The organism is Sutcliffiella horikoshii, from assembly GCF_021991925.1.
In the GTDB taxonomy this organism is placed as follows: domain Bacteria; phylum Bacillota; class Bacilli; order Bacillales; family Bacillaceae_I; genus Sutcliffiella_A; species Sutcliffiella_A horikoshii_F.
Map to the genome: position 1 here is coordinate 1 of NZ_RXZI01000008.1, position 57671 is coordinate 57671.

The 57671-nt window shown below is 41.9% G+C and carries 61 protein-coding genes and 1 riboswitch (1 of these 62 running past the window's edge); of the genes, 35 read left to right on the plus strand and 26 right to left on the minus strand.

Going from position 1 to position 57671, the window contains the following annotated elements; all coding sequences use genetic code 11:
• Positions 1 to 323: 323 nt before the first annotated feature.
• Positions 324 to 1523, minus strand: a complete 1200-nt coding sequence (locus EKQ44_RS17390) for an MFS transporter (protein WP_237664824.1) — start codon at positions 1521 to 1523, stop codon at positions 324 to 326.
• Between the two features lie 174 nt (positions 1524 to 1697).
• On the opposite strand from EKQ44_RS17390, the gene EKQ44_RS17395 reads away from it, so the two are divergent.
• Positions 1698 to 2186 (plus strand): DinB family protein, encoded by a 489-nt coding sequence (locus tag EKQ44_RS17395; RefSeq protein WP_237664825.1) that lies wholly within the window; start codon positions 1698 to 1700, stop codon positions 2184 to 2186.
• A 95-nt stretch (positions 2187 to 2281) separates the two neighbouring features.
• On the opposite strand, the gene EKQ44_RS17400 is transcribed toward EKQ44_RS17395, so the two are convergent.
• The 7 genes from EKQ44_RS17400 to EKQ44_RS17430 form a co-directional block, all read right to left on the minus strand.
• A complete protein-coding gene (locus tag EKQ44_RS17400; RefSeq protein WP_237664826.1) occupies positions 2282 to 3046 on the minus strand; it encodes an SDR family NAD(P)-dependent oxidoreductase in 765 nt (254 codons plus the stop codon).
• Positions 3047 to 3238: 192 nt separating this feature from the next.
• Positions 3239 to 4297: a HAMP domain-containing sensor histidine kinase gene (locus tag EKQ44_RS17405; RefSeq protein WP_237664827.1), complete on the minus strand. Its 1059-nt coding sequence runs from the start codon at positions 4295 to 4297 to the stop codon at positions 3239 to 3241.
• Positions 4291 to 4977, minus strand: coding sequence for a response regulator transcription factor (locus tag EKQ44_RS17410; protein WP_237664828.1), 687 nt, complete (start codon positions 4975 to 4977; stop codon positions 4291 to 4293). The genes EKQ44_RS17405 and EKQ44_RS17410 overlap by 7 nt, the downstream gene beginning before the upstream one ends.
• Complete coding sequence (locus EKQ44_RS17415; protein WP_237664829.1) at positions 4943 to 5578, minus strand: DedA family protein; 636 nt, start codon at positions 5576 to 5578, stop codon at positions 4943 to 4945. The genes EKQ44_RS17410 and EKQ44_RS17415 overlap by 35 nt, the downstream gene beginning before the upstream one ends.
• Complete coding sequence (locus EKQ44_RS17420; RefSeq protein WP_237664830.1) at positions 5579 to 6139, minus strand: class I SAM-dependent methyltransferase; 561 nt, start codon at positions 6137 to 6139, stop codon at positions 5579 to 5581.
• A 315-nt stretch (positions 6140 to 6454) separates the two neighbouring features.
• Positions 6455 to 7006 (minus strand): DUF3231 family protein, encoded by a 552-nt coding sequence (locus EKQ44_RS17425; RefSeq protein ID WP_237664831.1) that lies wholly within the window; start codon positions 7004 to 7006, stop codon positions 6455 to 6457.
• Between the two features lie 437 nt (positions 7007 to 7443).
• Positions 7444 to 8463, minus strand: coding sequence for an STAS domain-containing protein (locus tag EKQ44_RS17430; RefSeq protein WP_237664832.1), 1020 nt, complete (start codon positions 8461 to 8463; stop codon positions 7444 to 7446).
• 488 nt (positions 8464 to 8951) lie between these two features.
• Here EKQ44_RS17430 and helD point away from each other — a divergent pair, with 488 nt between their 5' ends.
• Together helD and EKQ44_RS17440 are read left to right on the plus strand one after the other, a co-directional pair.
• Positions 8952 to 11282, plus strand: a complete 2331-nt coding sequence (gene helD / locus EKQ44_RS17435) for an RNA polymerase recycling motor HelD (protein WP_237664833.1) — start codon at positions 8952 to 8954, stop codon at positions 11280 to 11282.
• Between the two features lie 196 nt (positions 11283 to 11478).
• Entirely contained in the window at positions 11479 to 11979 is a 501-nt protein-coding gene (locus tag EKQ44_RS17440) for a hypothetical protein (RefSeq protein WP_237664834.1), read from the plus strand.
• Positions 11980 to 12036: 57 nt separating this feature from the next.
• Here EKQ44_RS17440 and EKQ44_RS17445 read toward each other — a convergent pair whose 3' ends face one another.
• The 8 genes from EKQ44_RS17445 to EKQ44_RS21585 all read right to left on the minus strand — a co-directional run bounded on the left by EKQ44_RS17445 (position 12037) and on the right by EKQ44_RS21585 (position 19296).
• On the minus strand, positions 12037 to 13197 hold the full coding sequence (locus EKQ44_RS17445; protein ID WP_237664835.1) for a hypothetical protein: 1161 nt from the start codon (positions 13195 to 13197) through the stop codon (positions 12037 to 12039).
• The gene (locus EKQ44_RS17450; protein WP_237664836.1) at positions 13184 to 13708 is read right to left on the minus strand and encodes an RNA polymerase sigma factor; all 525 of its coding nucleotides are present in this window, start codon (positions 13706 to 13708) and stop codon (positions 13184 to 13186) included. The genes EKQ44_RS17445 and EKQ44_RS17450 overlap by 14 nt, the downstream gene beginning before the upstream one ends.
• Positions 13709 to 13919: 211 nt before the next feature.
• Complete coding sequence (locus EKQ44_RS17455) at positions 13920 to 14174, minus strand: hypothetical protein (protein WP_237664837.1); 255 nt, start codon at positions 14172 to 14174, stop codon at positions 13920 to 13922.
• Between the two features lie 30 nt (positions 14175 to 14204).
• A complete protein-coding gene (locus tag EKQ44_RS17460; RefSeq protein ID WP_237664838.1) occupies positions 14205 to 14432 on the minus strand; it encodes a hypothetical protein in 228 nt (75 codons plus the stop codon).
• Between the two features lie 198 nt (positions 14433 to 14630).
• Positions 14631 to 15908: a cytochrome P450 gene (locus EKQ44_RS17465; protein WP_237664839.1), complete on the minus strand. Its 1278-nt coding sequence runs from the start codon at positions 15906 to 15908 to the stop codon at positions 14631 to 14633.
• Between the two features lie 91 nt (positions 15909 to 15999).
• Complete coding sequence (locus EKQ44_RS17470; protein ID WP_237664840.1) at positions 16000 to 16554, minus strand: DUF3231 family protein; 555 nt, start codon at positions 16552 to 16554, stop codon at positions 16000 to 16002.
• 61 nt (positions 16555 to 16615) lie between these two features.
• Positions 16616 to 18166: an alkaline phosphatase family protein gene (locus EKQ44_RS17475; RefSeq protein WP_237664841.1), complete on the minus strand. Its 1551-nt coding sequence runs from the start codon at positions 18164 to 18166 to the stop codon at positions 16616 to 16618.
• Between the two features lie 8 nt (positions 18167 to 18174).
• Complete coding sequence (locus EKQ44_RS21585) at positions 18175 to 19296, minus strand: MGDG synthase family glycosyltransferase (protein WP_237664842.1); 1122 nt, start codon at positions 19294 to 19296, stop codon at positions 18175 to 18177.
• A gap of 254 nt (positions 19297 to 19550) precedes the next feature.
• On the opposite strand from EKQ44_RS21585, the gene EKQ44_RS17485 reads away from it, so the two are divergent.
• The 15 genes from EKQ44_RS17485 to EKQ44_RS17555 all read left to right on the plus strand — a co-directional run bounded on the left by EKQ44_RS17485 (position 19551) and on the right by EKQ44_RS17555 (position 33312).
• Entirely contained in the window at positions 19551 to 19817 is a 267-nt protein-coding gene (locus EKQ44_RS17485; RefSeq protein WP_269151720.1) for a spore coat protein, read from the plus strand.
• 589 nt (positions 19818 to 20406) lie between these two features.
• Complete coding sequence (locus tag EKQ44_RS17490; protein ID WP_237664844.1) at positions 20407 to 20760, plus strand: YciI family protein; 354 nt, start codon at positions 20407 to 20409, stop codon at positions 20758 to 20760.
• Between the two features lie 117 nt (positions 20761 to 20877).
• Positions 20878 to 21264, plus strand: coding sequence for a DUF3888 domain-containing protein (locus EKQ44_RS17495; protein WP_237664969.1), 387 nt, complete (start codon positions 20878 to 20880; stop codon positions 21262 to 21264).
• Positions 21265 to 21383: 119 nt separating this feature from the next.
• Positions 21384 to 22931, plus strand: a complete 1548-nt coding sequence (locus tag EKQ44_RS17500) for an AraC family transcriptional regulator (RefSeq protein ID WP_237664845.1) — start codon at positions 21384 to 21386, stop codon at positions 22929 to 22931.
• Between the two features lie 240 nt (positions 22932 to 23171).
• Entirely contained in the window at positions 23172 to 24998 is a 1827-nt protein-coding gene (locus tag EKQ44_RS17505) for an IucA/IucC family protein (RefSeq protein WP_237664846.1), read from the plus strand.
• A complete protein-coding gene (locus EKQ44_RS17510; RefSeq protein ID WP_237664847.1) occupies positions 24970 to 26718 on the plus strand; it encodes an IucA/IucC family protein in 1749 nt (582 codons plus the stop codon). The genes EKQ44_RS17505 and EKQ44_RS17510 overlap by 29 nt, the downstream gene beginning before the upstream one ends.
• Positions 26702 to 27937, plus strand: coding sequence for an AMP-binding protein (locus EKQ44_RS17515; RefSeq protein ID WP_237664848.1), 1236 nt, complete (start codon positions 26702 to 26704; stop codon positions 27935 to 27937). Before EKQ44_RS17510 ends, EKQ44_RS17515 begins: the two co-directional genes overlap by 17 nt.
• Positions 27934 to 28215: a petrobactin biosynthesis protein AsbD gene (gene asbD / locus EKQ44_RS17520; RefSeq protein WP_237664849.1), complete on the plus strand. Its 282-nt coding sequence runs from the start codon at positions 27934 to 27936 to the stop codon at positions 28213 to 28215. Before EKQ44_RS17515 ends, asbD begins: the two co-directional genes overlap by 4 nt.
• Positions 28212 to 29195 carry a DUF6005 family protein gene (locus tag EKQ44_RS17525; protein WP_237664850.1) on the plus strand — a complete coding sequence of 328 codons (984 nt, stop codon included), beginning with the start codon at positions 28212 to 28214 and terminating at the stop codon, positions 29193 to 29195. The genes asbD and EKQ44_RS17525 overlap by 4 nt, the downstream gene beginning before the upstream one ends.
• Positions 29192 to 30037 carry a sugar phosphate isomerase/epimerase family protein gene (locus EKQ44_RS17530; protein WP_237664851.1) on the plus strand — a complete coding sequence of 282 codons (846 nt, stop codon included), beginning with the start codon at positions 29192 to 29194 and terminating at the stop codon, positions 30035 to 30037. Before EKQ44_RS17525 ends, EKQ44_RS17530 begins: the two co-directional genes overlap by 4 nt.
• 159 nt (positions 30038 to 30196) lie before the next feature.
• The gene (locus EKQ44_RS17535) at positions 30197 to 30919 is read left to right on the plus strand and encodes a cytochrome c biogenesis CcdA family protein (RefSeq protein WP_331254668.1); all 723 of its coding nucleotides are present in this window, start codon (positions 30197 to 30199) and stop codon (positions 30917 to 30919) included.
• A 23-nt stretch (positions 30920 to 30942) separates the two neighbouring features.
• Complete coding sequence (locus EKQ44_RS17540) at positions 30943 to 31641, plus strand: response regulator transcription factor (protein WP_237664853.1); 699 nt, start codon at positions 30943 to 30945, stop codon at positions 31639 to 31641.
• Positions 31642 to 31713: 72 nt separating this feature from the next.
• On the plus strand, positions 31714 to 32118 hold the full coding sequence (locus EKQ44_RS17545) for an OsmC family protein (RefSeq protein ID WP_237664854.1): 405 nt from the start codon (positions 31714 to 31716) through the stop codon (positions 32116 to 32118).
• On the plus strand, positions 32115 to 32741 hold the full coding sequence (locus tag EKQ44_RS17550; RefSeq protein ID WP_237664855.1) for a hypothetical protein: 627 nt from the start codon (positions 32115 to 32117) through the stop codon (positions 32739 to 32741). Before EKQ44_RS17545 ends, EKQ44_RS17550 begins: the two co-directional genes overlap by 4 nt.
• On the plus strand, positions 32734 to 33312 hold the full coding sequence (locus EKQ44_RS17555) for a redoxin domain-containing protein (protein WP_237664856.1): 579 nt from the start codon (positions 32734 to 32736) through the stop codon (positions 33310 to 33312). Before EKQ44_RS17550 ends, EKQ44_RS17555 begins: the two co-directional genes overlap by 8 nt.
• Positions 33313 to 33528: 216 nt before the next feature.
• Here the strand turns inward: EKQ44_RS17555 and EKQ44_RS17560 are convergent, their stop codons facing one another.
• Positions 33529 to 34866, minus strand: a complete 1338-nt coding sequence (locus EKQ44_RS17560) for a mechanosensitive ion channel (RefSeq protein WP_237664970.1) — start codon at positions 34864 to 34866, stop codon at positions 33529 to 33531.
• A 232-nt stretch (positions 34867 to 35098) separates the two neighbouring features.
• On the opposite strand from EKQ44_RS17560, the gene EKQ44_RS17565 reads away from it, so the two are divergent.
• From EKQ44_RS17565 to EKQ44_RS17580, 4 genes are all read left to right on the plus strand, one after another.
• A complete protein-coding gene (locus tag EKQ44_RS17565) occupies positions 35099 to 35629 on the plus strand; it encodes a hypothetical protein (protein WP_237664857.1) in 531 nt (176 codons plus the stop codon).
• 131 nt (positions 35630 to 35760) lie between these two features.
• Positions 35761 to 36258 (plus strand): DinB family protein, encoded by a 498-nt coding sequence (locus tag EKQ44_RS17570; protein WP_237664858.1) that lies wholly within the window; start codon positions 35761 to 35763, stop codon positions 36256 to 36258.
• A 78-nt stretch (positions 36259 to 36336) separates the two neighbouring features.
• A complete protein-coding gene (locus tag EKQ44_RS17575; RefSeq protein ID WP_237664859.1) occupies positions 36337 to 37026 on the plus strand; it encodes an aspartate/glutamate racemase family protein in 690 nt (229 codons plus the stop codon).
• 25 nt (positions 37027 to 37051) lie between these two features.
• Complete coding sequence (locus EKQ44_RS17580; RefSeq protein ID WP_237664860.1) at positions 37052 to 37441, plus strand: ASCH domain-containing protein; 390 nt, start codon at positions 37052 to 37054, stop codon at positions 37439 to 37441.
• Positions 37442 to 37509: 68 nt separating this feature from the next.
• On the opposite strand, the gene EKQ44_RS17585 is transcribed toward EKQ44_RS17580, so the two are convergent.
• Entirely contained in the window at positions 37510 to 37950 is a 441-nt protein-coding gene (locus EKQ44_RS17585; RefSeq protein WP_237664861.1) for a hypothetical protein, read from the minus strand.
• A 195-nt stretch (positions 37951 to 38145) separates the two neighbouring features.
• On the opposite strand from EKQ44_RS17585, the gene EKQ44_RS17590 reads away from it, so the two are divergent.
• A complete protein-coding gene (locus tag EKQ44_RS17590; protein WP_237664862.1) occupies positions 38146 to 38655 on the plus strand; it encodes a DUF421 domain-containing protein in 510 nt (169 codons plus the stop codon).
• 214 nt (positions 38656 to 38869) lie between these two features.
• On the opposite strand, the gene EKQ44_RS17595 is transcribed toward EKQ44_RS17590, so the two are convergent.
• From EKQ44_RS17595 to EKQ44_RS17605, 3 genes are all read right to left on the minus strand, one after another.
• The gene (locus EKQ44_RS17595; protein ID WP_237664863.1) at positions 38870 to 39328 is read right to left on the minus strand and encodes a hypothetical protein; all 459 of its coding nucleotides are present in this window, start codon (positions 39326 to 39328) and stop codon (positions 38870 to 38872) included.
• Between the two features lie 2 nt (positions 39329 to 39330).
• Positions 39331 to 40119 (minus strand): hypothetical protein, encoded by a 789-nt coding sequence (locus tag EKQ44_RS17600; RefSeq protein ID WP_237664864.1) that lies wholly within the window; start codon positions 40117 to 40119, stop codon positions 39331 to 39333.
• Positions 40120 to 40340: 221 nt separating this feature from the next.
• Positions 40341 to 40832 carry a CBO0543 family protein gene (locus EKQ44_RS17605; RefSeq protein ID WP_237664865.1) on the minus strand — a complete coding sequence of 164 codons (492 nt, stop codon included), beginning with the start codon at positions 40830 to 40832 and terminating at the stop codon, positions 40341 to 40343.
• Between the two features lie 1055 nt (positions 40833 to 41887).
• Between EKQ44_RS17605 and EKQ44_RS21590 the strand changes: the two genes are divergently transcribed.
• On the plus strand, positions 41888 to 42043 hold the full coding sequence (locus EKQ44_RS21590) for a YetF domain-containing protein (protein ID WP_331254669.1): 156 nt from the start codon (positions 41888 to 41890) through the stop codon (positions 42041 to 42043).
• 435 nt (positions 42044 to 42478) lie between these two features.
• Here the strand turns inward: EKQ44_RS21590 and lgt are convergent, their stop codons facing one another.
• Genes lgt through EKQ44_RS17630 form a run of 3 tightly spaced genes read right to left on the minus strand, consistent with a single transcriptional unit; the run spans position 42479 to position 45702 of the window.
• A complete protein-coding gene (lgt, locus tag EKQ44_RS17620) occupies positions 42479 to 43303 on the minus strand; it encodes a prolipoprotein diacylglyceryl transferase (RefSeq protein WP_237664866.1) in 825 nt (274 codons plus the stop codon).
• Between the two features lie 48 nt (positions 43304 to 43351).
• Positions 43352 to 44440: a class II aldolase/adducin family protein gene (locus tag EKQ44_RS17625; protein ID WP_237664971.1), complete on the minus strand. Its 1089-nt coding sequence runs from the start codon at positions 44438 to 44440 to the stop codon at positions 43352 to 43354.
• A gap of 35 nt (positions 44441 to 44475) precedes the next feature.
• Positions 44476 to 45702 (minus strand): zinc-dependent alcohol dehydrogenase, encoded by a 1227-nt coding sequence (locus tag EKQ44_RS17630; RefSeq protein ID WP_237664867.1) that lies wholly within the window; start codon positions 45700 to 45702, stop codon positions 44476 to 44478.
• Between the two features lie 300 nt (positions 45703 to 46002).
• Here EKQ44_RS17630 and EKQ44_RS17635 point away from each other — a divergent pair, with 300 nt between their 5' ends.
• From EKQ44_RS17635 to EKQ44_RS17660, 6 genes are all read left to right on the plus strand, one after another.
• Positions 46003 to 46899, plus strand: coding sequence for a diacylglycerol/lipid kinase family protein (locus tag EKQ44_RS17635; RefSeq protein WP_331254670.1), 897 nt, complete (start codon positions 46003 to 46005; stop codon positions 46897 to 46899).
• Positions 46900 to 47522: 623 nt separating this feature from the next.
• Positions 47523 to 48362: an MBL fold metallo-hydrolase gene (locus tag EKQ44_RS17640; RefSeq protein WP_237664869.1), complete on the plus strand. Its 840-nt coding sequence runs from the start codon at positions 47523 to 47525 to the stop codon at positions 48360 to 48362.
• A gap of 24 nt (positions 48363 to 48386) precedes the next feature.
• On the plus strand, positions 48387 to 49520 hold the full coding sequence (locus EKQ44_RS17645) for a zinc-dependent alcohol dehydrogenase (protein ID WP_237664870.1): 1134 nt from the start codon (positions 48387 to 48389) through the stop codon (positions 49518 to 49520).
• A 729-nt stretch (positions 49521 to 50249) separates the two neighbouring features.
• Positions 50250 to 50353, plus strand: a riboswitch (TPP riboswitch).
• Positions 50354 to 50461: 108 nt separating this feature from the next.
• Positions 50462 to 51151, plus strand: a complete 690-nt coding sequence (gene tenA / locus EKQ44_RS17650) for a thiaminase II (protein ID WP_237664871.1) — start codon at positions 50462 to 50464, stop codon at positions 51149 to 51151.
• Between the two features lie 414 nt (positions 51152 to 51565).
• Positions 51566 to 51859: a PadR family transcriptional regulator gene (locus EKQ44_RS17655; protein WP_414491344.1), complete on the plus strand. Its 294-nt coding sequence runs from the start codon at positions 51566 to 51568 to the stop codon at positions 51857 to 51859.
• Complete coding sequence (locus EKQ44_RS17660) at positions 51856 to 53052, plus strand: DUF2812 domain-containing protein (RefSeq protein ID WP_237664873.1); 1197 nt, start codon at positions 51856 to 51858, stop codon at positions 53050 to 53052. The genes EKQ44_RS17655 and EKQ44_RS17660 overlap by 4 nt, the downstream gene beginning before the upstream one ends.
• A gap of 63 nt (positions 53053 to 53115) precedes the next feature.
• Here EKQ44_RS17660 and EKQ44_RS17665 read toward each other — a convergent pair whose 3' ends face one another.
• Positions 53116 to 53607: a hypothetical protein gene (locus EKQ44_RS17665; protein WP_237664874.1), complete on the minus strand. Its 492-nt coding sequence runs from the start codon at positions 53605 to 53607 to the stop codon at positions 53116 to 53118.
• A complete protein-coding gene (locus tag EKQ44_RS17670) occupies positions 53604 to 53810 on the minus strand; it encodes a helix-turn-helix transcriptional regulator (RefSeq protein WP_237664875.1) in 207 nt (68 codons plus the stop codon). The genes EKQ44_RS17665 and EKQ44_RS17670 overlap by 4 nt, the downstream gene beginning before the upstream one ends.
• Positions 53811 to 53999: 189 nt before the next feature.
• On the opposite strand from EKQ44_RS17670, the gene EKQ44_RS17675 reads away from it, so the two are divergent.
• The 5 genes from EKQ44_RS17675 to EKQ44_RS17695 all read left to right on the plus strand — a co-directional run.
• On the plus strand, positions 54000 to 55577 hold the full coding sequence (locus EKQ44_RS17675) for a hypothetical protein (protein ID WP_237664876.1): 1578 nt from the start codon (positions 54000 to 54002) through the stop codon (positions 55575 to 55577).
• Positions 55578 to 55755: 178 nt separating this feature from the next.
• On the plus strand, positions 55756 to 56007 hold the full coding sequence (locus EKQ44_RS17680) for a hypothetical protein (RefSeq protein ID WP_237664877.1): 252 nt from the start codon (positions 55756 to 55758) through the stop codon (positions 56005 to 56007).
• A gap of 75 nt (positions 56008 to 56082) precedes the next feature.
• Positions 56083 to 56316: a hypothetical protein gene (locus EKQ44_RS17685; RefSeq protein WP_237664878.1), complete on the plus strand. Its 234-nt coding sequence runs from the start codon at positions 56083 to 56085 to the stop codon at positions 56314 to 56316.
• A 488-nt stretch (positions 56317 to 56804) separates the two neighbouring features.
• Positions 56805 to 57230, plus strand: coding sequence for a hypothetical protein (locus tag EKQ44_RS17690; protein ID WP_237664879.1), 426 nt, complete (start codon positions 56805 to 56807; stop codon positions 57228 to 57230).
• A 247-nt stretch (positions 57231 to 57477) separates the two neighbouring features.
• A protein-coding gene (locus EKQ44_RS17695; protein WP_237664880.1) for a hypothetical protein crosses the window boundary here: on the plus strand, positions 57478 to 57671 show its 5' portion. 136 nt of this gene lie beyond the right edge of the window; only the first 194 of its 330 coding nucleotides appear in the window; it begins with the start codon at positions 57478 to 57480; its stop codon lies beyond the right edge, outside the window.

Consider the following 57671-nt stretch of genomic DNA (forward strand, 5'->3'; position numbering starts at 1 on the left):
AATTGTCTTCATCCATCCGATGATGACAATCTCGATAAGATTTTCCACTCCAAATTGTCTTCATCCATCCGATGATGACAATCTCGATAAGATTTTTCACTCCAAATTGTCTTCATCCATCCGATGATGACAATCTCGATAAGATTTTTCACTCCAAATTGTCTTCATCCATCCGATGATGACAATCTCGATAATATTTTTCACTCCAAATTGTCTTCATCCATCCGATGATGACAATCTCGATAAGATTTTCCTCTCCAAATTGTCTTCATCCATCTGATGATGACAATTTCGATAAGAATTTTCCTCTCCAAAGAAATGGCTCAGCGTGCCTGTTCCCTCGGCACCTCTCTCTGATCCAGATGATAACTCAAGAAGGTAAGTAGACTCGCGCATACAGCAACAATCCCGCCAACCCACGTTACATGGATGAGACCGACTTGATGGTAGACGAACCCGCCTAGGGCAGACCCGAGTGCGATACCGACGTTGCTTGCCACCGGCATGAGGGAAGCAGCGAGTCCTGTTGCTTTAGGCTGATAGATCTTAGCTAAATCTATCAGGTAAAGCTGTGTCGAGGTAGTTAAAAGAATGGCCATCAATGACATTAATCCAATGTTGACAAGCCCCAACCCGAAGTGATTAATGGTCCAAAATAAGCTGATCAATACAACCGCCTGCACGAGAAACACAAATCGGAGGCGACCGATTGCATTATGGCTGGCTATTTTACCTGCCAGGATATTGCTGAAAATCGAGATGAATCCGTACACGAAAAGGATCAAGCTGATGGAATAGGTTGGTGCTCCCATCCCTTTTAGAATTGGAACAAGGTACGTAAACACGACATAGGTTGCCCCAAATCCCAGGGCAGGAATGAAAAAGGCGATCAGAATTCGCGGATTGGTCAGCAACGAGAACTGATCCCGGATCGAACTTCGAACCTGGCTGAGCTTGCTTGGCAGCACAGAATAGGATGCAAGGAACGCCAATACTCCGAGTATCGTAGTCAGCATGAACGTGGAATTCCAGCCAAACCAGGACGAAACCAAGGTCCCAATCGGTACACCGATGACGTTCGCTAGGGTAAAACCACCGAAAACAAATGATATGGCAAGACCCCGCTTGGCTGCTGGCATGGTCTCACTTGCTACGATCATGGCAAGTGAGATCAGCACACCCGTCACAATTGCCGTCAAGATCCGGAAAGAAAGTAACATCGTATAGGATGTAGAAATGGCGCACAACGCGTTGAAAATTATGAAAGCCCCTATTAAAAACAACATCCATTTCCGCTTTGGAAAATGACTTGTTGCCGACATCACGATAGGTGTCGCAATGGCAAACGTAATGGCAAACGCAGAAACGAGCGTACCAGCTCTTGCATTAGACATCTCAAGGCTTGAGGAAATATCCGTCAAGATCCCAACTATAACAAACTCGCTTGTCCCAAGGACAAACGTTAATAAAGAAAGTGTCAAGATGAGCAACCAATGTTGCCTCGTTAATTTTTCAGATTGCATACATACCTCTTTTCTAAGCTGAATGGAAATGTGTGATGTGGTAGATAAACAACCTAACTATCATAACATAATGCATGCTGTTTTAAGAAATATTCTCGCAGTAGAAAAGAATTAAAGGAATTGACCTATAAAACAAGAATAACCCTTTAAATGATTTTTAAGGGAGTGTAGGTAATGACACATGCAAAAGAAGTACTTGCCAATCAGCTGTTGGCCAATGCGAATGATACAAGTTGGTATGTTTCCCTTGAGGAAGCGCTTGAAGGGCTTAAGGAAGAAGAGGCATTTTGGAAACCGAATGAGGATTCTAACAGTATTGCGGAGATTGTGTGGCACCTTTTATTCTGGAATAATATTTGGCAAAAGCGGTATCGTGCTGCAAATGTTAAAGCCGTTCCATCCGTTGAAAATAATGAGGAGAGCTTCATCCTTCCAAAAGGTTACAGTTTTGATCGCATGAAATCTGAGCTGCTTGAAGGTCTATTGGCTTGGCAGGAAATCCTTACAGAAGAAAAGCTTGACGGAGAGGCCACTGGTTTTCCCGTGGAAGCGAAATGGTGGCATCTAATAAGCAATGCTACCACTCATAACGCCTATCATATCGGACAAATCCTATACATTCGGAAACTGCAGGGGAGTTGGAAAAAGTGTAGGACCAGGTGATTCCACTGTACCTCGAGATATCCCCAAAAAAGCCGAGAATACAAGGCTATTCTCGGCTTTTCATAAAATGGGTCGAGCAACCTCTCCCCAAATAATTAGTTCTCCTTCATAACTAGCTTGGCAACTTTAGCTGCCGATTGTCTTGGTAGAAACTTTGCTGCCAATGCCCCGACTTTATTAAACCTTCCTGTGATCACCACTCTTTTTCCACGCATCAAAGCTTGATAGCCTTGTTTTGCTACTATTTCCGAAGGCATCGCATTGCTGAACATTTTCGTGTTCCCCACGTTTGCAACAGAGCTAAAGTTTGTCTTTGTCGCTCCAGGACAAAGAGTGGTTACGGTGATGGAGTCCTCTTTTAACTCCTCGGCTAACGCTTCTGAAAAAGATAGAACAAAAGCTTTTGTTGCATAATATACCGCCATATTCGGTCCTGGTTGAAAAGCGGCAGTGCTGGCAACGTTTAATATTTTCCCAGATTTACTTTTCTTCAGTTCCGGAAGCAAATGATAGGTTAATTCGGTCAACGAAGAAACATTAAGCTGAATCATATTTAATTGTTGCTCCACACTAAGGGATTCAAAGGAACCTAATAGTCCAAAACCAGCATTATTTACTAATACATCCACCTTAATGTCATGCTTCTTCATTTCATGGACGATTTCCTTGATCGCATCAGGCTTGCTAAGATCCTTTGGAATGACAGTGACGTTAATATTGGGGTAGCTCTTCTTTATCTCAAGAAGCTTTTCTTCACTACGTGCAATTACTACTAGGTTATATCCATCCTTCGCGAATAATTTAACAAATTCCAAACCAAGTCCACTGGATGCACCAGTGATTACAGCTGTTTTAGTCATCGTAACAACCTTCCTTTATATTAAAGTTTATATGTTTAAGTGTTTAAACATATAATAAGTTAGGCGGATATTCTTTGTCAATTGTTTTATTCGTAAGGTGGTGAAAAGCGGAGAAAAAAAGCCGAGAAATCCTAGTATTCTCGGCTTTGCTTGGCACTTTATCATTGATAGTGGGTCGAGGGACCTGTCCCCTCAACCTGTACGCGGTAACTCCATTATTATTGTGAAATTACCTTGTTCGCTTGTAGCCCACACCTTGCCGTCGTGCATCTGAATGATGCTTTTGACAATGGCGAGCCCGAGTCCGGATCCGGTTGAGGCGCGCGATTGGTCCTTTTTGTAGAAACGTTTGAACAGCTGATCTACCTCTTCGTCGGAAAGAGGGGAGGCTGGATTAGAAAAAGAGATAAGGACGTTCTCCTCTTGTTCGATGGTTGTTTGAATGGTAAGGGTGGAGGGCTTCAAACTATATCGAACCGCATTGGTGAGCAGGTTTTCAAAGACGCGAATCAAATTTTCTGTATCTGCTTCCATCCAAACACTCTCCTTGCTCAAATCAAGGGCAACTTGCATATCCTCTGGTAAGGTTCCCTCACTTTCCATGACAAATTGTTGAAGAAGTAAGTTCAGGTTCACACGTTGCTTAGCGAGGTTTGCTTGATTGTCAGACAAGGTAGTAAGATCGAACAGATCATTAATCAGGCGTTCCAATTGAAGAGATTTCAAATAGGAAATATCAATAAATTCACTTTTTTCCTGTTCGGATTCATACCTTTCTTCCCGGACGGCACTCAGAAAGCCAGTGATGGAAGTGAGTGGTGTCCGCAAGTCATGAGAGATATTGGCGATCAGTTCATTTTTTTCTTTCTCCAATTTCTTCTGATATTCAAATCTATCTTTTAACTCAGCCGCCATTTGATTGATATTTCGAGAAAGGGAGGAGAGTTCATCTTTTCCTTTAACCGGAATGGTACGTTCCAGGTTTCCTTCCCCCATGGCCCTTATGCCGGCCTCTATATTCCGTATATACAGGAGAGTAGGGCGAAATAACAGGTAAAACATCCCGATGAAGAATAATATGCTGAAACTAAAATTGGCAAAGGCAATGATGTTCCATTGCAGGACCGTCAGCTTTTCAAGCTCCAAAAGTCCATAAATAAATTGAGCTGGAAAGCTGAATATAAAGATGCTTAAGACACCGCTAATAACGAAGATACCAAGTATTTTTGTCATCAATTTTTTGGTCAGCATGAGAGTTTATACCCCACTCCCCAAACGGTTTCGATATAGCGTTTGCCGGTCTCTTTTTCCAACTTCTCCCTAATTTTTCTGATATGAACCATAACCGTGTTGTCAGATCCGTACGAATCTTCATGCCAGACATTGGTATAAATCTGTTCAGCGCTGAAGATTTTTTCCTTATTTTTCGCCAGCAAAAGGAGGATGTCAAATTCCCTTGGCGTAAAATTAATTTGTTGAGTGTTAACGGTTACTAGTCTTGTTTGTGTGTCGATTGTGATATCACAAACGTGGATGGTAGCATCTTGCGCTTCATGAAATACCTTATGTCGCCTCACCTGCGCTTTGATGCGGGCTGCCAGCTCCAACGGATTGAAGGGTTTTGTCATATAATCATCTGCGCCAAGACTTAGGCCTGTGATTTTATCCATGTCCTCGGATTTGGCAGAAAGAAGAATGACAGGGATGACTTTTTGCTCCCTTATCTTCATCAATGTCTGTATCCCATCTAATTTAGGCATCATGATGTCTAGTACGATGCAGTCTACCGTATGTTTTTCCAAAAGCTCTAATGCTTCTTTTCCGTTAGAAGCTTGATACACTTGATAGGCTTCATTTTTTAGATAGACAGTGATGAGCTTTCGAATAGATTCATCATCATCCACGATCAGGATGGAGGTCAGATTTTTCATTTTGTTTACTCCTCTTGTAAGTGTTCGTTTTATTATAAAGAAAATAGGTTAATATTCCAATTCCAAGTAAGATGCCGAACCATAGTCCATATTGAAAAGCGAGGTCTGCTATCATTTCTATATGTTCCCCAAATGTAGCACCTAAAATGAAATAGGATAGGGTCCAGAAGAAGCCGGTGGTATAAGAGTATAGGGCATAGCGTTTAAAACTCATTTTGTTGATGCCGACTAGATACGGGACAATATGGCGGACGAATGGGATGAAATAGCTGAGAGCCAAAGCATAGTGATTGTATTTTTCAAGGAGATGTTGCGCTCTTAGCAGATGTTTGTTCTTCTGCTTTGCTAATACGCGGTCCACCACTTTGACCCCCATCACTCTCCCTAAGATATACCCAATAGACAAACCAGAGACAACCCCAAGATACGTCAATAGAAAGGCAGGGATTGGTTGAAGGATTCCAATGGAAGAAACGATTCCGCCGCTCATCACGATGACCTCATCAGGTATTGGCATTCCTACAATCCCAAGCCAGAGACAAAAGAACAATGCGGCATAACCATAATTCCCAATTAAGCTGATCAATTCATTTACATCCACTTAGTCACCCACTTTCTTGCATGACAGGACATAAGCAGGAGGGAGGTTCCCCCATACTTTTTTTAACTCGATGCTTTGAAAAAATTGCTGGATGAAGGCTTTTTTAACCAGAGAATATTGAAAGGTGAGGAAGCTCCCGTCATCATCCAGAAAATCTGATATTCTATTTAAAATGTTCTTAGAGACAGCGGCGGGCATCGATGTAAAAGGCAATCCGGATAAGACGACATCTATTTTTGATAGGTGAAGCTCCTGCAAGTAATCCTTCATATTCTCAGCAGATCCATGAATGATGTGTAGATTGGGAACGTCCTTAAATTGACTTTGCAATTGTTTAACAAACGTCTGATTAATCTCTATGAGGATCAGAGTGGTATCGGCCTTTTTTCTTTTGAGGATCTCTTTTGTGAAAACCCCGGTTCCCGGCCCCAATTCTATGATGGTCTTTGTATTCTTATAATTTATTTGTTCTGCCATTTTTCTCGCAAGGTATCTAGAACTTGGAGCGATGGCGCCAGTGGTTCTAGGATGTCTGATATATTCGGTTAAAAAACTAATCATTTACTGTTTCCCCTCATTTCCTTTGTCCTTCTTGAAAAGAGTATAAAGGGAGAATCTGAAGATAATAGGAGGAGAAATCTTAAGGTTTCTTAAGGAATGAAAATGAGGAGTTGATGTAAATAAAAAAGCCGAGAAAATGGCATTCTCGGCTCAGGTTGAATATGGGTTATTTTAATTCAGTATTCTTCTGCAAAAAAAAACCTTCGTTGGTAGGATACAATACATAAAAATATCCTTTTTACCATTTGAAAGGGATATGTATAAGGTGAATGCCCAGCGTCGAATTCGTAAGGTTCAGTTCTCTGCTGCAGGCAATTACCGTGGGGAACCTGGTGGATAGTAGTATGGCGGGACTTTCAGCCAGCCGCGCTTTTTCATCAAGGTTTTTAGTGTGGTTCCAAATGTGACCCAGTCAGAGAAAAAGCCAAGCCACATCATCCCTACATCATTGCGAACCGAATCCGCCTGTCCTTTGGCACATTGCTGCATGCATACGACTTGCTTGAATGCAACCCCATTCGTAATTTCATCGTCAGTCAGCTTGACACCCAATGGTATCTGCTTGGAGTCGGACTCCGGTTTCGAAGAGGTTACATCCGGTAGTGGGATGCCCTCTTTCTTCATAAACTTGCTCAACGTCTCGACCTGGCCCTCACATATACGGATTATATCGATCAGCATTTCTTTGACTTCATCGTCTGTCGTGGTGTTCAGACTTACTTCCTCATACCGGATAAACTCTTCCATCGTGGTCAGATACACCCATAAGTCACCCACTTCGATGACATGAAGAGGCGTATCTGGTTCGTCAATATTATCCACTCCTGTTTTCAGGAGATTCCAAACGGCTTCAAATGGATTAGGCATTTTTTTTCACCTCCTCAGCTTTATTATTTTCAAACAATTTATAAAAGATGTATTTAAATAACACTTCATCATCAAATTTCCCTGATACTAAGCAAGGTTACCTGGAGCTGGACCTCTTCAATGTTAAACTATTTATACTGTCTCCTATTCCAAAAAAACACGCCAACCCCTGGAGGTTTGGCGTATCAGACTGTTGACAAACTCTAATAATCTTTAGATTTGCATTTACATGTTGATCTTCGTTCCAGGCGCTTCGCTTTCCGCGGGCGGTCCGGGAGCCTCCTCAGGCTACGCCCTGCGGGGTCTCCCATGTCCCTTCCTCCCGCAGGAGTCTGCGCGCCTTCCACTACGATCAACATAGTTATTACATAACTTGAAGATTAAAATAGCTTTGTCTACACACTGACACGCCAACCCTAGAGGTTTGGCGTGTTTCTTCAGATTATTCTTCTTCCATTCTGAGCGAGGGCAAAATGAATGCCGTGCTGCAGCGACTGGAAGAAATCGAAATGAGTCAAATCAATATCTGCCTTTGTAATATCCAAGCTTAGCTGAGCGGAAATTCCGACTAGAATGGTCTTAATTCCCAACAGTTCAGCGGAACACCCCAGCTTTTCAATCATGCTTGCTGTATATGGTGTCAGATTGTCATCCATTCCGGTTAAATCAAGTACCAGATAGCTTGCTTTGTACTTTGGAAGATTGTATAGGGTTTTTACAATCAGCTCGTCTGCCCGTTCTTCATCATATTTTCCTAGAAGGGGTACCACCACAATCCCTTCGAGTACAGGTATGACGGGAGAGGATATTGTCTTGACCAGCTCTTTTAGTTCCTTTGTTTTTTCTTCCACTACTTTTTCCAGCTTTACTATCTGCTCCTGCTCTTTTTGACGGGCAAGCTGATGGATGTTTTGGGCCACATTCACTTCTTTTGGGAAATATTCGATGGTGGTATATTCATGGCCCTCTATCTGATGATTCAGGATATTGTACCAGATGTCCGTTTTGAATAGGCCAGTAAAAATCCCTGCATAATGCGCCGCAAGGAAATTGCCTCCGGTTTTCTTTCCTTGTGCCTGATTGATTTTATATTCCCAGTCATCCTTGAGCTGGACGGTCAATGTGTAATTATCCACATCCAGGTTCTTTACATAAGCTCTTCCCCAACCAGCAGATGCATACGTATTGGTAATCAAGCCAGCTATTTTTTCAATACTGATATCTGTCATATTTTCAAAATACTTCCCAACAACTGCACCTTGTCGATAGCCTGTGGATTCCATTACAAGGCAGGTCGCTTCCTGTCCGGAAACCTCTTCAATTGTATCAAAGAAAGTTTTCATCGCAGAGGAGATCCAAAATAGGACAGCATCCTCCCCTTCAAAAAGAAATTTCCCCTTTTCTACATCCCATTCAAACTGAAGACCTTCTATATCGATTTTTGGAAGTGTACTCATCTTCTTACCCCAAATCCTTTATATTTTTTTACTATTATAAACTAATTCGACAAGATTTTTAATTAATATCCTATTAAATGGAGATAGATATAAAGGAAAGCGCCTCCCTAATTATGTAAATTATGGTAAATAAAAGAACTTACCCTGATTTTATAGCCTCAAATCCATATTCACATGCAATCACTTCAGCTTCCGTTTTGCCAGGGCATCAGCTAAAGGGGTATTTACCATACAAGCTAATAGAAGAATAGGGAGGATACCTGATCTTCTAACCTTTCCTGCGTATGGGAACATAAAAAGGGTCGAGGAACCTATCCCTCGACCCAAAAAAATACTTGAATCCACCATAAATACATGGTAAAGTCAAATAGATTGTATTGTATATGTGGTTTTTGTGAGTATAATTATCCTTATTATAATCATACAATACATTCCACCCTCGAGTCAACCCCCTAACTATCCATTTTCGAAAAAAAAGGAGTGTTTGCATGAGTACGGAATTTCAGTTGGAGCAAAGACGTGTGGACGATGTGATGGAGACCATTACAGAGGAGATCGGGAAGTTAGAGAAGGAGACTTCCAAACGTAAGGATGAAGTCATTCATATTCGCAAACACTTTTGGGAAGAGGTCAAGGTTAGTACGGATTCTTTTGATGATTACTTGGAGACGATTATCGGCCTGAGGCAGGAAGCGCAGGCGTTGTCTGTGAGTCAAAGCTCCCATAGGCATGCATCCAAGCGGTTAACCACCCTGCATAAGATGAAAGAGATTCCTTATTTCGGCCGGATCGATTTTAAAGAAGATGGGACTTCAGAAAAGGAGCAAATATATATCGGGATATCTGCCCTTATGGATCAAAGTGGGGAAGACTTCCTCATTTATGATTGGCGAGCTCCGATCTCAAGCGTTTATTATGATTACCAGCCGGGCCCGGCAAAGTACACAACTCCAGGCGGCGAAATAGAAGGTGATTTGGAAAAGAAGTGGCAATACCTGATTCGAAATGGCGAGCTGGAATCCATGTTTGATACAAGTCTCACCATCGGGGATGAAATCTTACAAAAGGTGCTCGGCAAAGCGACGGCAGACAACTACATGCATAATATCGTCGCCACCATCCAACAGGAGCAAAATCGAATCATCCGGCATGATAGTGGCAGACTCCTGATTGTTCATGGTGCGGCAGGTAGTGGCAAGACGTCGGCTGCCCTGCAACGGATTGCCTATTTACTTTATAAGTATAGAGATAACCTCGATGCCGACCAGATTATTTTATTTTCTCCCAACTCCATGTTCAAAAGCTATGTATCCAATGTCTTGCCTGAACTTGGCGAGGAAAGCATGCAACAGGTTACCTTTCAAGAGTATCTCGACCACCGATTATCCAAAGCTTTTCAAGTGGAAAATCCCTACGGACAGTTGGAGTATGTGCTGACGGCAAGCCATACACCGGCTTATAAAGCAAGGCTTGCGGGCATCAAGTTTAAGGCTTCCCTTCGTTTTTATGAAGCAATCAAAACCTATATAGAATCACTGGCCTTGGAAGGAATGACCTTCAAGAATATCACCTTTAGAGGGAAACCGATGGTATCGGCCGAGCAAATTGCGGACCGGTTTTACAAACATGACACTTCCCTTCGATTATCCAATAGACTCGAAAAGTTGAAGGATTGGCTGATGAAAGAGTTAAAAGCCATTCAAAAGGCTGAAAGTGATCAGCCATGGGTGCAGGAGGAGATGGAACTCCTCAGTAACGAAGAATACCATGAAGCGCGAGCATTTTTAGCTAAAAAGAAAGGCTTTGAAAGGGAAGGGGTTGCGGACTATGAAGTCGACCCAAGGGCACTAGCGCGTTTACTCGTGCACAAGAAAATGAAGCCATTGCGAAATCGTGTCCGCGGCTATCAATTTATCAGCTTTAAAGATCTCTATCAGCAAATTTTTGCAGAACCTGCGAAAATTGGTCAATGGTTAGAAGGGGAGGCACCTGAAGAGTGGAATGCAATTTGCCAGGGTACCATCGATTCGATACAGGAAGATAAACTGTGGTATGAAGATGCGACGCCATTTTTACTGTTAAAGGAATTGATCCTTGGTTTTCAAATAAACAGCTCGATCAAGCATATTGTCGTGGACGAAGCCCAAGATTACTCCCCGTTTCAGTTTGAGTTCATGAAGCGGCTTTTCCCTGCTGCTAGGATGACCGTGCTTGGCGACTTTAACCAGGCAATCTTTGCCCATGCGAGTGAAGCAGTTAATTTTGATGTGCTTGAGGGGCTTTATGGACCGGAGAAGACAGAGATTATTAATATTACAAGGAGCTATCGTTCCACAAGACCGATTATTGAGTTTACGAGAAGGCTTGTTCCAAATGGAGATAAAATCATTCCGTTTGACCGGGACGGGGAGGAGCCGTTGCTGACGGAAGTGGCTGATTTTGATAGTCTGCACGCGGGCATCTCCTCACGAGTGGAGGAGCTAAGGAACCGCGGCTATCAAAGCATTGCCATCATCTGCAAATCAAGTGAGGAGAGTGGTCGTGCTTTTGAAGCACTTTCCCCGGAGATAGATAATTTAAAGCTGTTGAAAATGAACTCCATGGAGTACGAACAAGGCGTAGTTGTCGTGCCATCCTACTTGTCCAAAGGTATCGAATTTGACGCGGTCATCATCTATAATGCTTCCGATGAAGTGTATGGAGATGAGAGTTTGAGGAGGGTGTTCTATACAGCATGTACGAGAGCGATGCACTACTTGGAGATTTGTAGTGTGGGGGAAAGTTGTGGGAATAGGTTCCTTGACCCGGTTTTGCGTTAATGCGTTTAAAGGTGCCTTCTAGTGCATCGAGATTTATATAAGCTAAAGAAAAAAGCCAAGTCCCCGAGTGGGGCTTGGCTATAGTGGCGAAGCGGCGTGCCTGTCCCCTCAATCCACTGAAACTTTTCTTCCGCAAATTCGTAAGTAAAAGAGAGGAGGCGATTAATATGAAGATATGGTGCTTGGTGAAAGCCTCATGAAAAACTATTGGCTGAAACAATCCTTGGTAATACTTTTACTCGTTTTATTTGCGTTCATAGCAAATTTCAATTTGGTTAATCCTTTTCTGACGATGGAAAGTACATTATTAAAACAACTTATAGTCCTGGTGTCCATTTCACTGATTTTGTTTGCATGTAATCAATTGCTTTATAACTATGCAACGTATAAAAAGCAATTCATGCAACATCCGTTATGGAATAAAATGTCCATTATCCTCTTGGTTTGGCTAATGATTTCCTTTGTGCTGTTTATTGTGTTATTTTTCATAGCGCCTTTACAAAGCATACTGAATCAGTATGCATGGCTGATGTTTATAGTGATCTATTACTTTTTGTTTTTCTTAAATCTATTCATTTTATCCATTGTACATAAGGTGATGGACTCATCCGTAAAAATAGAGAAGAAGCTCGTCATCACATGGATCGGCTCTTCTCTATTAATAGCTATAACCCTGTTCATGTTACCTAGTATTTAGTGGGTTTTTGGGACAGGCATTATGATCCTTGTTGGATTGTCGCGCCTGCCCTCCCTGCTACTGGAGCGGCATAAACGCCACAGCCCAGCTGCCGTCCTCTTCCTTCACCATCTGAAAGCCCCACTCCTGACCGAAGATGTTCATATAACTGATATATCCGCTATCCCCATTATCATGAAAGATGCCATCTTGTATACCGAAGAAAGTATTCCTTATTTGTTCTAGTGAAGAATGACCCATTTCGCTCAAGTATTCCTCTTTATCAATTTGCATCATGTCCTGCCTGTCTGTGTAAAATTCATATTGTAATTCTCTTTCCTCTTCCATTGCAGCCTGCACATAAAATTTAGCGATGCTGATAGGGGAAAGACCTATTAACAGTTGTGTATCATATTCTACTTTTAATCGTTCGTAAATTTCCAACTCTTCCGCGCTCAGCTCGAAATTCTCTGCGTTTGGGTTTGCTTCTAGAAGTTCAGGGCTTTCACCGTTTCCATACAATGTATCAATCGAATAAATAGCTTGCTCTGCCTTATTAAGACCATGAATCTCAAATATTTCCTCACGATCTATCTCTGCAAAGGTAAACCAGTATTTCGATCCGTTTTCTGAAACAATGATTTCTGCAGGGTATTCCTGCTTCCTTTCCACCATCCTTACGAGGACGCTAGAAATATCGGGATTCAGTATTTTCCCAAATACAAGCGGAAACGGCGATTCTTCACTTCCGGGAGTAATTAGCTGGTGGCTTAAATCTTCTTTTTCTTGAATAGTGTGTTCTGCTCCTTCTGTGGACTCATCCCAACCGTACTTAGTCTTTTTGATGAAAGTTGCATGTAGTACATCAATATTAATATCTTTCTTAATAGTCCTGGTGAAAAACACTACCACACCTTCCGTGACCTCTTCTACGTGTAAAATTTCATTATATTCATAAGGAGCAAGAATTTCCTCTAGTCTCTCTGGCGGAATTTCGTCTGCTACCACTACACTATCACTTGGTTTCTCCAAGTTATTAAAAATTGCCGGTATTAAAATAAGCATAAATATCAAGGCAGCCGAAGCCAATGCCACATAATACTTGCGGGGAGTGGAGGATTTTCTCACCATAGGAGATGCATTCATTTTATGATTTATCTGCGCTTGAACCCTTTCTTGTTCTTTGTCGCTCATCGCAATTTTTTGGTTTAAGGATTGGAAGTCATTAGATTGCTTCATATCGGAATCCCTCCTTTTCCAATTCTTTTCGCAAGCTTTTCAAGGCCCTGAATAAATCCACTTTGACCTTTGCCTCCGAACATCCAAGGATCTCAGCAGTCTCCCCAATTGAAAACTCCTTAATTTTACGTAAAATAATGACATCCCTAAAGGAGGGTTTGATTTTACTAATGGCCATATATAGCTGTTTTTCGGACTCATTCAAGATGGCGATATCCTCGGCTGACTTTTCATCATGTAATCCAAAGGGAAGAAAGCTCAAATAGTTTGCTATCGTTTTATTTTTCCGTATATAATCAATCGTCAAATTCCGGGCAATTCGAAATAACCAGCTCTTCTCCCGATCGCCATGGAAGCTTTCCAGATGGTTATAAGCGCGAATGAACGTATCCTGCACAATATCCAATGCCTGCTCCCGATCCCCAATCATAAAAAAAGCATAATTAAACACATCATTGCTATAAGTCTCATACCAATCATTAATCCGCTGTTTCCTACCGAGATGGTCCATTTCCCCACCCCTTTCTTTTCTCTTTACTATTACAACGGACTGCGGGAAGAAAAGTTACAAAAAAGATTGGAGGGAAAAGAACGGAGGAGATAGGTACTGTAATCCACCGGGATGGGGAATACCCGTGAATTTAACAACCACGGGTAACTTGTAAGGTATGAAATTAGGGTGTTTACAGATAAGCTGATTTAGTGGGTCTGCATATCTGTTACTATAGTTCAACCACTTTCATCGATCTTGCAATTTCTAACATCATTTCTTTAGAAATCCTCGTACTATCCATTTCTATTTGCGTTCCATCTTGTGTCCACTGCAATAGACCGCCAGTAATTAGTTCACCCTTTTTATCCAATTCACCGTCGTTACCCCATGGGCCCAAAGAGACCTTTATAGCCGTTAATATCAATTTCTTCCCCATCAGAATAAGTGGGATCACTTTTCTTTGATGAGAATTTTTGCTCTTCAATACCCACATTATATATCGTGTCATTTTCATTCATAAAATGTAATCTGAAGCGAGTAAAGTGTTCTTCTTGGTCCATTGGGTACCCTTGATCTCTAAAGTCCAATTATTAGGCACATTATCTGGCGCCAGCACAGGAAAGTCTACTTTATGAATGATCTCGGACAAAGTGATGCTGTCATGGTTGTATGGGATATCCTCTACATGGACAGCTAAAGGCGTAGACAACAGGATGACGAGGGCGATGGATTTTATAAGCATGATTGTAATACCTCCTAAGAGTTATGAAAGTATTATCTCCTAAGCTGAAAGAATTATGGATTCTTTGAATAGTGAGATAGGCAGCCTACCCATATAATTTTAAAGTTAAGCAGCAAAAGTGCCCAGAGATTTTGGTCTCTGGGCACTTTTGTAATAGAGGGCATGTGGGTAGCGATGCCTGTTTGCACGACTCCTGTGCTACTGGGTCGGCGTGCTTGTCCCCTTCACTCGCACATCCCGCATCACAATTTTGCTTTCTGGCAAGCTAGGGATTTGGGACATACTGAAGCTCAGATCTTGTTCAGGTAGGTCATAATCCAATCCATTCACTAGAAAGTCCAGGCTTACATTCATAATATCAACCGTCAGCCATTCTCCGGCGCAGCGGTGACCGATATCATACTCCCCGCCACCTTGGGGGATAAAATCAAATGGACTTTTGTCCCACGTTTTAAAGCGGTCGGGCTCAAAGCGATCTGGGTTCTCCCAATCTTCCGGATGATGGTTTGTTCCGTACAAGTCCAATAGGGTAAGGGTGTCTTTTTCAAATTTATAATCATTCCAAGTAAAGTCTTCCTTTACTCTGGCTGCAGTAAAGGGAAAGAATGGATAGAAGCGGCGGACTTCCTGCACAAATCGTTGGAGACTCTCACTTTCTCCTTTTTGTAACTTTGCAGCTTCTTCCGGATACTGATGGACAGCAAGGGCGGTAAAGCAAACATAAACGGAAATTGCGACAATCGGACGCAGGAGATTCAATAATTCCACGGCAACGATCTCTTTATCAAGAAGTTCCCCGTTAAGGTCGCGATGCATGGAAAACTGATACAGGGCTTTGTCTTTTGGTACCTCTACTTTTTCTTCCCGGACTTCTTCGACCAGGTCTTCTAACCAGCTCTCTACACTGGAGCGAGATCTGCGTCCTTTCCAATGCTTTAACCCGATTGCGGCAGCAGATTCATACATATCTCCCAATTGAACGGAGAACTTCTCCACTTTATCTTCCGGAAGAGGGACGCCTGTCCACTCACAGGCAACCTGTGTGAGGATTTTCTTTGCTTCTATGTATAATTCTATTTCCTTTTCATGCTCCCATTTTTGAGCGGCAGCTTCCCAATGTTTTTTTGTAAGTTCGGAAACTTCCTTCAAGCTATCTTTCGTCATTAGGGACATGAACATCGCTTTTCGATGGTGGTGAGCTTCCCCGTCCATTGCTTGCACGCCTCCTTCACCGAAGAGCGTCTTTTGCAACCGTTTTGGAGCTGCCCCTTTTCGTTTGAATTTTTCATTGTCATAGAAAATTTTTGCAGCTTCTTTACCTGTCAGGCAAATTGCTTTTTCTGCTAGAAGAGTGGTTTCAAAGATATTAGAGTGGAACATATGACGGCGGTTCATAATGAACTGGTAGCCTTCTTTTAAAAGCTTCAGGCTATGATCGAGTCCCTCTTCCTTAGGCATGGAATGATTATTTTCCAAACAAACCCCTCCTTAATGGTATATATACTTTGTATATTTACTTCTTTCTTCCAACCTAAACGTAAGAAAGAAGGGGGAAGTGAAAAAGGAGTCAATTTGGTGGATGGGGGGCACCTGGGGGGCTATATTTCGGTGGGACCCGTAACCATCCCCTGGATTTCATTAAATTTTTCAATGGTGCCGCATACTTCATTAGATGAACCTGAATGGAAAAGAACAAAAGGCCGACATCGGTCCGGACCGTCTTGGACATTGCTTGGGCGCAAAAGGTAATGGAAGTGGCAACTTTAGCGGCAATAAGATTTGCAATCTCATCTTCGGTCAGTTTAACTCCCTCGGGAATAGCGCTTGGATCGGATGCAGGCTTATTGGGATTAACAAGGGGTAATGGGACGCCTTCTTTAATGAGGAAATCTTCTATCTTTTTTGTATCAGACAGGCTGCCTTCCAATGCATCCTCCAACATGGCTTTCAAGTCTCTATCAGTGGTACTGTTGAGTGCGACCTGATATAGGGTATGAGATTCCTTAAACGCTGTAAAAGCCGTCCACAGATCCATCACTTCCCCAACATGTAAAGGTGGTTTAGGTTCTTCATCTATGAAATTTTTTAAGATGGCGGCTATGGCTTCCATTGCATTGGTCATGGTGAAACCTCCCAAGCTTTATTTTGAATATTTTTAAAAAAGAGGAGAGTAAATATTCCCTCTACTCCTCTTTTAACAAATCCAAGACATACCCTTTCAAGTCCACCATCCTCCTGGAGGTTGGTTCTTTGTCGGTGCCGGCAATAATCAGGGCAGCCAAGGTATCATCCTTATTGATTCCACCATGTTCCCCCCCGCCATCATGTACAGGTGCCGTTTCCGAAAAAGTAATATGCCCGGGTTTTGCAGTGACGACAACGGAACCTGGTTGACTTAATATGGCACTGGAAAGCTGATTGAGTGCGTCGGGATATTCGGTATAGGAGATCGTTTTGCTAGGATGATCCAACGTTAATGCAAGCACTTCTTCTGGGCCTTCTATGGTCCAGGATTGTCCAAAGGAATCAGTCCACTCCCCATCTTTTTTAAAACGGAAAGATTCTTCCACTTCAGGTGCCCACACCGTAAACCAGTCATCGATGTCCGTTGCAGCTAAGGCGATGCGTTTATCTTCCATGGCTTTAAGCGCAATCTCTTCCTGTTCCACATCTTTATTGGTAGGATAAAGAAATGCCGAACGATGATTATTGGATATCACGATATCACCAGTGGATGGCTTTTCTTTAAAGGGGGCAATATGATAATCCCCGTAAAGCTCGTGTAAGTTAATTTTAACATCCTCTTCATCCTCAGCCAGGGAAGCTTGCCCATGATCTCCAAATAAAATAAAGATATTATCCTCTAGCGCATCGTCCCAATTTTCATAGACATCCAATATTTCTTGGAGGTGGTGATCTACTTCTTTGAATCCTTTTACATAAGGAGGACTGTTTCGATGCGTCTTCTTATCCATTTCAGGGAAAAAAGCGAACAGAAACTGCGGCTGTTGATTGGTTATGATCAATTTTTTTATCACTTCGGCTGCGTAGTTGTCCGTAAACCCTGCACGCAGTATAAGTGCGTCTGGCAATCTTTCGTCCTCCAATACAGCTGGCCGATGAAAGGAACCGAAGGAAAAGATGTCAGGGCCGTAGGTTTCCACTTCATCATCGATGCCGATCAATTTATTGAGGCCGAGTGGGGTTTGAAGCAAGTGCTTTGTTTTTCCTCGATATAGGAGGGTATTTATGGCGCCTGAGGAAATACCCTTTTCTTGTAACTCCTCAAAAATGGTCGTGCTTTTTTTATTCAAATGTACATTATTCAAACGATAGTATGCATCTTCCAATGATTCCTTGAATCCCAACTTCCGCAATGTTTCAAAAGAAGTTCCATAGTCAATGATCCGATCTTCCTTTGGGTCATACCAAGTCAGACCAGGCACTTTATGCTCGTATGGCATTTCTCCGGTGATAATTGTCCCCTCAATGGCAACAGACATCGAAGGGAAAGGAGCAACCAAATCGGGATACACTTGACCTTTCGACATGAAAAACCGTAGCGCCGGAAACTCATCGCTTTTGAGGGTTTCGTCTAAAAGCTCATCCGTCATCGAATCAACCATGATCATGATGATTTTCTTTTCAGAAGGAGTGCGTGCATGTAGTTTTTCATCTTGGCAAGCGGTTAACAAGGATGCTGTACATAACATGATTAGTAGTAAGATTTTCATAATTACTCCTAGTGTTGATTTATTAAACGCAAGATGGTCTTTTGACAGGCTAATGGATCTACTTTTTGTTTGAAAGTATGAACATTTTCAAGCACATGCTTTTTCTTTTCAGAAGGTGATAACATGTCTTCAATCAGGGAGAGGACTTCATCTTCATTATCGGCATAAAATGCTAAGTCATTGTTGGTGAGAAAATCACGGTTCTGCTCTTCATGCCCCGAAATGGGCTCAAAAATGATGATGGGAATCCCTTTCATCAAAGCTTCAAAGCAGGTGACACCCCCACATTTGGTGATGAGAATGTCCGAAGCATCCATCCAAACATCAATGGAGGAAACAAACCCGATAATAATGATATTGGGGTATCGAGTTGCCAGGTTCGTCTCCAAGTAACGCCTTAAAACGATATTATGGCCAGTACAAATGACTATTTGGTATTGGTCTTTATGGCTTGCAAGTTTTTCTGCTATTTTTTTCAAACCTCCAAGCCCTAGTCCTCCCCCCATTACAAGGATGGTCTGCCTATCTTCAATACCAAGCTTTTTCCGGGCAGTTGTTTTTTCTACTTTCCTCCAAAAGCCAGGCCTTGTAGGCAAACCGGTTATCTTTATTTGATTATTGGGTGTCCCGAGTAACTCTAGTTCCGAATGCATATCCTGACTTGAAACAAGGTAATAGTCAATTTGTGGGGAGACCCATCCTGCATGTAAATGTAACTCAGTGATTAACATACAAAAGGTAAAAGGATGATTATTGGTATCCTTGATCCTTGAAACGACTATTTTCGAAAAAGGGTGAGTACAGATGACGACATCAGGTCTGAATTCACTTGTCAACCTATCTAACTTTTGAAACAAAAGTGTATGTAACAAAAGGTTCCACCATGCTGGGACCCCCTTTTGCTGACTGTTGGTGTATAGCTTCCTCCATATGGAAGGATACCGTTCAATTAAGGTCATATATGTTTTACATATCAGCTTAAACGCCATTGGTTGAAAGTGCTTTCCCAGCTCCATCACTTTTACCTCAACAGATGAATCTATCTTCCGAATCCCCTCCATTAAAGAAAAAGCGACCGAAGTATGCCCCGATCCAAAAGCCTCTGATAAAATAAGAACCCGTTTACTCACTAAGAACCACCCGCTTCTAATTATCTGCTCTTAGTATGGTGGTTTCACTTGAATTTTATTACAGTTTTTGGAGAGTGGAAGGAGGCATCGGGAACTAATGTGAGTTCGCACAAGTGAGCGCATTTTTAGGGGGCGAAAGGTTGTTGGAAAAATGAATCGGAGCCTGTCCGATTGAACTGTACCTAACCCGTTCCTACTAGGCAAAAGCACATCTTGCTGGGTACAAGTTTATAGACTCCTGTCCCGTGAATACCATGTATGGAATAACTTTAGGGGAGTGTAGTCTAGTGAATATTGATTATAATGATCAAAGAAGAATTATTGGCCCAGGCTTTGGATTTGGTCGCCCAGGTTTTGGTTTCGGTCGTCCAGGTTTCGGTTTTGGCCGTCCAGGCTTTGGATTTGGTTTCGGTCTTCCGTTTGTAACAGGTTTGGCAGCTGGTGCATTATTAACACCAAGACCATATCCGTACTATCCGTATCCACCTTACCCATATCCGCCGTATCCATATTATTATTAATGTACGAACATGAAACAATCCACTCCCTAGATACGCACTACGGGGAGTGGTTTTTCTGTGTTACATAATTTTGGGGCGGTTTAACTAAAGAATGGGGTGATGGTAATCGAAAAATTTGAGGACGATTCAGACTCTCTGCTTCTTTGGTAATGAAAGAAGAGGATAGATGTCTTGTTTTTAATCAAAACTTGTCTATTTCGTTGGTAATATTTAGGTTCGGACATTTATCTCCTTTCTTCGGACAAAAAAAGATGGTAATTACGAGAGGTTCGGACAAAGTACACAGGACTTTGGACATTTTTATCCAGGGCTTCGGACATTTGAATTTTTGGTTCGGACACTTATTGAAAATCTTTGGACACATTTTCAAAAAATTCGGACAACTTCGCCGGAACTTCGGACAAAAACGCGAAAACTTCGGACATTTGCATAACTGACAAGTATCAATGTGCCTCAACCAGCATGCTGACCGGTCCCCTGCCAGCTATGTAACTGGACGGGTTTCTTTGTTTAGAAAAAGATTGAATAGTACAACTTTTTTTGGAATGATTGATGGTAAGGATGATGTGAATAAGAAGGAGGAATTAATATGTTATTTATGTTGATTGTCAAAGCCTCAAAAAATTCGGAAACCGGAAACCGTCCGAATCCTGAGTTGAATGCAGCCATGACGAGATATAATGAGGAATTAGTGAAAGCAGGCGTCCGGGTGATGGCAAAAGGGCTTCATCCAAGTTCAAACGGAATGCGCATTTCGTTTCCGAATCCAGGTGGCGAGCCGGTGGTGACGGAGGGTCCATTTATGGAAACGAACGATTTGGTTGCCGGTTTCATTTTGATTGACGTGGAGTCAAAGAAAGAAGCCGTCAAGTGGGCAATGCGGATGCCGGACCCGCAAGGATTTGGGGAAGGGCAGATTGAATTGCGTCAGGTGTTTGAGTGAGGAGACACCAATGAAAGGCACTGTGGCCTATGTAGTCACAGTGCCTTTCTCCATGAATCATAGAATAACTCATCATAATTGTTAACAACCTATAATGAGGTGAGGATTTTGAAAAGAATGATCGTTATGCTTATTTTAGTATTCGCCATGATTCCTAATACATCAGGAAACGCCAAAACAATCAATGAAGCAGATACAGAGTTATGTGACACGTTTAAATACGCACTAATAAATAGTGTAAGAGAACCGGTGGATAAAGCTATCTTTGAAATTTATAAGGAAGATAAAAATGCACCAAAAGGCCTTACATGGGCTTCCTATGATAAAGAAATACTTAAGATCAAGCAGGTTTATGGAATGGGTGAATTGTATGAAATTACTCTAAAAGTTTATCCTTACTACCTTGCTCATATTAGTTATGGTGTGGTTGAGGTGGTTATCCATACACTAGGGGAATTATTGGGGTATAAGCATCTGAAAACCTTTCCTGAGGGGGAAGGCTAGTGAATCGTGGATCAGCTTATCCTACCCATCACCCTTCCCTTCCTATCCAACCCACTCTTGAAAATGATAATCGTTTTCAATTATAATGTTGGTAGGAAAGAAGGGAGCAACATTCTGTTATGCTGAACGAACAACGTATTGATTTTTATAAGGCGGTTAGATTTAATTTGCGTGAGGGCCAATCGGAAGCCTTCAACGAAGATTGCGACTATTATTATATTCTATATGTTTCATCTGGTAGTGGCACGTTAGATAGTAGCGGGCAAGTGAGAAGGGTAGAGGAGGGCAAAAGCTACTTTCTCACGGATGCTTGTGAGCTGACATCAGCTGCTTCAGACCTTTTGACGGTGTATTACCTTTCATGGCCAAAAGAAGGGGACATGATCTCAGGATTCCTATCAGGCCGGCTTGCGGAACAGGCACCAGTAAAAATGATGGCTTTGTGGGAAGAATTACGGAAGTGGAACAAAGGAAAAACGATTTCTGCAAGGTGCCGGTTTCAGTCCCTGCTATGGGAAATGCTGTCCGTTCTGACAGACGATGCAGAAGTGGACAGAATGGAAGAAGCGGCAGACCTGCTCCGTAACAACTTGTCCAAGCCACTTACGGTGGCTGAGCTTGCATCGAAAATGAATATGAGCCCAGTTTCCTTTTCGAGGGCTTTTCGTAAAAGAACCGGAATGACGCCGAAGGAATTTTTAAATGTGGAAAGGATGAAGGCTGCAAAAACACTGATGCTCCAAAAGAAAGGAATTACCGCCAAGGAAGTGGCGCTCCAAATTGGACTGCAGGATGAGTTTTATTTCAGCCGTCTTTTTAAAAACAAAGAAGGCTTGCCACCGTCGCTTTTCATGAAAAGGGCGAAGGAACGGATCGCGGTTGTCAGCCAGCTGTTTTTACAGGATCACCTGCTCGCACTCGGTGTACAGCCCGTGGCAGCTCCATCCTATCCAACCATGTATCCCGCAAGCAGTGGGGTGCCAAGCTATCTTCAACAAGGATTGGAAGGAACCAAGCTACTGAATGCGGAAAGACCGTTTCAGCCGGAAGATATTCTTTTGGCTCAGCCAGATCGCATCATCAAAACACCACTACATAATCACCAGCTCCAAAATGTACTGCTTTCCCACCAGGAGCGTGTCCATCATATGCCATTCAAGCAAGACTGGCGAGAGTATCTGTTTGAGATTGCGTCGATGGTAGGGTGTGAAAGCCGTGCCGAATCGATAGATAAAGAGATTCACTGTCTGGAGTGTAACGTGCGGGATGAAATGTGCCCGCTTACGCAAAAGGGGAATTGGGCAGTCATATGGATTCGCCCGGAAGAAATTCGCCTTTACGGGCAGGAGAATCATGCCTTGCTTGATCTCCTTTTTCAAAGCCTTGGATTCCAGCCGCACCCTGACCTTCATGGGGAAGGCTACCGGATTGTCAGTCTAAAGGATATAGCGGCATTAAACCCCGACAAGCTTCTTATTTTATGGAGCCATGAACGGGATGTATGGAGAATGGCTCATACTCCGGATTGGAATAAGATCCGTGCTGTCCAATCAGGAGAGGTTTATTATCCTGAAAGTCATGAGTGGGATCCATGGGGGCCGTTGGGAAGGAAGAAGATGCTCGAGGAGTTCTCCTCCAGTATGTTCAAAGCCAAACTAAAAGCTTAATAGTGTTGGAGATTGGCAGCTGTAGACTTACAGCTGTTTTTTTGTTGGAATGTCATTTTGTCCATGCAACAAGTTACAATTGTCCATGTTCAGTTAAGTTGATAATGATTATCATTGAGAATGAATTTCATTACTCGATCAAACATCAATAAGCATAAATAATCAAATCAAATTTTTTTAACCAGTAGTGAGAATGGTTATCAATTACTAGGTCTAAAGACTCGGTGAAAGGATGGAATTATGCATCAATCAGCCAAACAAATTGCAGAGAATGCAACGTTTCAAGCTTTTATAAATAGTTATTTAAAGGAAGTAGACTGCGGAAACTGGATGGACATGAAGGAATGGTTGCAGGAGCAGAGACCATCCATGACGCTTTCAGGGGAGTCGGTGGTGGAGATGGAGCTACCAGGGCAGTCTGCAACCTTTGCAGTCGAAGTGATGTATCGATCGCTAACAGGAAGGCATCGAGTTGGATGTGTTCTTAAATATTGTGACCAACGTCGGGAATGGGTTCCCCAAGACAGACTACCGATGATGATCGCCCTTATCCATGAGCTGCACCTGATGGCCAAATCAAATGGCTGCCACGAACTTGCATCCCATTATGATGAACTGGTCCTCAGGTTGATTGAGAGCTATCAGACGATGGCATCGTACATAGAAACTAGAAGGGAAGATGGAATGAGCCTTTATTCTGAAGACAGCTCTTTCCTGGAAGCCGAGCAATCGCTGTTGTTTGGTCACTGGCTCCACCCCACACCAAAGAGCAGGCAGGGAATGGCTGGCTGGCAGCATCCAAGCTATGCCCCGGAAATGAAAGGGCGTTTTCAGTTACACTATTTTCAAATCGACCGGGAGATGGTCCTAGAAGCATCCAATGATTTAAAAAGTGCGAGTGACATGATTCTTCATTCCTTAACAAAAGGGCTACCGGAGCTTACGGTTCCACAACATGCTTGCCTCATTCCGATCCACCCTCTTCAGGCACAATGGCTGCTTCAGCAGGACCATGTCAAAGAGGCGATGGAAAAGAATCTCATCAAGGACCTTGGGCCAATGGGTGCTTATTATGCAGCCACCTCTTCCATCAGAACCGTTTACCTTCCTGAAGATGAATGGATGTACAAATTTTCCGTTCCGGTAAAAATTACGAACTCGTTACGAACGAATCGACTCCATGAGCTGAGGGCAGGCACAGAAATAGCGAAGCTTATGGCTAAGCTGCGCTTTACGGTAAAATACCCAAGGTTCCGGATGGTGGAGGATCCTGGCTTTATCACTGCCAGGTTTCCGGGAAAAAAAGAATCAGGATTCGAGGTCATCATTCGATCCAATCCATTCCTGGATGGAAAAGACAAAGGAATCTGCAATGTCGCGGCATTGGTGCAGGATTCTCTGCCAGGAGAGCACCAAAGGCTGGTGCGAACGATTGAAAGGCTTGCGAAAGCAGAAAGGCGGAACCTTGAGGATGTAAGCATGGATTGGTTCGAGAAGTATTGGAAATGTTCGATTGAGCCACTCATCCGTTTGTATGATGAACACGGAATTGCGCTCGAGGCCCATCAGCAGAATAGTGTCCTCGATCTAACATCTGGCTATCCGGCATCGTATTACTACAGAGATAATCAGGGCTATTATCTATCAAACTCTTATAGAGAAATTCTACGAGGGCAGCTTCCGTCCCTGGAAGAATGTCCGGAGCTTTTTTATGAGGATGCGCTCATTCAGGAAAGGTTTACCTACTACCTTTTCATGAATCAGCTATTTTCCGTCATCTGCCGGTTTGGACAGGAAGGCCTCCTGAGTGAAGATAGGTTACTTGCGTGGTGCCGCCAACAGCTTACTGTACTTGAAATGGAGCTTACAGGACAGGGGAAAGCATTCATCCACCATATACTCTATTCAGAGAAACTGTCCTATAAAGCCAATCTGTTGACCCGTTTTCATGATGTGGATGAGCTGATGGCAAAGAATGAACAAGCGGTTTACACCTATATCCCAAATCCCTTTACCCTTGTGAAGGAGGAAGAGATTTATGCAAAAGCTGCAACCGCTGCCGTCTAATAGGGTTGAAAAACGGATAGTCCGACAGCTGATCGAGGCAATTCTTTTCGAAGGGTTGATGGATATGGAAAAAACAGTTCCCAAGCTGGACGACACTGTCGTAACCTTCACCATTTTCGGAAAAGAACGGACCTACAGCTGCGAAGGGAAAATCACTGCGTTTGACCGAGTGCGATTAAAAGAGGAAAGCATCCGCTCCTTACAACCCGATGGTTCTAACACGGCAACCAGGGTGGAGGATTTGGTAGAAGACCTTGTATCAGATCCTGAAAAAAGTAACTTGATTATTCGTGAGCTTGCCCAAACAGCCTTATTGGTGGAGTGGAATGAAGCGAATCTCTCAGCGCACCTTTCCAGAAGAGCATTTCCATACGAAGAGCTGGAATCGGAGATATGGGAAGGGCATCCATATCATCCTTGTTTCAAGGCAAGAACTGGTTTTACGCTAGAGGACCATGCTGCATTTGGACCCGAAGCAAGGCAGTCATTTACCCTGCAATGGGCGGCTGTCAGACGGGAGCACAGCCAGATTGCACTGCTAGAGGATGAGAAGAAATTCTGGGAAAGGGAGCTGGGAACTTCCGTGTTCCAACAGATGCTTGCTGAGCTGCAAGCGCATGGGAAAGATTTTCAAGAATACACGTTTCTGCCGATCCACCCGTGGCAGGTGCAAATTGCACAGGATGAGCTAAAAAAAGAGGATATCGTTCTTTTAAAAACGACAGGGGATTCTTACCGGGCAACACAGTCCGTCCGAACGCTGTGGAATGTGTCCGATCCAGAGAAAGCGCATGTCAAACTTTCCATGAACATGGTAAATACCTCATCGCTTAGAACCTTAGACACGCACGCCATATGTGCGGCGCCTCCCATTTCCAAATGGATTGCGAATACGGTGGAAAGTGACCGTTACTTAAAAGAAGAGGTGTCCTTCATCATACTCAAGGAATATGCAGGGGTGGCCTATCAACCTACTAAACAAACAGAAATCAAGTTTGGAGCCATTTGGCGAGAAAGCATCCGGCTTTATATGGAAGAGGAAGAGGAGGCTGTGCCTTTTACGGCCTTGCCATTGATGGAGCGGGATGGCTTACCGTTTTTAGATGACTGGTTGAAGCGCTATGGAACTGAAAACTGGATGAAGAGATTGATCGAAGTAAGTGTGGTGCCGGTCTGGCATTTGCTTGTCACCCATGGGATTGCCGTGGAGGCCCACGCACAAAATATGATTCTTTTACATAAGAACGGCTGGCCGACCCGTGTGGCCCTGAGGGATTTCCACGACAGCACAGAGTATCATCATGCATTTTTGAAAGAACCGAACAGCGTCCCGGATTTTTCAAGGATACATGAGCAGTTTAAAAAGGGAGAACCTGATGAGTATTATTGGATGTCTTCTGTAGAAGCGTTGAGAGAGCTTGTGATGGATACGTTGTTCGTTTTTCATTTGAGTGAATTGTCCTATTCGCTTCAGGAGCAGTATGGGTATAGCGAGGAAAGGTTCTGGGAAATGGTTCAGGAAGCAATAAGAGGACACTTGAACCGTTATCCGGAATTGCTATCCCGAAATAGCGAACTTGGGCATACGGCACCTACCATCTATGCCGAGTCGCTTCTGAAAAGGAAGACACGAAGTGAAGAGACTGGTGGGTTACGCCATCTTGTCACAAATTCTTTAGCAGATAGCAAAAAGGAGAATGGAGATGTTTTTTGTAAATGATCAGTATTACACACTGGATGATCTGGAAAGACAATATATAGAGTTTGAAAAAATCCCATATTTAAGAGATTGCCGGAATAGAAGAATGGCAGTATGCATTCCAGATGTTTTCCAATGGCTGGCACTATGTTTATTTGTGCGCAAAAAAGGGGGATCCATCGTGCCGATCCATCCTTCCGTACCAAAGGCAGGAGCGATCCGGATGGCGAATTCGGCAGGGAGCCATTTCTTGCTTTTTGAAACGATCGACTCCCCCCTCCACCTGACAGATCAACCAAACGAAAGGGAAGGCGTACTGGTGCAAATGAGCTCCGGTACGACTGGCGCTCCTAAATGCATCGAACGTACATGGGATTCAATCGAGACCGAGCTTGAAAGCTATGTTTCTGTCTTGTCGCTTGATCAGGATACCACGTCGGTCGTTGCCTGCCCGGTCACCCATTCTTATGGCTTGATCTGCGGAGTGTTTGCCTGCATGAGGCGAGGTGCGGAACCGGTCATTCTGACAAATATGAATCCAAAATATGTACTCAAAAAGCTCAAGGAGCATCCTAAGCATATTCTTTACGGGGCACCTGCACTCTTGTATACCTTAACGAGCTTGGTCCGTGATGATCAACGGTTTGATGCGGTAATGACATCAGGCACCCTCATGCCTTCTGCTTGGCTTACTATATTAAAAAACGTTTCTAACCGTGTGCTCCAACAATACGGCTGCTCGGAAGCAGGGTGTGTGGCGATACAACCAGATGTGAGTGACTCAAGTGAAATGGGCTATCCCCTCCCACATCTCAAGGTGGAGACCGGAACCTTGGATGCGCCTGGTGAAATCATCATACATGACAAGGAGAAAACCATCCATACAAAGGATCTTGGTTACATGGAAAACGGAATCATATCCTTTCTGGCAAGGATGGATGACACCATCAATGTGGCTGGCTTGAACGTTTATCCGCAAGAAGTGGAGGACGTGTTGATGGCAGAACCAAGGATCCAGGAGGCGGTTGTGTTTAAAAAGATCCATCCGCTTTCAGGGGAAAGAGTATGTGCACAGTATGTCTGTTCCGCTCCGATGGAGGAGCAGGAGTTACGGCAATGGTGCAGGGATTACCTTGCTCCCTACCAAGTACCGATGGAATTCATCCAGGTGGAAGCAATCGAGAAGCTGCCAAACGGCAAGATCAGCCGAAAAAGGCTTGGCGAAGGGGTGTTGGCATGACAAGGAAAGAAATAGTGCAGGTCTTACATGATATTATGCAACACCATTTAAAGCTGCCTTCCATGGAGGCTTTTTGTGAGGATGCCCGTTTAAATGAAGATTTGTATATGGATTCCATCATGATCCTGCAAATGATCCTTCATTTGGAAGTGGATCTCGGTTTTGAGATCCCGGATGAAATGCTTGTGTCAAAAGACTTCCAGACAGTGGGAAGCTTGGCCGATTTTCTGGAACAACAACAGCAAGAGCCTTCGGTCGTAAAGGGGGGAGTCCAATGATCAAAGTCCATTGTTTTGTAAGCTGCGTGTGTGAGGCTGTAAAAAAGAAGGAAGGTGCCGATCACAGGCCCTATTACTTTGGGGTATGGGATGCAGATTTTGATGTGCTGGAAAATGGCGTCTTGACCTATCATTCAAAGCGGATCGACCATGATTTTTTCCACCAATGGTATGAAATGCTTTATGGCATCAAGCTACATAAATGGTATGACGAACGTAAAAGCAAACAGGAAAACATAGGGGAAATGCTGAGATTACTCGAGACGAAGCAACCCGATCAATATGTAATGGTCATGCTGGACTTGTCCAAGCTACCGGAACGGGAAAATAAGTTCCATCAAAGCCCATTCCCGCATTACGTGATGCTCGAAAAGACAGAGAACGAAGAAGAGTGGATGATGTATGATCCGGACTTTCGCTGGGAAGGGGTGCTTCCAAAAGAGCGTATCCTTTCTGCCATTGAAGACCCTTCTGCAAAAGGCGGCTATTTCTTTGATGCATCGACCATCATCGTGCCATCCTCAGAAACGGTGGAGGCGTACTTCCACACATGCATCAAGCATGGCAATAACCCGATGACGGAGGCGGTACGTAAGATCATCGACCTGCACACAACCGGAGATGAGAGGTTTCCGCATGCAGGATTGACACTTGCTTTAAGGGAGTTGCCCGTTCTCGCGATCCGGAAATACGCATATGAACATGCCTTTGCGTTTTTCTGGAAAGCACTTCAGTATGACGAGGATAGCTTCGAAGCCTGGTGCGATGAAATTGAAAGGCTTGTAAAAGGTTATACCGCCATCCAATATCGGGCCATGAAGCTTGCCATGACCGGCAACATGCTTTTAAAAGAAGAAATCTCTGCAAAGCTTGAAGAACAAGATCTTCTGGAATATAAGATCAAGAGAGGGTTACAGGGAAGTTTTGAGGCCTGGGTAAAACAGGAACAATCCCAACACATGAAGGAGGCAATTCTATGAAGCTATCACTCTGCACCATTTCATTCCGGCACCACCTACAGTCGATTGACCAGATTGCCCATTGGGCCCAATCAAATGGGTTCCAAGGCATAGAACTCTGGGGTGTTCATGCCAAGAACTTGGCGGAGGATATCCATTATGGAAGCGAGTGGCTGAGCTCCTATGGCCTGGAAACGAGCATGCTGAGTGACTACTTGCCACTGGATGCGCCTCTTCCTGTTCTAATAGAGGAGATGAATCTGTTATGCTCGCTAGCACACCGCTGGGGAACAGATAAAATACGAACGTTTGCCGGAAACAAGGGGAGTGCGGATATCAGCCGATTAGAGCGAATCGAGCTGGTTTCCCGCATGAAGATGCTTTGCAAAATGGCGGAAGCAGAAGGGATGCAGCTTCTGGTAGAGACACACCCAAATACCCTGACAGACAACCCATCCTCCACGCTTCAGCTGATCGAGGAAACAGACCATCCGGCACTACGGGTCAACTTCGATGTCCTCCACATATGGGAGTCAGGGGTCGATCCACTCTATGCGCTCAAGCAACTGCGGCCATATGTTTCCCATTTTCATTTTAAAAATATTGAATCACGATCCCAGCTTGGGGTCTTTGCCCCGAACAATGTATACGCAGCAGCGGGGAGCAGGGAAGGAATGGTCTCTCTGTTTGAAGGTGCAGTGGACTACCGCCTATTCCTAAAAGATGCTGCCGCCATGATGGAGATCGAAGCATCACTCGAGTGGTTTGGGGGAAATGTGAAAGAGGTCCTTGCTAAGGATAGTAGGGAAGTGAGAAGAGTTGTGGGGTCAGGTGCCTTGACCCGTTTTACAGCGAGCACTTAATTAAAGGTTAACTTTGGAACAGCAACTTAAAAAGAATAAGTGAAATGCAGGTGATTGGTTTGATCACCTGCATTTTTATGTTGTGCAGCCAAAAACGAAGCCTTTTCTACATTTCTTAACCGAACATTAATATTCGCACTTCATAATGGACAAAAAGGAGTGAGTGAATTGAGTGATGTTGGAATTTTGTTTTCGTTGTTTGCAGGAACTTTGTCTTTTTTTTCACCGTGCGTTTTTCCTCTGTTGCCTGCATACATAACGCATTTGACAGGTGGTAAAATAGAAGATAACAAAATCATGGTTAATCGGAATAAGGTATTTATGCGCTCGATTGGATTTATAGTCGGCTTTAGTATTATTTTTATTTCCTTAGGTGCTTCTGCGAGCTTCGTAGGGAAACTGTTAATGGAATATAGGATTGCATTGATGCAAATCGCGGGATTATTGATTATCATCTTTGGATTACAGATGGCGGGATTTTTAAAATTCAAGTTCCTTATGAAAGAAAAGAAGTTTGAATACAGCAATAAGTCGAAGAGTATGTTTGGCTCGGTTCTTTTGGGAATGGCGTTTGCCAGTGGCTGGTCCCCGTGTGTGAGTCTAGCGCTTTCCTCCATTTTACTGCTGGCAAGCTCAACTGAGACCTTGAACCAAGGTATTATACTATTAGGGTTCTACTCGCTTGGAATGGCCATCCCTTTTCTGGTGATTACGTTTGTTCTGGCCTATTCCTTAAAGGTAATCAGGAAGATCAACAAATATTTGGGCAAGCTTTCGTTCATCAATGGAGTAATAATGATAGCCCTTGGCTTTCTAGTTTTATCAGGACAAATGCAGAAAATAAGCGCATGGCTTTCTATCTATAATTTATTTCCGCAATGACCATAATGAAATGAGTGAGTGCGTTGATGCAAGAGAGATTGATTGGTAAGACAGTGTTGATTGTTGAAAGTGATCCAGAGATACGCAGCCTCCTTCGAACCAATCTGGAGAAGGAGGGGTATGAGGTGCTGGAGGCTCCTGATGGGAAAAGAGCCAAGAAAATGATTCCGCAACTGGACCCGTGTATCCTCTTATTAGACCTGTGCCTTCCCAAAATTAGCGGAGAAGAGATTTGCAGGTGGGTGCGACATGATTTGAAGAGCTTAATGCCAATCATCATCATTTCGGCAAAAAGGGATGAGAGTGACATCATCAAAGGCTTTAAGCTTGGTGCGGATGATTATGTGCTTAAGCCGTTGCGACCTGCAGAATTGATGGTACGAATTGAGGCGGTGCTTAGAAGGACGGCAGCCCGCTGTGGGAAGCTTAGCTTTACCGGTTTTACTTTGAAGCCTGCTAAAGGAGAGGCCTTAATCAACGGCAATCCGTTGAATCTCACCAAGTTTGAATTTAAGCTGTTGCATTTCTTCATGCAGCATTCAGACCAGGTGCTGACCAGGGAGCAAATCTTGAACTCGATCTATGAGTATCATGAGAAAACGGTGTCTGATCGAACCATTGATGTCCATATCAAGCATTTGCGCGAAAAAATCAAGATGTATACGCCAAAGGATTATATCCAAACGGTGAGGGGGATGGGCTACAAATTTGTCGGCCAATAAAACATGCCGCAATTTCTTAATCAAACCTTAACAAACTGATTCCATACTAGATGAAAAAGGGGGAATCAGCAGATGAAGTTTTTAATAGAATCAGACCGGGTAATTGCAGAGCTATCTTCAAACCAGTTGGTCATATCAACCACTCCAGGTATAGGGGTCAGACCCTATGAGCTATTTCTATCATCCCTTATAGGCTGCGGTGGGACCTTGCTTAGAACGATCCTGGAAAAGAAAAGAGTTCCTTACGAAAAACTCGAAATGCAAGCAGACTCTATCCGAAATCCGAGTCACGCTAATCGAATCGAAAGAATATCTATTAACGCAACTATCTTTTCTAAGGAAGAGATGCCCCTTGCCCAACGTGAAAAAATCTCCTCATTGATTATAAAAAATTGTGGAATGATACAATCCGTTTTGCCTGCAATCAAGGTAGATGTTTCGATAAATATAATTCATGAAGATGAAGAGTCAGAGTGAGTTACATTACTTTCGGAAGCATGTCCATCCCTTCTAGTTGGATAGCCACGGCCATAGCTGCTATGCTGCTGCCGATTGTGTACAGACTTGTAACCCGCAGGACGATTCCCTCCTTTTTTTGGGACAATGTCTTTCTCTATTTTCTGGTATGGAAGCTTAGCTACATAGTCATCCACCCTAAGTTATTCATGGATATGCCCATGTCCATCCTTTATTTTAACGGGGGAGATACAGGGCATATACTGGGATTGATTTTTGTTTCTTTTTACATCTTCCTGAATAGTAAGGGGAAAATTAGTAGAGTGGACATGGAATTGATCATCCCTTTTTTCCTTTTATTTATGGTGTATCAAACTACTATTAACTTTCTGGAAAAGACTTTTATAGAGGCGGTTTTGTATTTAGCTTTTTTCGGTTTGTTTATGTTTCTGGTTTACTTTTTATATGGAAGAGAGAAATCGAGGGCGTATAACCAACTGCTTGTACTGTCGTTTTTAACGGGTTTGCTGTTGTTAAGCGTATTTCAGCCAATAACGAGTATGGATAAGATTATTTTTATTTGGTTGGGATTACTATCAGCCGTTCTCTCATTTAAACAAAGGAGGAGTATAGAACTTGAATAAAAACCTTTTATCGATTGCCATCATCATGCTAGCTGTAGCGATTATTTTCGTCAACGTGAAGAAGGATTCACCCTCTGATGGAAATATTGAAGCAGATAGTGTAGATATCACAAAAGACGAAAGCATCCCAGGGGTAGATCTAGGGGAAGTTCAAGAAGGGAACACGGCCCCTGATTTTACATTGACCAAACTGGATGGATCGGAATTCAAGCTCTCTGATTACAGAGGCAAGAAGGTCATTCTTAATTTCTGGGCTACCTGGTGTCCGCCATGTAAAGCGGAAATGCCGCATATGCAATATTTCTATGAAGAAAACCACGAAGAAGTGGAAGTCATCGCTGTTAATCTGACTAATATGGATAAAGGAAAAGATGCGATTAGTAAATTTGTAAACGACTACGAGCTCACTTTCGCCATCCCACTTGATGAAGATGGAGACATCGGCATGCAATACCAAGCCTTCACCATCCCCACGAGCTATGCCATCGACAAAGATGGAGTCATCCAAAAGAAAATCGTCGGCCCTATGGATGAAGCGATGATGAAGAGTATTGTGGACGGAATAGATTGAACAAAGGGTAGAGGGGACAGGTGCCTTGACCTGTTCTCGGCGAGTGCTTAGCAACTTACAAAGAATAAGTAAAATGCAGGTGATTACATTGATCACCTGCATTTTTATGTTGTTTCAGAAGTAAGTCCTATCTGAATCCTCGGGCATAGCCGCTGGAAGCAGTATCAGGGAAAAGGAAAGACGCCAGGTCCATCACCTGGCGTCCATTCGTTGTTATTAGATTTTAGGTCCGTTAAAGTCATTGTTATCAAACTTTTTCGGTGTGTTCGGAGTGTAAGGTGTATTTGGTGTATTTGGCGTGTTTTGGTCTTTCTCAATTTTCTTCTCAAAACGCTCCAGGTTTCGCTTGGCGAAATCTCTGCCGCCGATCCCAAATGAGATGGCAAACGCTATGGATAACGCACCAAGAATCAGCAAGAAGCCGATGTTTACGATGGTTTTAGCAAATCCTAGTTGGTCTAAAGCCATGAATACCGCGAACACAATGATGATATACTTCACAAGAGCTGCTGTGAAGGAGCTGTTAGTGTACTTTTTCAACACTTTCTGAAGCAGGTTGCCTCCAAATAAAGCAAGTCCTAGAATGATTAGGGCACTGATCACCATTGGTAAGTAAAGAATGATCGCATTCCCGATATTATTCAATACATCAAGATTCAACACATTCAGTGCTTCCACTGTGAAGAATAGAATGATGAGTACCTTCACCGTTTGTCCAATGATGTTGACAAGGTCAAATCTTGGAGCTTGGGATTGGTCCAGCCCCATGGATTGATAGATGTTGTTAATGCCTGTACGACGCAATAGCCCTGTAAGGAGTTGTGCTGCAAATTTCGCTAAGTAATAACCAGCCAGTAATAAAATAATGGCTACGAAAATATTAGGAATCATATTTAAAATGGTAGTTAACACTGACACGATTGGTTCAGAGATCGTACTAATATTCAGTGTTTCCAAGGCAACTGTCACAATCGGAATAAGGATGACAGCAAAAAGGATATTGGAGATGATTTTTGCCAATGTACCTTTGTTGATTTGAGATTCGTTTGCATTTGGTGAAGTGGCAGTTCCACTGGCAGTATGAGATGTTGTTCCTCCCAATCGATCAAACCAATGATCAACATTGAGGCTTAATAGAAGATTATAGATAAGGTCTCGGACCAGTTTAGCGATAAAGTATCCGATAATCAGGAGAATAGCTGCTGCAAATAAATTTGGCAGGAAAGCTAGGAACTTCTGTACCATATCGGTGATCGGTTGAGATACACTTCTCATGTTCAGTGCATCCAGAATACTTGGCAGGAACAGAATGAACACTAGGAAGTAAATGACTTTCCCAATGGAATGGAGGACGCTTTTGCCTTGTTTCTCATTCTTGACCATTCTGGATTTAGCCATTGCTTTGGTCAATCCGACCTTCACAAACAGCTTTACGACAATGGCCTTAACGACCGTTGCAACAATCCATGCCAATAAGAGCAATAGAAGTGCCACGATAACATTAGGTATAGCCTCAATTAAAGAATTTAGTGCATTTTGGAAACTATAGTTCACATCATTCAATAAACTCACTCCTTTTTTGTTGTATGTAAAAGTAACAGCAAAACTATTTTTCTATAAGTTTTTCTGCTTCCATTACATTTACGGGTGTAATAGCCTCTTTTGTCATAAAATAAACTATTTTGTTGAAATCTATTTCAAAATAGAATCTTCCAAATTATGAAAACGAAACATTATTACTCGTTAATCGTATAGGTAGTAAAGTTTATTGAATGGGGAATCTTTCATGAAAAGAATGAAGGTTTTATTAATATTGGCTTTAGTTTTCAGTGTTTTTGTCGCTTGTGCACAAATTCATTCTGTTCATCCATTCCCTAAGGATATGGAAGGAATAGAAGAATTTCCTTATCCATTTAAACTACCAACATATCTACCCTACAGTGTAGAAAAAGTGGAAATAGTTGATTACATGCAGACAGTTGAAACACTACCGGATGATATTGCCCAAACACAAGCGAATGACTTCGTTTTAACCGTTGGGGTGAAAGGGGCTTCTGGTGAGAATCTATTATTTATAGAGATTAAGCCATTTGAAGAATTAAATGAAATAAAAGAAAATAATAGTGAAGTTATCTTATCAAATAACGATACTCAGGCTAAATATTCCTATAGGGAAGATTCGCAAACGATGACATGGAACGATAAGGAGTTAAATTATAGTATCATTGGGTTTCTTTCCAGTAATGGCAACAAATTATATGAACGAAAAGAACTAGAAAAGATGGCAAACTCTTTTGAAGTTTACAACACCAAATAGTCGGCGCGCCTGTCGCTTGTACTAGATTATTTTTTTGTAAGCACGAGAGAAGCGGATGGTTGGCAGAACGTGGTAGAATTAGTGGAAGGGTTTAAAAAGGAAGAGTTTTCCTAATTTAAGGAGGGAATGGAATGTTTACTTCAGTAAATGATTTTTTAAATGAATGGAAACAAGAAGCTACTGTTACCCAAAAAGTGTTGGATGCGCTGACAGATGAATCGTTGAATCAGGAAGTATCCCCGGGATTATACAGTGTTGGAAGCCTTGCTTGGCATATTACAGGATCCGCATACTACTTTCCTGCTCAGGTCGGGTTAAGATTTGAGGTTCCTGACATCCAAAAAGAGACCCCAAAATCAGCTGCTGAAATCAGCGAGGCCTACAAAACAATCAGTCAGCGCTTTACACAAGCATTTTCTGAACAAATTACAGATGAAACGATGAACAAAGTTGTGAATTTATTTGGTGGAGACATGCCACTTCAGGCTGTATTCCGTCTGCTGATCCAACATCAGGCACATCATCGTGGTCAATTGACTGTCCTTATGAGACAAGCTGACTTGAAAGTTCCTGGAGTGTATGGTCCTAGTAAAGAAGAATGGGAAGCAATGAATGCTCAAAAGAGCTGATATCGTCATGATGCAATAAGCCGGCCTACGCCGGTTTTTTGTATTGGCTGTTATTTTAAACTTAATGGAGGGGATAAAATGAAGGTTATTGGACTTATTGGCGGAATGAGTTGGGAATCTTCTGTTGAGTATTATCGGATGATCAATCAAGAGATTAAGAGAAGATTGGGGGGATTACATTCCGCGAAATGTTTATTATACAGTGTTGATTTTCATGAAATAGAACGTTACCAATCAGAAGGCGCCTGGGAAAAGGCCGGTGAAGTGTTAGGTGATGCTGCGCGTTCTTTAGAAATGGGGGGAGCAGACTTTATTGTCATTTGTACCAATACAATGCACAAAGTTGTAAAGGACATCGAGTCAAAAATAACCATTCCGCTATTGCATATCGCAGATGCAACCGCAGCCCAAATCAAGGAGAAAGGTATAGATTCGGTTGGATTATTAGGCACAAGGTACACCATGGAGCAAGACTTTTATAAATCTCGCTTAGAGAGGAACGGAATAAAAGTTATTGTACCAAATGAAAAGGAAAGAGAAATTATAAACAAAGTCATTTATGAAGAGTTATGTTTAGGTGACATTCAACAAAAATCAAGGGATTACTATAAGAAAGTCATCCAAGGCTTAATTGAATCTGGTGCCAAAGGGATTATCTTAGGCTGTACTGAAATTGGACTATTGATAAAACCGGAGGATTCAGATGTTCCTCTATTTGACACAGCCTACATCCATGCTTTGGAGGCGGTGAATATGTCCTTAGAATGAGAAATGCAAATTAGGGGTGGAAGAAATGAAGAAAATGACGTTATGGGGAAGAGATGAACAGGACGATAGATTGCTTTTAGAAGTCATAAGAGGAGAGAAAACCGCAACATGTACTCCGAAAGTTTGGTATTATGACTCCCCAGAAGAACCACCTACGGAAGTAGGGGATCTCGTTGCGGTATATGACCAACAAGGGAACCACAGGTGTACCATCTTGATTACGGAAAACTATGAGATTACTTTCGGGGATGTAGACGAGAGGATTGCAAAAGCAGAAAACGTTAAATCAGTAGAGGAGTTCCGGCAAGACCACATCGTTAGCTGGAAAGAAGCGTTACGACATGAGGGTATTGGTTTAGATGATAATACCATCATAGTTGTAGAGCACTTTGAGTTAGTGGAGGTAATTGCCTAATAAAGAGTTGGAGGGACAGATACTGTGACCCGATGGTAAAAAAGTGCCCTCCCTTTCTCAACAAGTAATCACTCGCCTCCCGAAACCGAACGAAAGGATACCTCTTTTCCGTTATGAAAAAGTTTGACTATATCATACTCTTTGTTGAGGTTTACTCTATAAATGCGGCTATGTTCCGATGACGAACTCGATAGGTCAGTGGTTTCTTCACTCGTATAGAGTATGTTTAAAACATCCTTCTCGATATCAACATCAAAGTCAGTAAGAATTTCAGCTTTCTCACCCTGTACAACATTGGAGGAATTGAAGTATACAAACATGGAGTTATTCGCGTTATCCATATAAAGGTGCGCGCCATTATCCGCTTCTACACTTTCAAAATAAGCGAGAATCTCCTTGCTTAAATCCCCTTGTGTTACATTTAAATAGTTCACTGAAGTAGCTGTGTAACTACATCCACCTAATACCAATACTGCGATATAAAATAATAATAACCCCATTCTCCTCATCTTAATTCCCCCTCATTTAGTATATTTTACCATGAAACTACATGGAGTTTCTTAAAAATCTTACATCACTAATAATCTGTCCTTGTCCTCTCCGCATTGCATTTCCAACCAGGAATCAAACTTTATTTTTGTAACGTTTGTATTTTCATCAAAGGGGAAAAAGCAATCATATAGTAAAAAAACAGGGGTGTTCAAATGTTTTTTAGTGGGATTGAGCCCATCGTAAGAACTTTATTGATAGGATTTCTGGCATATATAGGCTTGATTTTAGTTTTAAGAATTTCCGGAAAGAGAACGCTTACTAAAATGAATGCATTTGATCTTGTTGTTACAGTGGCGATCGGGTCGACACTAGCAACTATTCTACTGAGCAAGGATGTAGCTTTAGCGGAAGGATTCACGGCATTCATTCTTTTGATTGGGATGCAATATATCATAACTTGGTTGTCCGTCCGTTCTGACTTTTTCAGTGGCATGATAAAGTCTAGTCCAGAGCTTTTGTATTATAATGGAGCATTTCTAAAAAAGGTGATGAAAAAAGAAAGGATATTGGAAAAAGAGATTCTCCAGGCTGCAAGGTCAAGTGGAATCAAGTCGATGAATGAAGTAGAAGCTGTCGTATTAGAAACGGATGGAAGGATATCGGTGATAAAAAAGGCCGAAAAGAAGGAGGATTCCACTTTGATGGATTTGAAAGGGGAATAGTGTCTAGGAACAGCAGTGCTTTTCTCAGAAATAAAAGAAATGGGTGATTGTTGTAACGGGTCTGATCCCTATCACATCTTCGATTGGGCGCTATCCTTTAGCAAGGATCAGCGCTCATTTTTATGCTAGGGCCAGATTACGGAGCACGATAGTAGCAAATACATATTACAAGGATAAGAAAGAAGAGCTTCCTCAGAAGGTCTTATTCGTTTATTTATATTATTTTTGCCACTCCCAATGCATAGTGACTAAATAATATATTCTCTACAACCTCTCCTTGAGATTCTTCACATTCAATGATTACAATTATTTCGGATTGGAATCCCTTTAGAAGTCTTCTCTGCTTTTTTAATATGATTTCTGTAAATAGACGAATAATAACCCCTATTATAAATCCAATCGCTGCACCAATAAGTCCCCAGTATATGGGTCCCCATGCTAATCTAAATCCTATGCTTGCTCCAATAACTGATAATGCAGTACCTAACGCTGCGCCAATATCAATCAGCGATGTCCCATCTGATCGATGGAGTGTATCAAATACTTTATGTGTCTCCTTTCTATTATCAAGAGGAACTACAAAGATACTTTCCTTTTTTATACCCTTTTTCTCTAACGTATTGAGTGCCATTTCTAGATGAATGGTATGTTCAAAAGTTGAATATAGTTGCATAATTAATTCACCTTTTTTCCTTTTAATACTCGAAAAGAAGAAGATTGGTAATTGTTGATGAAAAAGGAGCGTTGTTCTTTATCGTAAAGTTTGTTGTTTTCCACTGTATTGGCATATGAATCATATATAGAAAAGCCATAAAGGGAAGGGAGGAATAACAGCCACTGAGGGTTAAGAACTGAGGTAGCTTTAGCAATATCTCCTAAGAATAATAATACGACAGCATCCCCTAAATGAGAAAAATAAAAAAAGATAACATTCCAAACAATAACAAAGAAAGCTGTAATAATTCTATGAATATAAAGTTGACCTAACCCAGGAATAAAAAGGGACCAGATTATAGCCATTACAGGATTTCTTTTATCTAGATAATTGATCTCCATCGAACCTATACTAAATGTATTAAATTTATGTTCTTCGCGATCAGCCACTATATAGATCTTATTTAAATCAACGGTTGTACGATAGCTATCCCAGATGGCAAATATATACACAGGAATGTAAATCAGCAACCACTGTGTGTCTAACACTTCTTTTGCTAAATTAATTTCCCCTTGAAAAGAGTAAACCATAGCAAGATTAACATGTGCCTTAATATTAATTACAACTTCCCATAAAAGTAATACAAGGCCACGTAAATACTTGGACAGTAGTAAGTGGCCAAATCCAGGAAAGGCTGCACTCCACCATGCGATTATATAGGGGTTTCTGAGGTGTATTTGAGTAGTTCCTAAAACACTAACGTGAGCCCGATATCTTCTAGCTGTATTGTCATTATTATAATTATCCATGAAGTACTCCCTGAATATTTTTTATCTTGTTATTTATCCCCTTAAAGGAATCATGTATACAAACAATGGATTTCTAAGGCGCATAATTAATGGGGGGGGAAATAGGACACCTCAATAAGTGGAATCCTTCAAGCAATCCCAATTCACGAATTTAAAGACATTCTAGAGATATGTGAAATGAGTAGTAACGTTTATCGCACGGAAAAAATCCAGAGATTACTCTAAGTATTCTCTGGAACACGAGTATTATCAGCTCCTCTAACCAATGCAATAAAAGTACGGGAAACGAGAAAAGTCAAGCTCATGGTTAAAAAGCTATGATAAATATTCCAACCATTTTTAAATTTGATGAGACTTGTACGCTTTTCAAAAAAGTTTTCGAGTATAGTCATTGGGACACTGAAGTAAAATGTTTTTACAATAATCAAGAAGAGATTGGACGACTTAGTGATTTGGTTATAGTAAACACATACCACTGGAAAAAGTAAATAATCAAAAATAACGCTAATATCAAACCATTTAACTAATTTAACAGGATACATTATTTTATTTTTAGTGACTAATGTCTTATCTAGGATGGTTGAGATATATCCTTTAAATAGGAAAATCAATAGCCAATCTTTAGCTGGAGGTTTCCTAATTAAATTGACAAACATAATTAATCCAAGGACCAATAGGAATCTTAGAGTGTTTTTTTCAAAACGCTGTGTCATTATTCTTGCCCCACTTTTTTATAAAAGTTGAATTAGATAAAAACAACCTAACATAATAGAATTCGCTTTTTGTATCAACAAAGATCTTTTAATTATTGTTCTTTACAATTTGATAGTAAACCCGTTTCTTGAGTCAAATGATTGTTAGAAGCTTAAACTCTACACTGTAGGCGGTAAATATTACGGCGGCAACTACTACCTATCTGTTGTGATAACAACTATGATTTCCTTAATGAATTTAATTATGTTATTTTAAATCTTATTTTGTGACAGGTCACCGAACCCGTTATGATTGTTGTCCGTTTTTTCTTGTCTAAAGACATGAAAATTACAGTATCCATAGCTCAAAAAGCTGCCGTGACAGGACATTGAACAGCCATGGCAGGCGAAGAACTGGCAAGCGGACTAACTAAACTTGTGGAAGACTTTGAATCAGTCGCCATCCCAGACTATGGAAAATACGTATAAACACCTACATCCACCTAATACCAATACTGCGATGCAAAACAGTAAAAACCCCATTCTACTCATCATGAATCCCCCTTCATTTTGTATATTTCACCATAAAAATACATGAAATTCCTTGAAAATTTTACATCACTAAAAATCTCGCCTTGCCCTTTTCACATTGCATGTTAAACCAGGAATCAAGCATTATTTTTGTAACGTTTGTATTTTTTTCATAGGGGAGAAAGTCATATAAAAAAACAGGGGAGTTCAAAAGTTTTTTAGTGGGATTGAACTCATCGGAAGAACTTTATTGATAGGATTTCTGGCATATATAGGCTTGATTTTAGTTTTAAGAATTTCCGGAATGAGAACGCTTACTAAAATGAATGCATTTGATCTTGTTGTTACAGTGGCGATCGGGTCGACACTATCGACAATTCCACTGAGTAAGGATGTAGCTTAGCGGAAGGGTTGAAGGCATTCATTCTTTTAATTGGGATGCAATATATCATAACTTGGTTGTCCGTACGATCTGACTTTTTCAATGGCATGATAAAATCTAGTCCAGAACTTCTGTATTACAATGGAGCATTCCTAAAAAAGGTGTGAAAAAAGAAAGGATACTCGAAAAAGAGGTTCTCCAGGCTGCAAGGTCAAGTGGAATCAAGTCGATGAATGAAGTAGAAGCAGTTGTATTAGAAACGGATGGAAGGATATCGGTGATAAAAAGTCTGAAGAAAATGAGGATCCAACATGGATGAATGTGAATAAGTAATAAACTTATGCAGCCCTTTGAAGAAATAGACCTTCAGACTGCAAAGAAAGAAAAGACTTACAGAGTTTTCTGTAAGTCTCAGTTTCTAGACAAAGCTAAAAAGAAGGTAGTTTTCTAGTTGATCGCAGTGGAAGGAGCGAAGACTCCTGCGGGAGGCTTCCGGACTGCCCGCGGAAAGCGAAGCGCCTGCAACGCAGATCACTTCTTCTAGAGATAACCTAACCAGTTTATAGTTTCTCAACAGTCTGAAACTTAAAGAGTTTTCTGTAAGTCTGCAAATTGATGAGCAAGAATACTCCTGTAAATAACTTATCTAATTTTAGAAAATTTGAGTGTGCTAAACGAAAATGATCATTAGAGCCTTAACCATTAGGTAATGGTCATCAATGGAATCAATTTTTACAAGTTTAAATAATTCATTTCATTCAGACAAGCTATTATCAAGGTATCGAACTTCTGCATACCCTTTTTTTCGGCGGTACCAACAAATCATGACGGCAGTAAGAATCAATACTAAAGACATGACTTGGGCAATGCGCAGGTTTTCTGTGAGCATCAAGCTGTCCGTCCTCATTCCTTCTATAAAAAAGCGGCCTATAGAATAGTAGGTGAGATAAGTTAAAAATAGCTCCCCTCTCCTTAAGTTAGCTCGCCGTAGGGAAATGAGAATGATAAACCCTAAAAAATTCCAAATGGATTCGTATAAAAACGTCGGATGATAATATGTACCATCAATGTACATCTGATTTATTATAAAATCAGGTAAGTATAGATTCTCAAGAAATGCTCTAGTTACGGGGCCACCATGAGCTTCCTGATTAATAAAGTTTCCCCATCTACCTATTGCTTGTCCTAGAATAAGGCTTGGTGCAAGAATGTCGGCAAGCTTCCAGAAGGAAATGCCCCTATACATTGCAAATAGGAAGATTGATAGGACTGCACCTGTCAACACCCCGTGCATAGCCAAGCCACCCTTCCAGATTGCGATTATTTCATTGGGATGCTTTGAATAATAATCCCATCGGAAAATGACATAATATATGCGTGCAAAGATGATGGAAACTGGAAGGGCAAAGAAAACGAGATCAAGGAAAGTATCTTTAGGAAGATTCCGGCGTTCACTCTCCCTTATAATTAACCATAGACCAAGGAAAATACCTCCAGTGATGATGGCTCCATACCAGTACACATTTATCGGGCCAATACTAAATAAAACCCTATCGATCGGTTCACCAATTTTATTCATTTTCTCATGCCTTTCTTTAACTATTTCAAAAGTGGAAAAGCTTAATATTTATCCCATCGGAATTTGAGAAACGACCTGTCCATCAATACGCTCGAATATCTCTTCCAAATTTCGTCCAGTAATGGTCAGGCCATGATTTTTCAGTCCAATAACCGCCCGTGAAGGGTCTTCCGCTTTTCTTACCAGGTCTGCTACGGTTTCGGCCAATTGAATCGTGCCACAAGGGTAGTTGATCTCTGTTGCTTCAATCCCATCCATCCATGCATGAATATGGACAATCGCCCCTACATCTGGGTGTTCTTTATAAATCATCCAATGTTCAATGGCATCAACCGAAGCCCTTTTTGGCGTTATTTTTGGAGGGACACTCACTTCCATTGCATTTCTATTCGGGTTAAACCCTTTTATAAATAAAATATCTTGTCCGATTACTCGCATGTCAGCCTTGTTGACACCGCTCGCACTCATCCAAAATGTTTGACCATCGTGTCTGCTGCTGAGATTCCCATAGCTTAGTCCGCCAATACCATACAATTTTTTTAGCTGTCGCATGTCCCGTTTGGATAAATAGTTTTCAAGTGGAAACGGGGCCGGGAGCAAATTCATTTGATCCAGTTTCTGTCCCGAGGCATACATTTTTTTAGTGATCTCGTTTCCTTTCCATAATTGATAGTCCAAATCCTCTGCAAAAAGGTTGTCAATGATCAATTGTGCAGAGGCAACGGGTTCAAGCCTGCTATAAGTCCGATTGAAAAAGTCTTCCTCATCTCCATCCTTATAACTTATTTTGTAGAATCCTTGTTCAGGAGTGATAAAATATACATCTGTGTTTTCGTTGGTGTGGACAATATATATTAAGTGGTTGGCTAAAGAGCGTATAAGATATGGATACGCAGCTTCAAATATATCCTCGATCTCTTTATCCATCTCCATAATGGATACAACAAAGGTCGCCTGAGATTTCCTGCGATAAGGACGCGGTTTTTCCTGGTTGATCACATTAAACACAATCCCGATACCATCATCTGAGTCTTCACAAAACTGATAACCTTTTGTTGAGAATTTCTTCTTTAACCCTTCTGTATACCATGTCAGAAACGGAGTTTTTTCGCATCCTGATATTGTGAATTTCTTCATTTTCATTTCAATCATTCCTCCTATGTAGAATTGAGCTATGATGGTTCAAAAACGACTTTAATCGCTGAACGGCTTTTTTTATTTGAGGCTGTGACAAGTGCATCCTGGTATTCTTCCAAAGGATATCGGTGAGTCACAAGCGGTGATAAATCCACTTTTTTAGAACGCATTAAATCAATGGCAATTTCGAAGGTGCGGACATTTTCCCCTTTGTATAACTCTGTACTATAAGCGAAGCTCCCTTTCACATCCAACTCATTTAGCCAGACCGTCGTCCAATCAATTCCATCAATGATACCTGCCAAACCCAGTAGAACCACTTTCCCGCCATTTCGAGTAAATCGTAGGGCATCACTAATACTCTGCTTCTTCCCCACACATTCAAACACCATGTTCGCTCCCCCCTGAATCACTTCCGGTCCGAAAAGGGGCTTGAGTAATTGCGCTCCAAGTGAATCCTTTAAATCCTCTACATATTTTTGTTTTCGTAGCAGTACTGTCTCAGTCGCACCATAATGGGAAGCTAGTTCGGCTTGAAATGGATGCTTGACAAGTGCCACAATTCTGCATGGAATATCCAATGCCCTTATAGCGGCAATTACGCATAAGCCGATTACTCCACCCCCGATTACCAATACCGTATCGTCTTTTTTTGGTGGATTCCTAAGTACACTGTGTAAAGCACAGCTGAATGGCTCGACCATGACTCCGTTCAAATCATCAATTTCTTCTGGGAGTTTATAAACCTGATTTTTGTGAGCCACTAATATAGAACTCCAGCCACCTCCAGTCTCACGACAAGCACCTATCAATAATCCTGGTGACAAGATTCCTTCTGTCTTAAATTCACACAAGCTGTAATCGCCTTTTTGGCAGGAGGGACAAGGTTCTTTGATCCCCCTTGCTACACAAGATAATATCGGATCCACAACAACTCGATCTCCTTGTTTGAATTCCGTACCTAATGAACTTCCCTCAGTAATTACCCCAACGATTTCATGACCTATAGTGAAAGGAAAAGATACATAGGGGGAAGTGGCAGGACTATCATTTAAAGAAAGTAGATTAAGGTCACTACCACAAATGCCGCCGTATTTGACTTTTATTTTTACCCAGTCTTCATTAGGAAGCTCCGGCTCAGACTGTTCAAGGAACCGTAAACAGGATAGCCTGGTATTCCAATATACTGATGGAATAAAGCCTCCGACCAATTTGGTTATCAGATAACGGGGCATTTTATAATTGAATTGCAAAGCCTTCATCCTACATCACCTCACTTCATCCATGTTTTTATTTTTATATAATCTCACCTATCAATTCCTTTTATATTCATAATTTAGATAAATATGGAAGAAAAATATAAAACAATGTAGCACACGCATAAATAATAAAAAGAATACCAATAGCATTAATGGAGGGTAAATTTTAGCGTGATTCATCATCAGCCCTCTATCAAATGCTCTTGGGATTTTTATGTTCAACCAGTTGATAAGTCTGATATGGAATCAAAAGAGTATAACCATCATGAAACTCGGCTATAATTTTGTAAAAAACTTGAATAGGTGAGACTTTTGTATTGTTTTATTGTCAATAAAGCATCAGGTAACGGTAGAGCTTATAAAATTTGGAACAAAATAGAGAAAATGCTTGTAGAAAGAGAGATTGCGTACTGTGTATATTTTACACAGAAGCCTAAACACGCTACTTTATTGGTGAGAGAACTGATCAGGAAAGAAGAAGTGAAAGTCATTGTGGCCGTTGGTGGTGATGGGACTGTCCATGAAGTGATTAATGGGTTAATAGGTTCTGATGTGCCTTTTGGAATCATTCCTGCCGGTTCTGGAAATGATTTTTCCAAAGGTCTAGGTATATCGTCAAAATATGAGAAGGCTTTGGAGCGAATATTAAATGGTAGACCGAAACACATCGATATAGGATGTGTGAACTCTACCTATTTTGTTACAGTGGCAGGAATAGGGTTTGACGGGGAGGTGGCTCATGTCGCCAATACTTCCATATATAAAAAAGTATTCAATTACTTTCGGCTTGGTCACATTACCTATCTAATGAGTGCCATTAAAGTGCTTACTCAGTATAGGCCGATGGATATATCTATTAGGATCGATAAAGATCTTCACACATTCAAGAAGGTATGGCTGATAGCAGTAGCTAATCTACCTTTTTACGGTGGTGGACTTATCATTTGCCCAAAGGCTAAGAATAATGACGGGGTTTTTGATATATGTATTGTTCAGGGCATTTCCAAACTAGAGTTTTTGCGTCTTTTTCCATCAGTCTTTAAAGGCAAGCACATTGATTCTCCTTTAATAAAAACGTATAGAGGAAAAGAGCTCGAAATACATTCCACCATGCCGTTAAAAATTCATGGAGATGGAGAACAGATTGGAAAATGTCCCGCCCATATTAAAATTATTCCCTTTGCTTTGAATGTTTTATAGAAAAAGCAAACCAGGGAATCACGTACCCCTATATCCAGGCCTACATGGAATAGGGGTTTTCTCTGAGGTTTAATCCTTTTTTTCCATATCTTTCAAAGCTGCTTCATAATCAAATTCGACTAGTGCCACTGTCATCTCGATGATGGTTCTAAAAAATCCTGTTATCAACTTGATCATTCGCCTTATAAGTCCTTTCTTAGGTAGAATTTAGCTTTCTTTAACCTTAAACAAAAAGCAATCAACTGAGTAGCAAAGGAAAAAGCAACATCTCCAATGTAATGCAACAAAACCTAAGCATCCCATCACACCCCTGACATACTGATTTTTTATAATATGAACAGTAGATTTACCGATTATACATAAAAAGCATATTGAAATAGCTGTAATACTATCCCCAACCTAACCATTTGAAGGGATCGTGGTTAAACTCCATAGAAACTGAACGCCGATCCTCCTGATTCAAAAGAGACAGAGAAAATATTCAATCAAGCAATAAGAGATTATGGTATCCTAGGCCCAAAAAACATGTGGTTATTTTCCCTCTTTAAACAAATACTATCCAAAGTATCCTTTAGAAGAGTAAGGCTGATCTTGGATAAGAGCAAAATAGGGGTGTTGAAATAATGGATCATATTGATATGAACTACAGCAAGGACAATAAATTCATTCCGGTCACTTCAATTTCCGCGCATTCTGGGCATGAGGTCACGGAGGATTTATATTATTACACGAATCAAGTGGTGAACGTTTGCCTTTACGGAAATTCGGAGAGTTGGGTGCTGATTGATACAGGGATGCCGAAGTCTGCACGAGAGCTCCTTTCCATGGTGGAGAACCATTTAGGCAAAGGTGCCCGCCCGAAAGCAATTATTTTGACGCATGGTCATTTTGATCATGTGGGGGCATCGGTGGAGCTTGCGCGGCATTGGAACGTTCCGGTGTATGCGCATGAGTTGGAGATTCCGTACCTGACCGGCAAAAGCGATTACCCAGAGCCAGATCCGAGTGTGGAAGGGGGACTTGTTGCGAAAGTGTCTTCCTATTTTCCCAACGAATCGACTGATCTCAGCGGACATGTCCATGCACTCCCTGCAGACGGGACCGTACCGGGTATGGATGGCTGGCGCTGGATTCATACCCCAGGTCATTCACCGGGGCATGTCGCACTTTTCCGGGAGGCAGACCGGACCCTCATCGCAGGAGATGCCTTTGTCACTGTAAGGCAGGATTCCCTCTATAAAGTGCTTGTGCAGCAACAGGAAGTCTGCGGACCGCCACGATATTTTACGACAGACTGGAAAGCGGCGTGGGAATCGGTGAAAAAGCTAGAAGCGTTAAAGCCGCGTGTTGCCGTGACGGGACATGGAACAGCCATGGCAGGCGAAGAACTTGCAAGCGGACTAACCAAATTGGTGGAAGACTTTGAATCAGTCGCCATCCCGGACTATGGAAAATACGTATAATCACCTATATTCAAGGAGGACATCATGAGAGCAGTTACGTACCAAGGGAAAAACACAGTAGTGGTAAAAAAAGTAGAAGCCCCGAAAATTCAGGATCGTGAAGATGTTATTATCCGGATAACGTCCACCGCTATCTGTGGGTCAGATCTTCATCTGTATCAAGGGAACTTCCCATTACCAATAGGCTATATCATCGGCCATGAACCGATGGGAATTGTGGAGGAAGTGGGACCGGACGTGACAAAGGTGAAAAAGGGAGATCGGGTGGTCATCCCATTCACCGTCGCGTGCGGGAGATGCCATTACTGTGAACACGAGCTGGAAAGCCAATGCGATAACTCTAACCCGCACTATGACTCCGGCGGTTATTTTGGATACTCCGAGAAATTCGGTAATCATCCAGGAGGACAAGCCGAATACCTGCGCGTGCCATTTGGCAACTTTACGCCATTCGTCATCCCGGAGGATTGCGAACTGGAGGATGAATCGCTCCTGCTTTTATCAGATGTGCTGCCAACTGCCTACTGGAGTGTGGTGAATGCCGGTGTGAAAGAGGGGGACACGGTTATTGTCCTAGGCTGCGGACCAGTTGGGCTCATGGCACAACAATTCGCCTGGCAACAAGGCGCCAAGCGGGTCATCGCCGTTGATTACATCGGCACCAGGCTGGAGCATTCCAAGCAACACATGCAAACAGAAGTCTTTGATTTCACTAAATACGACGACATGGGCGAAACCCTCAAGGAACTGACCAAAGGTGGGGCCGATGTCGTCATCGACTGTGTCGGGATGGACGGGAAAAAGTCCCCGCTGGAATGGGTCGAGCAAAAAATGAAGCTGCAAGGCGGAACACTTGGTCCGATCCAAATCGCAACCAAAGCGGTGCGCAAAGCAGGAACCCTGCAAATTACTGGCGTGTATGGTGGATTATACAACATGTTCCCGCTAGGGCCTTTTTTCAGCCGGAACATCAATATCAAGATGGGGCAGGCGCCGGCACGCCATTTTATGCCACATCTGTATGATCAAATTAAGAGTGGGAAGATTGATCCGACCAAGATCATTACACATAAAATGTCCTTGGATGAGGCAGCGCACGGATATGACATTTTTAACAAGAAAGAGGATGATTGTATTAAGGTTGTGTTGAAGCCTTAAGTGGGATGGGTTGAGGGGAGCAGGTTTCCTTAGCCCATTTTTATTTCATGTGGTAATTGGAATAGGTTCTTCATACGTATCATCCTCGACAAATGCCATCTTCTCAGAATAAGTAGCCATTTTGGGTGAGGAATTTCAGGTTCGGACAATTTTAATCTTCTTTCGGACAAAAAATGATGGAAATGAAGAGAGGTTCGGACAAAGTATGCAGGAGGTTCGGACACTTTTAGCAGGTTGAATTTTTAGTTCGGTCATTTTCGTGAAAACTTCGGTCAACTTTCCAAAATCTTCGGTCAAAATCGCAAAATCTTTGGACAACTTCTCGAAAACTTCGGACATTTGCCCAAAAGTCATACATCAACCGAAAGACTTCACGTGTAGGTCGTCTGTCCTTCATCTCTTCTAGGATAACAAAATTTAAACAAACGTTGGTATAAACCAAAAGTAAACATTGTAATTAAAGGCTCTAAATCCATTCGTCAAAGCTCAACCATTTTCGCATCCTATATTAAGATAATACCTGCCCATCCATTCAACAGCTCGCCAACCAAACTGGGCCACCGTGCCTGTTCCCTCCACCCATTCTTAACAAAAAAGAAGAGGATTGTATCAAGGTGATTTTGAAGCCTTGATGGTGCAGGACCTTAGACCGATTTCGTTAAAGTTGCCTGTCCGCAAAACACAAAACGCTTGGAATAAATAACTATATATTGTAATATTATTCATATGAATATCCACTAGGGGAGCCAACAGGCTGAGACGGAGCTTTACGCGACGGACCCTTTGAACCTGATCTGGGTGATACCAGCGGAGGAAAGTGGCGCATTGAGTTTAGTACGTACATATACTCATGCTCCTCTTTCCCGTGGAAGAGGAGCTTTTTTATTCTTCTATGGGAAAAGGTGGGTATTCTTCTAATTAATTTTAAGGAGGAATACGACATGAAGTTTTCTGAGCAATTACGAAGAGAGGCAGACCCCATTTTTGAAGCGATTTTTGACCATCCGTTTGTAAAAGGAATCGGGGAAGGAAATGTACCAAAAGAGGCGCTTATTCATTACGTTCAGCAAGATTTTGAGTATCTATCGACTTTTTGCAGAATTTATGGGTTGGCTGTTTCTAAATGCACCGACCGGGAAGATATGGCATTTTTCCAACAGCAAATTGGGTTTGTATTAAATTCTGAGGTGCATCCACACAATAATTTCTGTGAAGTAGCTGGCGTGCGTTATGAGGATTTGCAAAAAGCCCCACTTGCCCCGACTGCCCATCACTATACTCGACATATGATGGAAGCTGCAGCTAACGGGACACTAGGCGAAACCCTCGCTGCCCTTGCCCCTTGCCCTTGGACATATTGGGAGATTGGGAAAAAGCTCATCCAAGAAGTCAAGCCAACACCTGATCACCCATTCTATGAATGGATCATGTTTTACGGAAACAAGGAAGTGACATCGATCACAGAAGTATTCATGGACAAAATTGATGCTTGTGCATCAACAGCGGGTGAAGAAGAAAAACAACGTATGCGTGACCACTTTATCACTAGCACCCAACTCGAGCACCAATTTTGGACAATGGCTTATACGCAGGAAAAGTGGCCTGTTGCTTTGGATGAAGTTAGGGTTTAGGAGATAGATTAGTAACATTAGAGTACGGTAAAGGTCCTTTGACCGGCTGCGAAATGCAGGTGATCATGATGATTACCTGCATTTTGTCTATGTTTTAGTGCTTTCTTAGAATAACAAAAATTAAACAAACGTTTGTTGAAGTGGAAATTTAGCATCTTAACGAAAGGTCTCGTAACCATTCGTCAAACCTCAACCATTTTCGCATCCTATATCAAAAAAATATTCACTCAATAATGGAAGAGAAACTTCACAAAAATTAGGTCACCGTGCCTGTCCCTCCACCATAGAACCTCTTGCTCACTTATGTCACAACGTGATATACTCACACCATGACATGTATCACGACGCGACATATCAGGAAGTATAGAGGTGACCACATTGGAACTACCCAAAATTATTAAAAAATACATACCCATGACAGAAACCGCCTTTTATATATTGCTCTCATTAACAGAACCACGACATGGCTATGGCATCATCAAACATGTAGAAGAAATCTCCAACGGCCGCATCCGCCTGGGCTCCGGGACCATCTACGGAACACTGACCAAAATGCAAAAAGACGGGGTCATCACCGTGTTCGCGGATGCGGAACGAAAGACGGTTTACGAAATTACCGATAGCGGCAAAGAGCTGATCACCGCAGAGATCACACGACTGAAGGAGCTTCACGGAAACGCACTGAAGTACGAGGGAGGATTCAAATGAAAACAAACATAAGACCATTTTGGAGCTATGATGTGCAGAAGACCGAGCAATGGCTCACCGACCAGGCAAAAGAAGGCTATCATCTGACAGAATTGCACCGGTTCAAACGCAGTTTCACATTCGAGAATAGAGCACCAAAACACGCCACCTACCGAATCGGCTACGACAAAATAAAACCCGCCACTTTATCCAATACCATGCGCAAGGACGGCTGGGAAAAAATTACCCAAAGCGGAAAATGGTATGTGATCGCAAACGAAAGACCAGAGGCAGAAGTGACCACTTCCACCAGCCGCGATGCCATCATCAAACGCAACAACTATATCTTTTACGCATTCATGGCCATACTCATCTACTTTACAGCTGCTACACTAGCAAACGTGGCTATATTTGCTACAGCTTACACCGCAAGTAATGGAAATGTAGAAGTGGTGGAAAGCCCATTCTGGATCATTACCTACATCTCCGGAACCCTAGCAACAGCCTTCTACTTTTTCATGATCTACTCTGTCTGGAAAATAAAGAAGACAAACAAAGCGCTATCACAAGAGAACCAAATAACTTACACACCTGAACACAGCCAGGAAAAGAAAAACCACCTTACCAAAGCGGAAGAAAAACAACTGAAACGCCAAGGCCTGCTCATCAAACGCCGTAAATTAGGCTGGATGTACTCGCCTGACAAACTTGAAAACTGGCTGGATCAAATGGCGGCAGAAGGGAACCGCCTTCACCGCGTTAACAGACTCGGCACCACTTTCTACTTAAAAAAAGCCGAACCGCAAAGAATCAAATACAGTGCCGACTACCAAAACCTTTCAAACGACAGCTATTTCGAGATTCATAGACAAGCAGGTTGGGAGGAAGTATTCAGCTCCAAGGGTGCCCTTCAAAAATGGACGATCTGGAGCAAGGAATACGAAGAAGGCGAGAGACCACCAGCCTTGTACAGCGACAAAACACACAAGCTCAAGCAAGCCAAGAAAGTCGCCTTTTCTTATACCGTTCTATTCCTGCCATTGGTGCTAATGTACTTCTTCATTGCCAGCATGAACATGGGTTATTTGCTCCGACAAGGGGAAACCTGGACCTTAATGAATACAAACACAGTGATGTTTCTCCTATTAATACTAGTATTTGGAACATTCATCACAAAAACCTGGATGTATTATTTTAGGCTGCAAAGAGCTTGATTGAAAAATAAAAAAGACCATTAAAACGGACAAGGTTTTTAATGGTCTTTTTCTATTAATTGATTAGAAGGTCTCTTCACTACCTCGTTTCGGAGTCAATGCCCATATCAACCCAATCAAGGTCGGCGGAACGCTGGCAAGCAGGAACCACCAGTTGTCGGTTGCAATAGAAAGAACTAAAAATAAAAGTAGCGACAAGGCCACAGTGACTATCCCGAATTTGACTCTAGAGGGCTTCAAAGGCTCTTCCATATTCATATTGATGGACAAGACCACGCCTGTAATCCCCCAGCTCGCAAAATGAACAAGCATGATGACTGCGAGGACCATGGCTGCCGTTAGTTCCATTCCGAATATGACCAAAGTGAATAGAATGTACATGGATGCAAGCGTGAAGAACCACGAAATGGCCCGGGCCTTTTGCCAAATATGGGCATGCAATTCATCCAAGCCACGCTGCTTTTTGGCCATATGGCGGCCAAACCACCAAGCTAAGATCCCCATCACGGCGCCTCCGTATAAACCTACCAACCCACCAATTTGTACTGCCATCATTCCTCTCCCCCTTCTTCTAAAATAAAGACCTCTTCGATGATGCAATCGAATACTTTTGAGATGTTGTATGCCAGTTCAAGTGATGGATTGTACTTTCCCGATTCAATCGCAATGATGGACTGTCTTGAGACGCCTACCTGGACGGCTAGGTCCTCTTGCGTCATCTTCGCAGTCTTGCGCAGATCTTTAATCCGATTTTTCAACTTTTCCACCCCTCCGATTATTTTGTAAAGCTAGCTTTACAATCGGTTGTAAGTAAAGCGTACTTTACATTCGAGAAAATGTCAAGAGTGCTTTACATTTTTGTTTTTTCCAAAACCTGTTCTCTCATAAGTTCCTCTGTCCGTTCATATTATTAGTATCAATTTACAGTGACCTTAAGGGGGGACCTAATGTACAATAGCACCTTTAATAAGGAAGGGAATCTTCAAGCGTTCATTTCGAATCTGGAGGATAGTGGCTTCATTGTTCAGGAAGGACAGTTAAATTATGTGGATATTCTAAAGCTTGCAAGTGAGGGGCTCGTTCCCTCATGTTTCGGTAATAATGCCAATGCTCCATATGCCGTACTGACCCTGCCACCTGCTCCCAATCAAGATCCAACTGTCGGGCAGGAGCCTCCGATAGGATACCAATCCAATAACCCTGCTAATTATCCCGCTAATATAAACCTTATCCTGCCTGGTGCCACCTTCAAACTGCGACCTGATGAGGCGATCGTGTTAATTGGCCAGACACCTCCTCCAGCCTATTACTTCAGTTTCAGAAGCTATCTTGGATTAGTGGAAAATAAACCTGGAAAAGACTACAGCGATGCGATCACAACAGGAAATGACGTGACAGGTTATTACCATATGATCTTTGCCAGTCTAGGGGATACATTGAGTAATTGGGGGATCTGGACGGAAAATACGCCTCAAGGGACGGCTGGGTATCCTTTTGACAGCTCCACCATCGTGATTAGTTCAGCCGACCAACGTATCAATCAACAAGTCCGCAATGCCTTGAGCAGTGCGGGGTATGACTGGGGAATCATGAATGATGACAACATCCCGATGAATTTGGTCAACATGGGACTGGAAAAGGGGAAGGATACCTTTCTTTTTGTGATGAGGGCTCAATTATGGGCACAGCAAGATGTCGGCGATGCCTATATTCATAATGTGGAAAAATACTTCAAGGCTTTGCGTATCACACCTAAGAGGCCAATACCTATTCATAACCCATGGCCGGTCCCAATCCGGGAAATCAGGGAAACAGACAAAACCGAATTTCGGATTGTCCCAAATGTCGTCCATGACTATAATCATTTGCGTAATGAAATCATTAAAAGATATGGAAGCCCGGACTTTGATCATGTCGACCTGGATACAAATATATGGATCATCGATGGGTATGAAGGTATCTTACAGGACGTTAATGTATATGGGGATGATACAGACGCCTTGTATTTGAAAACAGACAATTTCCAACTGACCACCGATGATGATTTTGTCATCGTATATGGCATCAACCACGAGCAAACCGGAAAAGCGACCTTTTGCCAAAATAGCTTCTATGGAGCAGAACTCTGGAACGGGGTAGCCGGGTCCTTCCACACAGTGGAGTTTCCGAATTCCGCTGTAGAATTTTTCCCTCAAGGGTATCAAAACGCCAAATTCTATTATGCATTTAAAATGGCAAGAAAGGCCGATGGCGACCGAGTTGTGGTGATACCTTACAGCACAGGCAACTCAAAAGGAAGTGCATACGGGGTAGATAATAACGAAGAGGCATATATAGGCTTTAGGCTTTACCAAGACAAAGAAACAAAGGTTGGCCCAGCCCTCTACGACGTCATCTGGGATAACGCCATTCTGTTTACAAAAAAGAAAGGTCAGAGAAGAAATAAAAGGATAGTGAAAGAGTATGAGCAAGACCGTTCATCGCATATTTATATTAAAGTTGGTGGCACGGTAACAGTTATATAGATTCAACTGCATCAGTACAAAAGGGATCCTTATTGGGTCCCTTTTTAGCCTTATCCAAACACTTCCGCTTGCAGTCTTATCGAGGGGAAGTATTTGTTTAACAGTGGTAATACTGTAACTTTATGTAATATGATTATAATTTGTTATCAAATTGGACGAAAGGAGAAGGGTATTCATTATGAGTCACAAAAAGATAATTTTCATCCTGAGTCTAGTGGTAACGATCGGTATTGCATTTACTCCTGTCATCGGAATCACTCATGACAATGGGGTTATTTATTATGGCTTTCCTGCTTACATGTTTGCGTATTATGGGAATGGAGGTTGGGGTTCAGTAAGCTTAGGGCCATTATTTAATATAGCCTTTTTCTATGTGATATTTCTGCTTTTATACAAATTGGTAATGAAAAAGAGGAAAGTCAAAGTGTGATTGGAAGGAAAAAGATATCTAGAATAATAGATTTTTGGTCACGGTGCCTATCTCCATGGACCAAGGAGGTGTCACATGAACAACATCCCAATAAAAAATCGACTAACAGAACTATTGGTGGACTACTTAGTAATCGTTGTCTACCTGCTCCTATTACTACTGGCCAATTTAGCCATCAGCTTTCTCATCCTAGACGGAATTACAGCCTACACAGAGCTACAAGCAAAACTGATAGCCACACTCACATCTGTAATCCCCATCATCCTGCTATTTTCCTATTTTGATTATTATAAAAGGCTCTTTTCGTAAACTTTGTTGTTTTTACCTACTGATAAAATGGCCGTAACCTTCGTTATTTTCGTGCTCTTTTCCCTACAATACTTAATTTGTTACTGTAACCTTTAAAGTCTCTGAACAGTAAAAAGTCCAATTGCCGACTTTTTACTAGAGAATAGCAACAATCTTTGAGAAAAGAGCCTTATAAAAAAGGATCGATTGGAAAGAGAGTTTCTGGATTGAAAGTGACCTACGTAAAAGAAAGATTTAGCGCCAGCTTACTAAGAAATGCCATAAAGTTTTTACCATGGCAATTAGGTCATATAGGTGTGATCCAAGGCATATATAGCGAGTTTGATAGGACGGCGATTGTTATCGCAAATGCGGGCTCACTGGTTGGATTGGTGTTGCTTTGAATGGGATTATTCAGAAAGGATAAGCGGCATTTGGGTGATTTAATGGCAGGGACGAGAGTGGTCTTAAATGACAGGTAAAGGACAACATGGCGGAGGATGCTGTAGATGAAAAAATATTTATTAATCTCACTGTTATTAATAATAATTGCCGTAATAGTATTTAACTTTTATAAGTATCGTGAGCAAAACTTGGGTGAAATATTAGATATTGGCCAGGTTGAAAAGATTTATCTTATTGCTGAGAAAAATGAAATACAGGAGTTTGAATTGATAAGTGTAGATGAAGAAACTCTTCATGAACTTGCAAACTTCTTAAATCAGTATAGTGTAAAACTTACCAACAAAGATGGGTATATTTCCAATCATGAAAATGAGAGATTTGAACTTTACCTAGGATTTAAGAACGGAGAAATAGAAAGATATACCTTCGAACGGAATGTTGTGGTATCAGATCGTGTGTATGAGGCAGTGGATGCTGTTTTTGATTACAAATGGGTCCAGGAGTTCGAGCGTGAAATCCATTCTAAGTAGGAGGTTTATAAATGGAAATACAGTAGGCAATTGGGGGAACGGTTGCAGCCATGGAGGATAATCTTTAACATAGGTTAGCGCTTGCTTTAATTGCTTAATGAGGAATCTCATATTGTTGGAATTTACTAAATATGAAATAATTGGAATTAAGGAGTTGGGCAGGATTACTTAGGAAGTTATACGATAATGTAACTTTTGTTTTCTAAGAACGTAGATTTATTAATAAATACAAAGTGGGGGTAGAGATTTGAAATCTAGTTTTCAAACGGCTCAAAAAAAGGAAGTAGTGACACCTAAAGAAGTGAATATGAGAATATTACTGAACTTATTAGGTCTTTTTATATTTTCTGGAATAACCTTCACTTATTTAACAACTCCACCTTCTACAACTGATTGCACAAGAGAATTTTTTTACTTTCTGGTTGGAAGTGTTATTATTTA

Excerpts from the sequence above, each read along its gene's own strand:
- EKQ44_RS17390 (WP_237664824.1), bottom strand. The coding sequence starts at position 1,523 with ATGCAATCTGAAAAATTAACGAGGCAACATTGGTTGCTCATCTTGACA.
- EKQ44_RS17395 (WP_237664825.1), top strand. The coding sequence starts at position 1,698 with ATGACACATGCAAAAGAAGTACTTGCCAATCAGCTGTTGGCCAATGCG.
- EKQ44_RS17400 (WP_237664826.1), bottom strand. The coding sequence starts at position 3,046 with ATGACTAAAACAGCTGTAATCACTGGTGCATCCAGTGGACTTGGTTTG.
- EKQ44_RS17405 (WP_237664827.1), bottom strand. The coding sequence starts at position 4,297 with ATGCTGACCAAAAAATTGATGACAAAAATACTTGGTATCTTCGTTATT.
- EKQ44_RS17410 (WP_237664828.1), bottom strand. The coding sequence starts at position 4,977 with ATGAAAAATCTGACCTCCATCCTGATCGTGGATGATGATGAATCTATT.
- EKQ44_RS17420 (WP_237664830.1), bottom strand. The coding sequence starts at position 6,139 with ATGATTAGTTTTTTAACCGAATATATCAGACATCCTAGAACCACTGGC.
- EKQ44_RS17425 (WP_237664831.1), bottom strand. The coding sequence starts at position 7,006 with ATGCCTAATCCATTTGAAGCCGTTTGGAATCTCCTGAAAACAGGAGTG.
- EKQ44_RS17430 (WP_237664832.1), bottom strand. The coding sequence starts at position 8,463 with ATGAGTACACTTCCAAAAATCGATATAGAAGGTCTTCAGTTTGAATGG.
- helD (WP_237664833.1), top strand. The coding sequence starts at position 8,952 with ATGAGTACGGAATTTCAGTTGGAGCAAAGACGTGTGGACGATGTGATG.
- EKQ44_RS17440 (WP_237664834.1), top strand. The coding sequence starts at position 11,479 with ATGAAAAACTATTGGCTGAAACAATCCTTGGTAATACTTTTACTCGTT.
- EKQ44_RS17445 (WP_237664835.1), bottom strand. The coding sequence starts at position 13,197 with ATGAAGCAATCTAATGACTTCCAATCCTTAAACCAAAAAATTGCGATG.
- EKQ44_RS17450 (WP_237664836.1), bottom strand. The coding sequence starts at position 13,708 with ATGGACCATCTCGGTAGGAAACAGCGGATTAATGATTGGTATGAGACT.
- EKQ44_RS17460 (WP_237664838.1), bottom strand. The coding sequence starts at position 14,432 with ATGCTTATAAAATCCATCGCCCTCGTCATCCTGTTGTCTACGCCTTTA.
- EKQ44_RS17470 (WP_237664840.1), bottom strand. The coding sequence starts at position 16,554 with ATGACCAATGCAATGGAAGCCATAGCCGCCATCTTAAAAAATTTCATA.
- EKQ44_RS17475 (WP_237664841.1), bottom strand. The coding sequence starts at position 18,166 with ATGAAAATCTTACTACTAATCATGTTATGTACAGCATCCTTGTTAACC.
- EKQ44_RS17485 (WP_269151720.1), top strand. The coding sequence starts at position 19,551 with ATGTATGGAATAACTTTAGGGGAGTGTAGTCTAGTGAATATTGATTAT.
- EKQ44_RS17490 (WP_237664844.1), top strand. The coding sequence starts at position 20,407 with ATGTTATTTATGTTGATTGTCAAAGCCTCAAAAAATTCGGAAACCGGA.
- EKQ44_RS17495 (WP_237664969.1), top strand. The coding sequence starts at position 20,878 with ATGATCGTTATGCTTATTTTAGTATTCGCCATGATTCCTAATACATCA.
- EKQ44_RS17500 (WP_237664845.1), top strand. The coding sequence starts at position 21,384 with ATGCTGAACGAACAACGTATTGATTTTTATAAGGCGGTTAGATTTAAT.
- EKQ44_RS17505 (WP_237664846.1), top strand. The coding sequence starts at position 23,172 with ATGCATCAATCAGCCAAACAAATTGCAGAGAATGCAACGTTTCAAGCT.
- EKQ44_RS17510 (WP_237664847.1), top strand. The coding sequence starts at position 24,970 with ATGCAAAAGCTGCAACCGCTGCCGTCTAATAGGGTTGAAAAACGGATA.
- EKQ44_RS17515 (WP_237664848.1), top strand. The coding sequence starts at position 26,702 with ATGTTTTTTGTAAATGATCAGTATTACACACTGGATGATCTGGAAAGA.
- asbD (WP_237664849.1), top strand. The coding sequence starts at position 27,934 with ATGACAAGGAAAGAAATAGTGCAGGTCTTACATGATATTATGCAACAC.
- EKQ44_RS17525 (WP_237664850.1), top strand. The coding sequence starts at position 28,212 with ATGATCAAAGTCCATTGTTTTGTAAGCTGCGTGTGTGAGGCTGTAAAA.
- EKQ44_RS17530 (WP_237664851.1), top strand. The coding sequence starts at position 29,192 with ATGAAGCTATCACTCTGCACCATTTCATTCCGGCACCACCTACAGTCG.
- EKQ44_RS17545 (WP_237664854.1), top strand. The coding sequence starts at position 31,714 with ATGAAGTTTTTAATAGAATCAGACCGGGTAATTGCAGAGCTATCTTCA.
- EKQ44_RS17565 (WP_237664857.1), top strand. The coding sequence starts at position 35,099 with ATGAAAAGAATGAAGGTTTTATTAATATTGGCTTTAGTTTTCAGTGTT.
- EKQ44_RS17570 (WP_237664858.1), top strand. The coding sequence starts at position 35,761 with ATGTTTACTTCAGTAAATGATTTTTTAAATGAATGGAAACAAGAAGCT.
- EKQ44_RS17575 (WP_237664859.1), top strand. The coding sequence starts at position 36,337 with ATGAAGGTTATTGGACTTATTGGCGGAATGAGTTGGGAATCTTCTGTT.
- EKQ44_RS17580 (WP_237664860.1), top strand. The coding sequence starts at position 37,052 with ATGAAGAAAATGACGTTATGGGGAAGAGATGAACAGGACGATAGATTG.
- EKQ44_RS17585 (WP_237664861.1), bottom strand. The coding sequence starts at position 37,950 with ATGAGGAGAATGGGGTTATTATTATTTTATATCGCAGTATTGGTATTA.
- EKQ44_RS17590 (WP_237664862.1), top strand. The coding sequence starts at position 38,146 with ATGTTTTTTAGTGGGATTGAGCCCATCGTAAGAACTTTATTGATAGGA.
- EKQ44_RS17595 (WP_237664863.1), bottom strand. The coding sequence starts at position 39,328 with ATGCAACTATATTCAACTTTTGAACATACCATTCATCTAGAAATGGCA.
- EKQ44_RS17600 (WP_237664864.1), bottom strand. The coding sequence starts at position 40,119 with ATGGATAATTATAATAATGACAATACAGCTAGAAGATATCGGGCTCAC.
- EKQ44_RS17605 (WP_237664865.1), bottom strand. The coding sequence starts at position 40,832 with ATGACACAGCGTTTTGAAAAAAACACTCTAAGATTCCTATTGGTCCTT.
- lgt (WP_237664866.1), bottom strand. The coding sequence starts at position 43,303 with ATGAATAAAATTGGTGAACCGATCGATAGGGTTTTATTTAGTATTGGC.
- EKQ44_RS17625 (WP_237664971.1), bottom strand. The coding sequence starts at position 44,440 with ATGAAGAAATTCACAATATCAGGATGCGAAAAAACTCCGTTTCTGACA.
- EKQ44_RS17630 (WP_237664867.1), bottom strand. The coding sequence starts at position 45,702 with ATGAAGGCTTTGCAATTCAATTATAAAATGCCCCGTTATCTGATAACC.
- EKQ44_RS17640 (WP_237664869.1), top strand. The coding sequence starts at position 47,523 with ATGGATCATATTGATATGAACTACAGCAAGGACAATAAATTCATTCCG.
- EKQ44_RS17645 (WP_237664870.1), top strand. The coding sequence starts at position 48,387 with ATGAGAGCAGTTACGTACCAAGGGAAAAACACAGTAGTGGTAAAAAAA.
- tenA (WP_237664871.1), top strand. The coding sequence starts at position 50,462 with ATGAAGTTTTCTGAGCAATTACGAAGAGAGGCAGACCCCATTTTTGAA.
- EKQ44_RS17655 (WP_414491344.1), top strand. The coding sequence starts at position 51,566 with ATGACAGAAACCGCCTTTTATATATTGCTCTCATTAACAGAACCACGA.
- EKQ44_RS17660 (WP_237664873.1), top strand. The coding sequence starts at position 51,856 with ATGAAAACAAACATAAGACCATTTTGGAGCTATGATGTGCAGAAGACC.
- EKQ44_RS17665 (WP_237664874.1), bottom strand. The coding sequence starts at position 53,607 with ATGATGGCAGTACAAATTGGTGGGTTGGTAGGTTTATACGGAGGCGCC.
- EKQ44_RS17675 (WP_237664876.1), top strand. The coding sequence starts at position 54,000 with ATGTACAATAGCACCTTTAATAAGGAAGGGAATCTTCAAGCGTTCATT.
- EKQ44_RS17680 (WP_237664877.1), top strand. The coding sequence starts at position 55,756 with ATGAGTCACAAAAAGATAATTTTCATCCTGAGTCTAGTGGTAACGATC.
- EKQ44_RS17685 (WP_237664878.1), top strand. The coding sequence starts at position 56,083 with ATGAACAACATCCCAATAAAAAATCGACTAACAGAACTATTGGTGGAC.
- EKQ44_RS17690 (WP_237664879.1), top strand. The coding sequence starts at position 56,805 with ATGAAAAAATATTTATTAATCTCACTGTTATTAATAATAATTGCCGTA.